The 57,671-nt window shown below is 69.2% G+C and carries 37 protein-coding genes (1 of these 37 running past the window's edge); 13 read left to right on the top strand and 24 right to left on the bottom strand.

Translation table 11 applies throughout. The features are described 5' to 3' along the window. Positions 1 to 157: 157 nt before the first annotated feature. Entirely contained in the window at positions 158 to 1,423 is a 1,266-nt protein-coding gene (locus tag ACWCOV_RS26355; protein ID WP_449831981.1) for an ABC transporter substrate-binding protein, read from the bottom strand. A 177-nt stretch (positions 1,424 to 1,600) separates the two neighbouring features. Here ACWCOV_RS26355 and ACWCOV_RS26360 point away from each other — a divergent pair, with 177 nt between their 5' ends. Genes ACWCOV_RS26360 through ACWCOV_RS26380 form a run of 5 tightly spaced genes read left to right on the top strand, consistent with a single transcriptional unit; the run spans position 1,601 to position 9,206 of the window. Next, positions 1,601 to 2,728, top strand: coding sequence for an FCD domain-containing protein (locus ACWCOV_RS26360; protein ID WP_449831982.1), 1,128 nt, complete (start codon positions 1,601 to 1,603; stop codon positions 2,726 to 2,728). Then, entirely contained in the window at positions 2,721 to 3,551 is an 831-nt protein-coding gene (locus tag ACWCOV_RS26365; RefSeq protein WP_449831983.1) for an amidohydrolase family protein, read from the top strand. Before ACWCOV_RS26360 ends, ACWCOV_RS26365 begins: the two co-directional genes overlap by 8 nt. Before the next feature lie 11 nt (positions 3,552 to 3,562). Then, positions 3,563 to 6,001: a glycosyl hydrolase family 95 catalytic domain-containing protein gene (locus ACWCOV_RS26370; protein WP_449831984.1), complete on the top strand. Its 2,439-nt coding sequence runs from the start codon at positions 3,563 to 3,565 to the stop codon at positions 5,999 to 6,001. Then, complete coding sequence (locus ACWCOV_RS26375) at positions 5,998 to 8,748, top strand: glycosyl hydrolase family 95 catalytic domain-containing protein (protein WP_449831985.1); 2,751 nt, start codon at positions 5,998 to 6,000, stop codon at positions 8,746 to 8,748. The genes ACWCOV_RS26370 and ACWCOV_RS26375 overlap by 4 nt, the downstream gene beginning before the upstream one ends. Further along, complete coding sequence (locus tag ACWCOV_RS26380; protein WP_449831986.1) at positions 8,748 to 9,206, top strand: HIT family protein; 459 nt, start codon at positions 8,748 to 8,750, stop codon at positions 9,204 to 9,206. Before ACWCOV_RS26375 ends, ACWCOV_RS26380 begins: the two co-directional genes overlap by 1 nt. Here ACWCOV_RS26380 and ACWCOV_RS26385 read toward each other — a convergent pair. From ACWCOV_RS26385 to ACWCOV_RS26405, 5 genes are all read right to left on the bottom strand, one after another. After that, entirely contained in the window at positions 9,199 to 10,230 is a 1,032-nt protein-coding gene (locus ACWCOV_RS26385; RefSeq protein WP_449831987.1) for a methyltransferase domain-containing protein, read from the bottom strand. The genes ACWCOV_RS26380 and ACWCOV_RS26385 overlap by 8 nt on opposite strands. Positions 10,231 to 10,346: 116 nt before the next feature. Further along, the gene (locus tag ACWCOV_RS26390) at positions 10,347 to 13,238 is read right to left on the bottom strand and encodes a glycoside hydrolase family 2 TIM barrel-domain containing protein (RefSeq protein ID WP_449831988.1); all 2,892 of its coding nucleotides are present in this window, start codon (positions 13,236 to 13,238) and stop codon (positions 10,347 to 10,349) included. Then, a complete protein-coding gene (locus tag ACWCOV_RS26395; RefSeq protein ID WP_449831989.1) occupies positions 13,235 to 15,256 on the bottom strand; it encodes a beta-galactosidase in 2,022 nt (673 codons plus the stop codon). The genes ACWCOV_RS26390 and ACWCOV_RS26395 overlap by 4 nt, the downstream gene beginning before the upstream one ends. 53 nt (positions 15,257 to 15,309) lie before the next feature. Beyond that, positions 15,310 to 16,311: a LacI family DNA-binding transcriptional regulator gene (locus ACWCOV_RS26400; protein ID WP_449831990.1), complete on the bottom strand. Its 1,002-nt coding sequence runs from the start codon at positions 16,309 to 16,311 to the stop codon at positions 15,310 to 15,312. A 49-nt stretch (positions 16,312 to 16,360) separates the two neighbouring features. Further along, positions 16,361 to 17,764, bottom strand: coding sequence for a glycoside hydrolase family 28 protein (locus tag ACWCOV_RS26405; RefSeq protein ID WP_449831991.1), 1,404 nt, complete (start codon positions 17,762 to 17,764; stop codon positions 16,361 to 16,363). 158 nt (positions 17,765 to 17,922) lie between these two features. Between ACWCOV_RS26405 and ACWCOV_RS26410 the strand changes: the two genes are divergently transcribed. Both ACWCOV_RS26410 and ACWCOV_RS26415 read left to right on the top strand, forming a co-directional pair. Next, positions 17,923 to 19,344, top strand: a complete 1,422-nt coding sequence (locus tag ACWCOV_RS26410; protein WP_449831992.1) for a glycoside hydrolase family 28 protein — start codon at positions 17,923 to 17,925, stop codon at positions 19,342 to 19,344. Continuing rightward, entirely contained in the window at positions 19,344 to 20,627 is a 1,284-nt protein-coding gene (locus tag ACWCOV_RS26415) for a glycoside hydrolase family 28 protein (RefSeq protein ID WP_449831993.1), read from the top strand. Before ACWCOV_RS26410 ends, ACWCOV_RS26415 begins: the two co-directional genes overlap by 1 nt. On the opposite strand, the gene ACWCOV_RS26420 is transcribed toward ACWCOV_RS26415, so the two are convergent. After that, the gene (locus ACWCOV_RS26420) at positions 20,624 to 21,838 is read right to left on the bottom strand and encodes a hypothetical protein (RefSeq protein ID WP_449831994.1); all 1,215 of its coding nucleotides are present in this window, start codon (positions 21,836 to 21,838) and stop codon (positions 20,624 to 20,626) included. The genes ACWCOV_RS26415 and ACWCOV_RS26420 overlap by 4 nt on opposite strands. 7 nt (positions 21,839 to 21,845) lie before the next feature. Then, positions 21,846 to 24,287, bottom strand: a complete 2,442-nt coding sequence (locus tag ACWCOV_RS26425; protein ID WP_449831995.1) for a pectinesterase family protein — start codon at positions 24,285 to 24,287, stop codon at positions 21,846 to 21,848. Between the two features lie 197 nt (positions 24,288 to 24,484). Here ACWCOV_RS26425 and ACWCOV_RS26430 point away from each other — a divergent pair, with 197 nt between their 5' ends. Further along, the gene (locus ACWCOV_RS26430; protein ID WP_449831996.1) at positions 24,485 to 25,501 is read left to right on the top strand and encodes a LacI family DNA-binding transcriptional regulator; all 1,017 of its coding nucleotides are present in this window, start codon (positions 24,485 to 24,487) and stop codon (positions 25,499 to 25,501) included. A 13-nt stretch (positions 25,502 to 25,514) separates the two neighbouring features. On the opposite strand, the gene ACWCOV_RS26435 is transcribed toward ACWCOV_RS26430, so the two are convergent. Both ACWCOV_RS26435 and ACWCOV_RS26440 read right to left on the bottom strand, forming a co-directional pair. Beyond that, complete coding sequence (locus ACWCOV_RS26435; protein ID WP_449831997.1) at positions 25,515 to 28,235, bottom strand: glycoside hydrolase family 78 protein; 2,721 nt, start codon at positions 28,233 to 28,235, stop codon at positions 25,515 to 25,517. Beyond that, positions 28,232 to 29,944 (bottom strand): hypothetical protein, encoded by a 1,713-nt coding sequence (locus ACWCOV_RS26440; RefSeq protein ID WP_449831998.1) that lies wholly within the window; start codon positions 29,942 to 29,944, stop codon positions 28,232 to 28,234. The genes ACWCOV_RS26435 and ACWCOV_RS26440 overlap by 4 nt, the downstream gene beginning before the upstream one ends. A 124-nt stretch (positions 29,945 to 30,068) precedes the next feature. Between ACWCOV_RS26440 and ACWCOV_RS26445 the strand changes: the two genes are divergently transcribed. From ACWCOV_RS26445 to ACWCOV_RS26455, 3 genes are read left to right on the top strand one after another with little or no spacing between them, the layout of a single operon-like run. Next, the gene (locus ACWCOV_RS26445) at positions 30,069 to 31,073 is read left to right on the top strand and encodes a zinc-dependent alcohol dehydrogenase (RefSeq protein ID WP_449831999.1); all 1,005 of its coding nucleotides are present in this window, start codon (positions 30,069 to 30,071) and stop codon (positions 31,071 to 31,073) included. Beyond that, complete coding sequence (locus tag ACWCOV_RS26450; protein ID WP_449832000.1) at positions 31,070 to 32,353, top strand: RuBisCO large subunit C-terminal-like domain-containing protein; 1,284 nt, start codon at positions 31,070 to 31,072, stop codon at positions 32,351 to 32,353. Before ACWCOV_RS26445 ends, ACWCOV_RS26450 begins: the two co-directional genes overlap by 4 nt. A gap of 7 nt (positions 32,354 to 32,360) precedes the next feature. Continuing rightward, the gene (locus ACWCOV_RS26455) at positions 32,361 to 33,668 is read left to right on the top strand and encodes a four-carbon acid sugar kinase family protein (RefSeq protein ID WP_449832001.1); all 1,308 of its coding nucleotides are present in this window, start codon (positions 32,361 to 32,363) and stop codon (positions 33,666 to 33,668) included. Between the two features lie 53 nt (positions 33,669 to 33,721). Here the strand turns inward: ACWCOV_RS26455 and ACWCOV_RS26460 are convergent, their stop codons facing one another. The 12 genes from ACWCOV_RS26460 to ACWCOV_RS26515 are packed head-to-tail and all read right to left on the bottom strand — an operon-like array spanning position 33,722 to position 50,579. Continuing rightward, positions 33,722 to 34,870 carry a glycoside hydrolase family 28 protein gene (locus ACWCOV_RS26460; RefSeq protein WP_449832002.1) on the bottom strand — a complete coding sequence of 383 codons (1,149 nt, stop codon included), beginning with the start codon at positions 34,868 to 34,870 and terminating at the stop codon, positions 33,722 to 33,724. Beyond that, positions 34,867 to 36,924: a hypothetical protein gene (locus ACWCOV_RS26465; RefSeq protein WP_449832003.1), complete on the bottom strand. Its 2,058-nt coding sequence runs from the start codon at positions 36,922 to 36,924 to the stop codon at positions 34,867 to 34,869. The genes ACWCOV_RS26460 and ACWCOV_RS26465 overlap by 4 nt, the downstream gene beginning before the upstream one ends. Beyond that, complete coding sequence (locus ACWCOV_RS26470) at positions 36,924 to 38,072, bottom strand: DUF5605 domain-containing protein (protein WP_449832004.1); 1,149 nt, start codon at positions 38,070 to 38,072, stop codon at positions 36,924 to 36,926. The genes ACWCOV_RS26465 and ACWCOV_RS26470 overlap by 1 nt, the downstream gene beginning before the upstream one ends. Further along, positions 38,069 to 39,466, bottom strand: a complete 1,398-nt coding sequence (locus ACWCOV_RS26475; RefSeq protein ID WP_449832005.1) for a DUF5060 domain-containing protein — start codon at positions 39,464 to 39,466, stop codon at positions 38,069 to 38,071. Before ACWCOV_RS26475 ends, ACWCOV_RS26470 begins: the two co-directional genes overlap by 4 nt. Next, positions 39,463 to 40,527 (bottom strand): sialidase family protein, encoded by a 1,065-nt coding sequence (locus ACWCOV_RS26480; protein WP_449832006.1) that lies wholly within the window; start codon positions 40,525 to 40,527, stop codon positions 39,463 to 39,465. Before ACWCOV_RS26480 ends, ACWCOV_RS26475 begins: the two co-directional genes overlap by 4 nt. Further along, complete coding sequence (locus ACWCOV_RS26485) at positions 40,524 to 42,032, bottom strand: ABC transporter substrate-binding protein (RefSeq protein ID WP_449832007.1); 1,509 nt, start codon at positions 42,030 to 42,032, stop codon at positions 40,524 to 40,526. Before ACWCOV_RS26485 ends, ACWCOV_RS26480 begins: the two co-directional genes overlap by 4 nt. Positions 42,033 to 42,061: 29 nt before the next feature. Further along, positions 42,062 to 43,081, bottom strand: coding sequence for an ABC transporter ATP-binding protein (locus ACWCOV_RS26490; protein WP_449832008.1), 1,020 nt, complete (start codon positions 43,079 to 43,081; stop codon positions 42,062 to 42,064). Beyond that, the gene (locus ACWCOV_RS26495; protein WP_449832009.1) at positions 43,078 to 44,076 is read right to left on the bottom strand and encodes an ABC transporter ATP-binding protein; all 999 of its coding nucleotides are present in this window, start codon (positions 44,074 to 44,076) and stop codon (positions 43,078 to 43,080) included. Before ACWCOV_RS26495 ends, ACWCOV_RS26490 begins: the two co-directional genes overlap by 4 nt. A 9-nt stretch (positions 44,077 to 44,085) precedes the next feature. Then, positions 44,086 to 45,225, bottom strand: coding sequence for an ABC transporter permease (locus tag ACWCOV_RS26500; RefSeq protein ID WP_449832010.1), 1,140 nt, complete (start codon positions 45,223 to 45,225; stop codon positions 44,086 to 44,088). A 6-nt stretch (positions 45,226 to 45,231) separates the two neighbouring features. Beyond that, positions 45,232 to 46,230, bottom strand: a complete 999-nt coding sequence (locus ACWCOV_RS26505; RefSeq protein WP_449832011.1) for an ABC transporter permease — start codon at positions 46,228 to 46,230, stop codon at positions 45,232 to 45,234. After that, complete coding sequence (locus ACWCOV_RS26510) at positions 46,231 to 48,216, bottom strand: ABC transporter substrate-binding protein (RefSeq protein WP_449832012.1); 1,986 nt, start codon at positions 48,214 to 48,216, stop codon at positions 46,231 to 46,233. Between the two features lie 11 nt (positions 48,217 to 48,227). After that, on the bottom strand, positions 48,228 to 50,579 hold the full coding sequence (locus ACWCOV_RS26515) for an Ig-like domain-containing protein (RefSeq protein ID WP_449832013.1): 2,352 nt from the start codon (positions 50,577 to 50,579) through the stop codon (positions 48,228 to 48,230). A gap of 227 nt (positions 50,580 to 50,806) precedes the next feature. On the opposite strand from ACWCOV_RS26515, the gene ACWCOV_RS26520 reads away from it, so the two are divergent. Further along, on the top strand, positions 50,807 to 52,582 hold the full coding sequence (locus tag ACWCOV_RS26520) for a glycoside hydrolase family 127 protein (protein ID WP_449832014.1): 1,776 nt from the start codon (positions 50,807 to 50,809) through the stop codon (positions 52,580 to 52,582). 1 nt (position 52,583) lies between these two features. Here the strand turns inward: ACWCOV_RS26520 and ACWCOV_RS26525 are convergent, their stop codons facing one another. After that, positions 52,584 to 53,588, bottom strand: a complete 1,005-nt coding sequence (locus ACWCOV_RS26525; protein WP_449832015.1) for a sugar-binding transcriptional regulator — start codon at positions 53,586 to 53,588, stop codon at positions 52,584 to 52,586. A gap of 32 nt (positions 53,589 to 53,620) precedes the next feature. Here ACWCOV_RS26525 and ACWCOV_RS26530 point away from each other — a divergent pair, with 32 nt between their 5' ends. Further along, on the top strand, positions 53,621 to 56,452 hold the full coding sequence (locus ACWCOV_RS26530; RefSeq protein ID WP_449832016.1) for a glycoside hydrolase family 2 TIM barrel-domain containing protein: 2,832 nt from the start codon (positions 53,621 to 53,623) through the stop codon (positions 56,450 to 56,452). Here ACWCOV_RS26530 and ACWCOV_RS26535 read toward each other — a convergent pair. Next, positions 56,436 to 57,671: the 3' portion of a DUF6351 family protein gene (locus tag ACWCOV_RS26535; RefSeq protein ID WP_449832017.1), read on the bottom strand. 873 nt of this gene lie beyond the right edge of the window; the window shows 1,236 of its 2,109 coding nt (coding positions 874–2,109); its start codon lies off the right edge, out of view — the gene reads right to left on this strand; it ends in the stop codon at positions 56,436 to 56,438. The two genes, ACWCOV_RS26530 and ACWCOV_RS26535, sit on opposite strands and share 17 nt — an antisense overlap.

Consider the following 57,671-nt stretch of genomic DNA (forward strand, 5'->3'; position numbering starts at 1 on the left):
GTCCGGGTCGGCGACCACGGCAGCGTCGCCGGGTTCGCGCTGTACCCGTTCCAGTCGGTCAGGCTCAGGTAGATCGACAGGCCGACCGGGACCACGAGCATGACCACGAACAGCAGCAGCGCGGGCCCGACCATGCTCGCCGTGGTCAGCCGCTCTCTCACGACTTGGACCCCATCCAGGCGTCGATGCGCTTGGCGACGTCGGCCGCGGACTTGCCGGTGTAGAGGCTCTGGACCGCCTTGTTCCACTCCCCGTTGAAACCTTGCGGCAGCGTGTTCGCGCCGTACCCCTCACCCTGCGCGACGTGCTTCGGCGCCTGGTCGAGGATCTCCTGCACCTGCTGACCGAGCGGCGTCAGCTTGTCGGTGTAGCCCTTCCGGAAGTTGCCGTCCTGCGCGAGCTGACTCTCGACGGCCGCCTTGTCGGTGGCGAGGAACTGGACCAGCTTGACCGCGAGGTCGCGCTGCTTGGTCGACTTCAGCACCATGTACGGCATCGCCATCGTGACGCCCTGGGGTCCCGGGTACGGCTGGCCGGCCTCGGTCGGGGCGGCGAACACCCCGAGGTCGAACGTCGGCTTCTGGCTCTCCGCCGTACGGACGAACCAGCTGCCCATGATGTACATCGCGGACTTGCCGGTCAGGAAGCCGGTCTGCGCGTTGACGTCGTCCAGGCCGAGCGCGTTCTTGTCGACGTACCCGTTCTTGATCCAGGACTCGTAGCGCTGCAGCAGCGGCAGCATGGACTGGCCGACGCCGAACTGCTTGGAGTTGACCTGCTGGTACCAGTCCGGGTGCTTGGTCGCGATCGACGGGTCGCTGAGTTGCAGCAGCTGCAACCCGGTCACGTAGTCGCCGGCGGTCTGCAGCGGCAGGTACCCGGCCGCCTTCAGCTTGCCCATCGCGGTGGTCAGCTCGTCCAGGTCCTTCGGCGGCGTGGTGATGCCGGCCTTGGCGAACGCGTCCTTGTTGTAGAACACCAGCGACTGGGCCTGCTGGCCGACACCGACGGTGTAGACCTTGCCGTCCAGCGCGGCCTGCTCCACCAGCGGCGTGTCCTTGGTCCAGGACTCGTCGGTGAGCTCGAGCATCTGCGGGGCGAGGGTCTTGTCGGCCATCAGCGTCTCGACCACGTCCGGGGCGTTGCCGGCCGCGAGCAGTTGCGGCAGCGTGTCCTTCACGCCCTGCCCGGTCGGGGCCTCGATCTTCACGTCGACGCCGGGGTTGGCGTCCTCGAACGGCTTGACCAGCTCCTCCCAGTACCCCTTGGTCAGGTTGGGAGTGATGTTCACCAGCATCCGCACCTCGCCGGTGCTGCCACCGGCGGAGCCTTCGTCACTGAAGCCGCCGCCGCAGCCGGCCGCGCCCACCAGGATCGCGACCACCGCCAGCGGGGCAAGCTTCCGCCGTATCGAACGAGCCATTTCCGGGTCCTCCTCGAATCGTCCCGGCGTCGAGGGCGGCCGGGCGTCGTTAGCGATCGACGATGCAGAGCGTCACGCTGAAGTGTCAACGTTTAAACGGCAAAGTGGACGTCCTGAGTCGTAAGTCCGTGCCATAAAGGGTTGGCAGATCGTTGTCGTCGGGGCCACCATGCAGCCATGCCCGATGCCGGACGTCCCAAGTCGCCGCTGACCCTGTCCGCGGCCGAGCGCGCCGCGCTCACCCACCTCGCCGCCGGGAACGGCAGCACCCCGGCGATGCGGTTGCGCAGCCGGATCGTGCTCGCCTGCGCCGAGGGCCAGTCGAACAAGGACGTCGCGGACCTGCTCGCGGTCACCCCCGGCACGGTCGGCAAGTGGCGGCGCCGGTTCCTGCGGATGGGGATGGCCGGCCTGGACGACGGGATGCGCAGCGGCCGGCCGCGGATGGTCGACCGGGTCCGGCTCGGCGCGATCGGCGCCGGATCGATGGCCGATTCCGGACACCCGATATCGAACCCGGTGTCGACCCGCGAGGTCGCGGCCGCTCACGGAGTGTCGCAGTCGACCGTGGCGCGCCGCCGGCGCGAGGAGATCCACCGGCACCGCACCGGCAGCGGGCTCGCGTTGCGTACGACGCAACCGGCTCCCCCGCCGTCGACGGACACCGAGTTGCTCTCGGACCGGGTCTACGAGGCGATCCGCGGCTGGATACTGTCCGGCGAGCTGGCGCCCGGGATGCGCGTGGTCGAGTCGGAGATCGCCCGCGTCCTCGGCACCAGCCAGACCCCGGCCCGGGAAGCGGTACGGCGGCTGGCCCACGAGGGACTGGTGACGTACCGGCCGCGGCTGGGCAACTTCGTCACCGAGATCTCCCAGGTCGAGGCCCGCGAGGCGCGTGAGGTCCGCGTGCTGCTCGAGACCGCGGCGGCCCGGCGCGCCACCGGGAACGTCCCGCCGGAGGAGCTCGACCTGCTGCGGATCGAGGTGCAGCGGATGACCGACGCGGCCGACCACCACGACATCGGCGCCTTCCGCGAGGCCGACCTGCGGTTCCACCGGCAGGTGCTCGCGACCAGCGGCAACTCGATGCTGCTCAAGGTCTGGCGCACCCTCGAGCCGGCGCTGTGGAACCTGCAGGTCGTCTCGAACGCGATGTACGCCGGCGACTGGGGCCTGATGGCGCGCCGCCACCTCGACCTGGTCGACGCGCTGGCCGGCACCGACCCGGAAGACGCCGCCCGCCTGTTCTCGGCGCACGCCCGCGGCGAAAGCTCGATCACCAGACCCGCGAGCCGCCATGACTGACCTGCCGGACACCCGCCCGCCGCCCGACACCCCGGCTCATACTCCCGCCGCCCCCGGTCACCTCGACGCCCACGTCCACCTCTGGGACACCTCGCGCCGGACCCTTCCCTGGTTGCCCACCGGCCACCCACTCCGCCGCGACTTCACCCTCCCCGACTTCGCCGAAGCCGCCGACGGCCACCTGCCGGACACCATCCTCGTCCAGGCGGACGCCGACCCGCTCGAAGTCACCGACCTGCTCGGCCTCGCCGCGACGACACCCTCCGTCCTCGGCGTCGTCGGCTGGTTCGACCTGTCCGAGACCACCTCGTTCACCGACGACCCGTTGCTCCTCGGCATCCGCTGCCCACCCGCCGACCAGACCGACCCGGACGCGTTCACCGACCCGGCGTTCGTCCGCGGCGTGCGGGCCGCCGCCGAGGCCGGCCTCGCCGTCGACCTGCTCCTCCGCCCGTCCACCCTCACCGGCGCCGCCCGACTCGCCGACGCCGTACCCGACGCCCGCCTCGTCCTCGACCACCTGGGCAACCCGACCGGGGTCACTGCCGAGTGGTGGACCGGGATGAAGGCACTCGCCGACCACCCGAATGTCGCCGTCAAGCTGTCCGGCGCCGCCCACCTACCGACCGAGACCCTCGCCGAACTCGTCACCGCCGCCCTCGAGCTGTTCGGCAGCGACCGGTTGATGTTCGGCTCCGACTGGCCCGTGTGCACGCTCGCGTCCACCCGCGCCGAGGTCCTCCGCCGTACCGCTGACCTGCTCCCGGCGGCCGCGCACAACGACGTGTTCCGCGGCGCCGCCGAGCGCACCTACCGCCTCTAGGAGACCGCCCCATGACCGAGTACACCCGACGCCAGGTCCTGCGGACCGCCGGCGCCGCGGCAGGCACCGCCGTCGTCGCCGGCAGCCTCGCCGATCCCCTGACCGCGACCGCCGCCGACGCCGCTGACATGCAGCTCGGCAGCGACACCAACCCGCTGAAGCTCTGGTACACCCAACCCGCCACCGAGTGGCTGCAGGCGCTTGCCGTCGGCAACGGCCGGCTCGGCGCGATGGTGTACGGCGGGACCGCGACCGAGCAGCTGCAGCTGAACGAGGACTCGATCTGGGCCGGCGGTCCACACCAGTACGACGACCCGGCCGGCCGCGAGGCGCTCCCGGAGATCCGGCGGCTGATCGCCGAGGAGGACTACCTGGCCGCGCAGATGCTGGCCGACGAGAAGTTCATGGGCCGCCCGACCGAGCAGATGCAGTACCAGCCGGTCGGCGACCTGATGCTGACGTTCCCCGGGATCACCCAGGCCGCCGTCACGTCGTACCGGCGGGAGCTGGACCTCACCACTGCGATCACGTCGGTGAGTTACGTGGCCGACGGTGTCCGCTACTCGCGCGAGGTGTTCGTCAGCCACCCTGCGCAGGCACTGGTGATGCGGCTGACCGCCGACAAGGCCGGCGCGATCTCCTTCGACGCGACCTACACGACACCGCAGGCAGCGACGGTCGATCGGCACGACGACCGGACGCTGGCGCTCAACGGGATCAGCGGCGACGCAGAGGGCCTGAAGGGCTCGGTGAAGTTCTGCGCGCTCGTCCGGGCGTTCGCCGAGGGCGGGTCGACGAAGGTCGCCGATGGCAAGCTGACGGTCACCGGCGCGGACGCGGTGACGCTGGTGCTGTCGATCGGATCGAGCTATCGCAACTACCTCGACGTGAGCGCCGATCAGGTGGCTCGCGCGTCGGCGCCGTTGCCTGCGGAACGTCCGCCGTACGGACTGTTGCGGAAGACGCATGTGGAGGACTACCGGCGGCTGTTCGGGCGGCTCGACATCGATCTCGGCACCTCGGACTCGATCGCGCTGCCGACCGACCAGCGGGTGATCGCGTTCCGGAACGGCGGTGACCCGCAACTGGCCGCGCTGTACTACCAGTTCGGGCGGTACCTGCTCATCTCCAGCTCGCGCAGCCCCGGTCAGCCGGCGAACCTGCAAGGCATCTGGAGCTACAAGATGCTGCCGGAGTGGCAGTCGAAGTTCACGCTGAACATCAACTGCGAGATGAACTACTGGCCGGCCGGTCCGGCGAACCTCGCGGAGTGCTGGGACCCGCTGTTCCAGATGATCGCCGAGCTGGCCGAGTCCGGCGCGCGGACGGCGCAGACGATGTACGACGCGCCGGGGTGGGTCGCGCACCACAACACCGACGGATGGCGTGGGACCGCTCCGGTCGACTTCGCGTTCTACGGGGTGTGGCCGACCGGCGGAGCCTGGCTGTCGCTGCTGTTCTGGGAGCGGTACGAGTACACCGGCGATCTGGAGATGCTCCGGAAGTACTACCCGGTGCTACGCGGGTCGGTGGAGTTCTTCCTCGACCAGTTGCAGACGGACGGGCCGACGGGCTATCTGGTGACCAGCCCGTCGCACTCGCCGGAGCTCAAGCACCACGACTACGACAACGAGGGCGTCAGCATCTGCGCCGGTCCGGCGATGGACAGTGAGATCCTGCACGACCTGTTCAAGGTGTTCGGGCAGGCGGCTGCGCTGCTGGGTAAGGACCAGGAGATGGCCGCGCAGGTGGCGGCGGCGCGGTCGCGGCTGGCGCCGATCCAGGTCGGGTACCTCGGCCAGGTCCAGGAGTGGCTGATCGACTGGGAGGAGGCCGCGCTGGAGACGAGCCGCCACGTGTCGCACCTGTGGGCTCTCTTCCCGAGCGACCAGATCACCCCTCGCCGTACGCCGGAACTCGCCGACGCGGCGCGGAAGTCGCTGGAGCTCCGCGGGCCGGCGGTGACGGCCGGATGGTCGCTCGCCTGGAAGCTGAACATGCGGGCGCGGCTGCTCGAGCCGGCCAACGCCTACAAGCACCTGACCCAGTTGCTCGCGCCTGGTCGCACTGCTCCGAACCTCTTCGACCTGCACCCGCCGTTCCAGATCGACGGCAACTTCGGCGGGGTTTCCGGGATCACCGAGATGCTCATGCAAAGCCACTCCGGCGAAGTAGCCCTGCTGCCCTGCCTGCCGGCTGCCTTCCCCACCGGCCGAATCCGAGGCCTGCGCTCCCGAGGCGGCTTCGACCTGGACCTCACCTGGACCGACGGCAAGCTCACCCGAGCCCGAATCCACTCCCTCCTGGGCAACCGCCTCCGCCTCCGCACCGGCCTGACAGTCGACGTCAACTCCACCGAAGGCCCAGTAGCCTTCGCGAGACCAGAGGCCGGCGTCGTCGAATTCCGCACCCGCCGCGGAGTCACCTACTCGATCGAGCCCCGCCCATGACACTCCTTCGACTGACCCTGCCCCTCCTCACCACCTTGCTTGCCGTCGGCACGAGTTCGATCCCGGTCGCCGTCGGCCAGACCGTCGACCAGCCCACCACCGCCTGGCGAGACGGCGCGCTCCGCACCGACCCGGCCGGTCTCGTCTCGCGGTCGGACCTGGTCCAGGAGGGCCCGGCCTGGCGCGCGTACCAGGCGATGCCACTCGGCAACGGCGTCCTCGGCGCCGGTGTCTGGGCCGAGAAGGGCTTCAGCGCCCAGCTCAACCGCGTCGACACGTTCCCGCAACTCAAGTCCGCCGGGCGCCTCGTCGTACCCGGCCTGCAACCCCTCATGCGGGCCGCCGACTACACCGGCCGGCTAGCGATGTACGACGGCCAACTCGTGCAGCGTGGTGGCGGGATGTCGGCCCGGTCCTACGTCCGTGCCGACGCCGACCAGTTCGTCCTCGAGGTCACCGGCGCCGACCCCGCCAAGACCCAGACCGCGGACCTCAAACTCTGGGAGGGCCGGACGCCGTCCGCCACCGCACAAGGTGGTGTCGCGGCCCTCGCCGAGACCTTCCACGACGAAGCCTCGGGCAGCCTCACCGGCGCGGTCGCCGCGTTGACCGCCCGCGCCCGCGACGTTTCGGCCGCCGTGGTCGACCCGCTGACCGTCCGGGTCACGTTCCGCCCCGACGCGGACGGCTCGTTCCGGCTGGTCGTCGGCGTACCGTCGTACAAGGGTGGTGACGTCGCCACGGCCGCGCGTCGTGCGGTCACGGAGTCCCACAGCAAGCACCTCGACTGGTGGCACGCGTTCTGGGCGAAGGCCGCGCCGCTGCGGATCAGCTCGACGGACGGCACCGGCGAGTACGTCGAGAACCTCCGGACCCTGCAGCTCTACACGATGGCCGCGTCGATGCGGTCGCCGGTGCCCAGTACGCACGGCGCCGTCGTCCGGATGTTCTCGTCGGCCAAGGACCAGGCCGACTGGGCGCAGGACTCGTACTGGCACTTCAACCTGCGGATGCTGATTTCGTCCAACCTGGGCGCCGGCATCGGCGAGTTCAACGCGCCGTACTTCCGCTTCTACCTCGACCGCGCGGCACTGATGCGGAAGTGGACCCACGACCACTGGTTCAACGCGCAGGGCACGTGCGTGCCGGAGTTCCTGCGGTACGACGGCACCGGCGACGGCTGCGACAACATGTCGGAGCCGGGTTGGGTCAAGCGCATCCTGAGCAGCGGACCGGAGTTGGTGAACAACATCTGGTGGCAGTACCGGTACACCGGCGACAAGGCGCTGCTGGATCGCGCGTACCCGCTGATCAAGGAGATCGCGGAGTTCCACCTGGCCGCGCTGACGCCGGGCGACGACGGGTACCTGCACCTGGAGCACGTCAACGCGCTCGAAGTGCAGTGGGACACCAACGACCCGGCCCCGGACCTCGCGGCGATGCGGGTGATCTTCCCGATCGTCGCGGATCTCGCCCACTCGCGGGGCGACGGCGCGTTCGCTGCGCAGTTGCGTGCCGCGGTGGCGAAGCTGCCGCCGTTCCGGACCGTGCAGCGTGGTGGCGAGGAAGTGCTGGCGTGGTCCGGCACCGACGAGGAGGCGCACAACACGCAGAATCCGGAGATGGAGGTGCTCTGGCCGTGGGGGCTCTTCGACGAGACCTCCGAGTTGATGCAGGCGACGTACCGGCAACGGGTCTACCCGCAGGACAAGGACTGGGGTATGGACACCACCTGGGCCGCGCGTCTCGGTCTGGCCGACGAGGTGAAGCGGCTGATGCTGAAGGGGATCCAGGACTTCCAGATCTTCCCGAACGGCTTCACCGTGCACCGGACCGGCCGCGAACCAGTCCGCCAGCAGAGCTTCTACAACGAGTGGGGCGGGGTGCTGACGACCGGCCTGCAGGAGGCGCTGGTCCAGGCGTACGACGGCGTCGTGCACGTCGCCCCGGCCTGGCCGAGCGACTGGGACGTCGCCGGGTCGGTGGAGATCGAGGGGGGTCACCGGATCAGCACTGAGGTCACGGACGGCGTGGTCAGCCTGGTCGGCATCCAGGCTGGCAGCCGCGAGTCGCTGCGTGTCCGCAACCCATGGCCGGGTCAGGAGATCCGGGTGATCGACTCCCGCGGGCGGACTGTGGTCGGCGCGACCGCGGACGATGTCGTCACGGTGGCTGTGCAGGACAACCACTCCTACGTGGTCGAGCGGGTCGCCGTACCGCTGTCGTCGTTCATGCACGTGCCGCTGACCGGGCAGCAGGCGTCGGCTGTGAAGACGGTTGGCACTCGGATGCTCGGCGTACCTGCTAGTGAGCCGCCGGTGCTGAGTGAGCTGGTCAGCGTGCGGACGCCGGACAAGCTGTCCAACCTCGTGAAGGCGCAGCCAGGCGCGGAGATCTACGTCGACCGCAGCTACAAGATCACCGACCTGCCGGCGCAGCTGACCGGCCAGGCGATGGTCCCCGGCTCCAACGACGACTCCAAAGCCACCGGGCCCGCCGACTACATCACCTTGGACCTGACCGGACCGGCAACGGTCTACGTCGCCTACGACCCCCGGGGTGAGAACGACTGGTGGCCGTCCTGGCTCAGCAGCTTCACACGCACCGGCGAAACCGTCGGCACCACCGACCAACGCCTCCTCCTCTTCAAACGCGACGTCCCAGCCGGCCAACTCGCCCTAGGCGCCAACTCAGGTATAGAAGGCAAGGGCAACTCCAGCTACATCACCTTCATCACCCCACGCTGATGTTCAACCACGAACCCGACGACTACGACTGCCCGTTCTGCCTGCTGGCAGCGGGCGGTGAGGACGGCCTGACCAAGCAGCAGGATGTCGTACTGCGCACGGACCGGGCGATGGCTTTCGTCGCGTCCCGCTGGTGGCCGAACAACCACGGCCACGTACTGGTGGTACCGACGGAGCATCACGAGAACCTGTATGACCTGCCAGCGGAGTACGGGCATGCTGTGCATGACGTGGTGCGGGAAGTGGCGATCGCGATCCGGCACACGTACGACTGTGCGGGTGTCTCCACTCGGCAGCACAACGAGCCGGCTGGGTATCAGGATGCTTGGCACTACCACGTGCATGTGTTTCCGCGGTACGTCGGAGATCAGTTGTACAGCACGCGACACCTGGCGGAGCCCGCTACCGCTGAGGAGCGGGCTCCGTTTGTGGGGCGGTTGAGGGAGTTCTTCAGGTAGCGGGTTCGGCTACGAGGATTCGGGGATGCTGCCCGGCGACCGCGACGTCGTACACGTCGAGGACTCGCCAGGTGGCATCCCCGATCAGTTTGGCCGCTTGGTAGGGGTTGAGGATCGTGACGACGCGGTCGGCGTGCGTCCGGTGCCATTGGCGCAGGTACGGCGTGAGGTTGCCGATGGCAACGCGGAGGTCCCAGGGCGGGTTGGTGATGATCCGGTCGGCGGTGGCACGAAGGTCTCTCGCGTCGGCAGTCCGCCACTGGATCGCGCCTTGGCTGTTCGCCTGGGCGGCCGCGATCGCAGCCGGCTGTCGATCAGTGCCCAGGTACGTCGCTCCCGGCATGATCGCGTGTGCCTCGAGGAGCAGCGTGCCCGCACCGCAGAACGGATCAAGCACACGTTGACCACGCCCGATCCGGGCAAGCCTGGCCATGGCTGCGGCGACGGGTGGGTGCAGGCTGCCGGTCACCGTCTGCCGGCGCCAAGCACGGCGATGCAGCGGTACGTCGAAGGGCCGAACGCCTACCCACATCGTCGTACCGTCGAGGATGACTCGCCAGTCGGTGCGGTTGGCCGGCGGTGTACCGGTGCGGCGGGAGTGGTACGTGCCGCCGGACAGCCCACGGAGTGCCTCGCCGACGAGGTCCTCGACGTCGTACCTGTTGTAGTTGCGTTGTCCGGTGAAGGAGGCGCTGACCGCGAAGTCGCCGGAGCAAGGTCCCAGACGTACCGCGCGCATCGCGGCCGCGAGTGCCGGTCTGGTGCGTCCTGGATCGGGGACGGCGGCCTGGATCAGGAAGAGGTCGTCGGCCAGGCGGGGTGGGGTAGTGACGATGGTCGCGGCAGTGGGTTCGACGACGAGTTGCCGTTTGGACAGGTCGATCACGCGGTGCCGTGCCTCGGTCAGCTCGGCGGCGGCCAGGCGTTCCAGGCCGGTGACGGTGCGCACGAGCACCATCGGTTGGTTGCCGAGGCTGAGGGCTCGGGTGATCGACTCTGCCGCGCCGAGACGCGCAGATCGCATGATGGGGTCTCCCGGTCAGCGGTCGGGAGCGCTCGGCCGAACTGCTCCCGCATCGCCGGCCTCGGGCAGAGCCGCGCAAGGGCCAGCGGGAGGCTAGCCCAGTCGGAAGAACGTACTCATGGCGCCGATGATGGCACAGCGCTCCGGCCCTGCCCACCGAATTCCCGGAAGGTCAGCGTGAAGCTGTACTCGGCGACCTCGAGCGTGTGCTGAGGTGTCGCCGGCGGACCGCAGGACGCACTGCCGAGGCCGTTCTGGGCCAGGTCCAGGTTGAGATACACGTGGTCGCGGGGGATCAGGTCGGCACGATGCCGGGCGCCTTCCAGGTCCTCGGTCGTCCAGCGTCGAGCCGTCAGCTGGAAGTACGGCGCTCCTTCGACCCGCAACCCGTTGCCCTCAGCATCGGTCAGCTCCGCCCAGCGGACGTCGATCCGCGAGCCGTTCTCCTGCGGGACGACGTACGGCGTCTGGAGCTCGTCGACCGTGCACTCGTACCGGCCGACCCGGGCCGCCGCGCGACTGTCGGCGTACGCCTCGCCCGGCCCGCCGCCGAACCACCGCACATTCCCGATGCTCCCCGGCACCGCCATCCGCACGCCAACCCGCGGCCAACTCCCACATCGTGGCGTAATCGCAGTCCCGTCCCACTCCCCCTCAGGCTTCACGTCCACCCGCAACCGCAGCCCGCCTGCCGTTGCGGTCCACCGGTACGTCGCCCGCACCCCAACCCCAAGCCCGTCCGGCGCAACCCTCGTGCGCACGGTGAGCTCCTCGTCCCCCACCTCAACCTGATCCACCAGGTGCTCGAGCCGATCCAACCCCGCGGCCCGCCACTCGGTGACCACAGCATTGTTCCCACCCTGCCCCCTGTCGTTATCCGTAGGCGCCCGCCACAAGTCCACCCGAGGCCCCTCAACCGCCACCCCAAACAACCGCACCAACCGCCCCGACCCCCCATCAAACTCCCCACCCCCAACCGAAACCCGCTCCCCCCGCCGCACCACCCGCACCTGGGTCGCCCGTTGTTCGTCAGTCGACGCGTCTGACAGCCGGAACTGCGCCCACGCCACCTCATGCCCGGCCTCAGCCCAAGCCTCGTCCTTCGCAAGCACCCCCCGAACCGTCAACCACCGCTCACCTGAGATATCTGTTGTGAGTTGAGGGATGCCTACTTCCACAGTCCCACCTGCCTCGACGGTCGGCACTTCCAGGCGGCCGGAGTTCACCTCAACGCCGTCGACTTCCTCGGCCCACACGAACTCCAGGTGGTCCAGCGACGCGAAGGTCTGGCGATTGTTGACAATCAGGTTGTCGGCAAGGGTGATTCCAACCGGCTCGATTGCCTTCTTGTACTCGAGTAGTCCCGGCGAAGGTGTCCGGTCGGGGAACAACAAGCCGTCTATGCAGAAGTTCGAGCCGTGGACGGGCTCGCCGAAGGCGCCGCCGTAGATGTAGTCCGTTGCGCCTGGCAACAGTAGGCCGTGGTCGATCCACTCCCAGACGAAGCCGCCCTGCAACCGCGGGTACCGTTCCAGCATTCGCTGGTAGTCGGCCAACCCACCAGGCCCGTTGCCCATCGCATGCGCGTACTCCGCGAGGATGAACGGCAACCCCCGCCGCCGCTCCTCCAGCGCAGGCTCGTCAGCCACCACGTCCTCGGTGCGTGTGCCGATCCGTTCCAGCTCGTCCAGCGGCGTGTACATCAGGCTGTAGAAGTCGGAGAACTCGTAGCTGCGGTCCCGCTCGTAGAACAGCGCCCGCCCCGGATCCCGCTCCCGAGTCCACTCCGCCAGCACGCCGAAGTTGCGCCCGCGGTGGCTCTCGTTGGCGAGCGACCAGATGATGACGCTCGGATGGTTCTTGTCCCGCTCGACCATCCGGCACATCCGGTCCAGCATCATCGGCGCCCAGTGCGGGTCGTCGGCCGGATTCCCGCGCCAGTCGGTGTAGATGAACCCGTGCGTCTCGATGTCGCACTCGTCGATCACCCACAAGCCGAGCTCGTCGCACAGGTCGAGGAACGCCGGATGCGGCGGGTAGTGCGCGGTCCGGACCGCGTTGATGTTGTGCTGCTTCATCAGCACCAGGTCCTGCCGCATGGTCTCGACACTGACCGCGCGCCCGCGGCGGGCATCGTGCTCGTGCCGGTTCACACCGCGGAAGAACAGCGGCCGCCCGTTCACGGTCAGCAGCCCGTCGACGAGCGCGACCGTCCGGAACCCGATCCGTACGTCGACCGTCTCCCCGCCCGCCACGACCTGGGCGTCGTACAACCGCGGCACCTCGGCCGACCACGGCTCCACGCCCGGGACAGTCACCGTCTCACCAGTCGCCAAGTCCAGCCCGAGCTCAGGCACCAGGACGCGCGCGGTCGACGGATCGACGTCCACCCGCAACATCCCGGCGCCGGTGACATGGTCGTAGTCCGCGTGCACGAACACGTCCTCGATCACCGGCTCGGCCAGCAACGTCACGTCCCGGAAGATGCCCGGCAACCACCACATGTCCTGGTCCTCGAGATAACTCCCCGACGACCACTGATGCACCCGCACCGAGAGCTCGTTCCGCCCCGGACGCAGTACGGCGCCGACGTCGAACTCGCTCGGCAGCCGGCTCCCCTTCGCCGTACCGACCTCGACCCCGTTGACCCACACCTTGAAACACGAGTCCACGCCTTCGAACCGCAGGACGCCGCCGGACCACCCGTCCGGCAGATCGAAGGTACGGCGGTAGTCCCCGGTCGGGTTGGTGTCCGGCGTCCGCGGCGGGTCGATCGGGAACGGGAACGCGGTGTTCGTGTACCGCGGCCGGTCGTACCCCTGCAGCACCCAGTGCCCCGGCACCTCCACCTCGTCCCAGCCGTCGGCCGGAAACGCCGCGGTCGGATCCGTCGAGAACCTGAACTGCCAACGACCGTTCAGACTCAACCGCGGACCGGACGATCGCAACCACGCCCGCGCCGCGCGCATCCCGGTCCCCGGCAGCAGATCCTCGTAGTACGCCGTCACGCCCGCTCCTCCCGCACGACGCGCACATCACGCGCCGCCAACTCGAACCGATCACCGGCCAGCTCGACGCACACAGCTGAGCCAGACCAGTTGTGCACAAACCACAGCCGCTCACCCGCCGGATTCACCGCCGACAAGGCCGTCACCGACTCCGGCAGCCCGGGCCACACCGGCTCGGCCACCCGCCTGAACACCGCCCGAGCCAGCGCAGGATCAGGAACCGTGCCGACCACAGTCACCCGTCCCTCGCCGAACGACCTGCTCGTCACCACCGGCCGCTGCCCGCCTCCGGGATGCTCGTACGACGCGAGCACCTCGGCGTCGTCCACGATCAACCGCTCGGCCCACCGAGTCGCGTGCCCGTCGAGCCCGGTCACCGGCAGTTCGCCGAACAGGTTCTCGTACTCGACGTAGTGCACGCCGGCCGCCATACGCAGCCGCCCCGGAGCCACCTCCGCCCGCGCCTGCGCCTCCAGATCCGCATACCCAGTCCGCGGCCCGACGACCAGGTGACCACCGGCCCGCGCATACGCAACCAGCAGATCCAGCTGAGCATCGGACGCGATGTACAACGCAGGCACGACCAGCACCGGCACCCGCGACGCCAGCTCAACCGGGTCATCCCCGAGCCGCTCCACCGGCAGCACGCCCGGCCGCAGCCCGGCATCGAGTACGCCGGTGTAGAAGGCCGTCACGATCGTCCGGTACGACGACCTGTCCGGCACCCCACCTGGATGCGCCAGCGGCGGCTGGCACTGCAACGCCCAGTCGCTCTCCGTCGACCACACGATCGCCACGTCGACATCCGGTCGCAGCTCGGCCACCGACGATCCCGCCTCGGCCAACTCGGCTCCGATCGCCGCGATCTCGTCGTACACGCGTCCCGGCTGCAGGCTGTGGCCGAGGATGCCGCCCCAGAAGGTTTCCGCGGCGTGGTGGATCGAGTGCCAGTGCCAGTACTGCACCATCCGGGCGCCGCGGGACACCAGCGCCCAGGCGAGTTGCCGGAGCTGGCCGTCGTACGGCGGATGGTTCAGCTGCGAGCCGCCGATCGAGGTCGCGTTGGTCTCGGTGATCAGGAACGGCTCGCCACGCGATCCGTAGACGCGATCCGCCGCGAGGAACAGCTCGGCGACGCTGCGCCCGATCCACCCGACCCCGAACCGCGGCGGCCGCGCCGGGCGCTCGAGTCCGTCCTGGACATGCACGTAAAGGTTGCCCGCCGCAACATCAAGCCGAGAGGTCACATCCACATCCGCCACGGCAGCACGGTCGTACGCCAGACACGTCGTCACGATCTGCTCCGGGCGGCGGAGTTCGCGGATCAGGTCTGCCTGCCAGCCGATGAACTCGGTCGTCCGCTCAGCCTGGAAGCGTCGCCAGGCCAGGTCGTACGACGGGGTGCTGTTGCCGTCCGGTCGCCACAGCTCGGACCAGTCGCTGAGTCGATGCGACCAGTACGTCAGGCCCCACGCCTCGTTGAGTGTGTCGACGTCTCCGTACGTCTGCTGCAGGTGGGCGACAAAGGCCTGGAACGTGCTCTCGTTGTGCGGCAGCAGCAGACCGGGCTCGTTGTCGACCTGGTAGCCGATGATCGCCGGGTGGTTGCGGTGGTGCTCGACGATCCGCCGGATCACGCGCTCCGCGTGGAACAGGAACGCCGGCTGGTGGTAGTCCACCTCCTGCCGCACGCCCCACGGCACCCGCTCGCCGGTACGACGCTCAGCGGCGATCTCCGGATGTGCCCGCTGCAGCCACGGCGGAACCGCGTACGTCGGCGTGCCGAGCACGACCCCGATCCCCCGAGCCGCCGCCCCGTCCAGCACCGGGCTGACCCAGTCGAGGTCGAACACCCCGTCCCGCGGCTCCCAGGTCGACCACACCGACTCCCCGACCCGGATCGCGGTGATCCCGGCCGCGGCCATCAGATCAAGGTCAGCCTCGACCCGATCGCCCAGGTCCCGCGGCAAGTACTCCGGATAGTAAGCCGTCCCCAACACAACCCGCGGCGGCAGCATGAGAAGAAGTTAACTCACGCCGCGGTGCCGTGCAATCGTTTGCAAACGTGCTTTCAGTTGATTCGGGCTCGACGACGGGCTCGGCCTGTGCTCGAGCGGAGCACCAGTTCGGGGGTCAGGAGGTCGGGTGGGGGCCAGTCGGCGCCTGAGAGGCGGGCGGAGAGTTGTTGCCAGGCGAGTTCACCCAGGCGGGCGCGGTCGTTGCGCAGTGAGGTGAGGGGTGGGCGGGCGTAGGCAGCGATCGGGATGTCGTCGTAGGAGGCGACGGACAGTTCGGTGGGGACTTCTACGTCGTTGTCGTGCAGCCAGCTGAGGAGGCCGACGCCGACCAGGTCGTTGAAGGTGATGACGGCGGTCGCGCGGCTCCGCAGGACGGTCGGGCCGGCGTCGTACCCGTGGTGTCCGGCCCACCCGCCTTCGATCTCGTCCAGCGTGACGTCGAGGGATCTCGCCGTACGGCGCAACGTCCGGCGGCGCTCGCCGTCCGACCAGGACGTCGACGGACCACCGACGTACAGGACCCGACGGTGGCCTAGACCGGTCAGGTGCTCCAGCAGCAGGCGACTCGCGGCGCGGTAGTCGATCGCGACCACGCCGGCGTTCTTGACCGTCCGGTTGATGCACACGACCGGCACCGGCAACCCGAGCGCCTGCTCCAGACCGGCCCGGGTGAGCCGCGAGCTGCACAGGACGAGCGCACCAGAGTGGTCCACGAGCTCCTCGACGAGCCGCAGCTCCTCGGCCGGGTCCTCACTGCTCTCCCCGATCAGCAACCGGTAACCCCCGGCCCGAGCGGCGGCCGCGAGCCCCTTCAGCACCTCGGAGAAGAACGGGTTCGCCAGGTCCGGCACGGTCACTCCGACGGTCAGCGGCCGCCCGAGCTTGAACTCCTGCGCCCGCTTGTCGGCGCGGTAGCCGAGCTCGCCGGCCACCGCGCGCACGTGCGCGACCACCTCGGGTGAGATCAGGTCGGAACCGTTCAGCGCCCGCGACACCGTCGACACCGACGTGCCCGCCTCGCGCGCCACGTCGATCAGCCGAACCCGCTCCGCCACGCCCGCCTCGCCTCCTGCTCGACCGAGCCGCTGGTCAGGCGGGGCGCCGTCACCCCACCTGAGTTCCTCCGACCCACACGTTCCGGATCGTCACGTCGTCGGCGTACTGTACGACAGCTTCCGCCGCGACCACGTCGAACCGGCTGTTCGTGACCGCGACGGAACGAATCCGCCGGGCCTCCGCTCCTACCATGCGATATGCCCGCTCGGCCCGCGCCACCCGGACCCGGTCGAACCGGATGTCGCGCACGTCGGGGAACAGCGTCTGGTTGCCACCTCCCATGTAGCTGAAGGTGATCTCGAGGGGACGATACATCCAGGCCCGGGAGTCGACGTCGTGGACGTTGATGTTGCGCACGTAGCCGCCCCGGGTCGAGGTCGACTTCACGCACAGCACCCACTGCATCCAGGCCTCCTCCGCGGCCGGGTCCGGCGGCATGTGCAGCCGCCGTACCCAGACGTCCTCGACGCCGCCGCTCATCTCGCTGCCGACCGCGACCGCCGCGCCGCCGCTGACGAACGTGCAGTCCTCGACGATGATCCCGCGCGAGGGCAGGCCGAGCCGGCGGCCGTCGGCGTCCCGCCCGGACTTGATCGCGATGCAGTCGTCGTGGGTCTTGAAGGTGCAGTCCCGGATCAGCACGTCGGTACAGGACTCCGGGTTGCAGCCGTCGCCGTTCGGCCCGAGGTTGTCGACGGTGACGCCCCGGACGGTCACGTTGCGGCACTCCAGCGGGTGGATCGTCCACATCGGCGAGTTCCGCACGGTCACGCCTTCGATCAGCACGTTCGTGCAGCGGAAGGGCTGGATGAAGCTCGGCCGCAGGTAGTGGCCGGCGCCGAAGACCCGCTGGTCGACCGGGACCTGCTCGTTGTTCATCCGCTCGAGCTCACCCCAGTCGGCCCGCTGGTTCGGCAGACCGGGGCGCCACCCGTACTGACCACTGCCGATCCAGTACCACCAGTGCTCGTTGTCGCCGGCGCCGTCGAGCGTTCCGCGGCCGGTGATCGCGATGTCGGTCTGGCCCTCGGCGCGGATCAGGGACGAGTAGTTGTAGACCTCGACGGCCTGCCAGCGAGTACGGACCACCGGCAGGTAGTCGGCCGGCTCGGTGCTGAACCGGAGCGTCGCGCCTTCCTCGAGGTGCAGATCCACCTTGCTGAGCAGCTGGATCGCCCCGGTGTTCCAGACGCCGGGCGGTACGACGACATGACCGCCGCCGGACTCGTGGCAGGCCCGGATCGCGCGGGCGATGCCGGCGGTCGCGCTCTCCCGCGTGGCGCCGTATGCGGTGATCGGGAACCACGCGTCCCGGAAGCCCGGTGGCCGGATCCTGGACCGCACCGACCACTCGCGGTCGCTGCTCGCCGCGGCGGGCAGTGGGGAACTCATGCCTGCGGCAACGACTCCGCCGAGCCCGAGTCCGAGGATGCGACGACGGCTGTGATGCATGGGCGGGCACCTTCCGGTCGGCTGACTGGGTAAACCTTTGCACGCAAGTATCCAAGAGATTCCGGCCCGGTCAAGACTTCGTCAGGCCGAGCCGTTGACACCTCGGGCAGAGCCGGGCACGATCGGTTGCAATCGTTTGCACCCGCAGGAGGTCGCCCATGTCCGAACAGCTCCGTCGCCGCACCCTGTTGCTGACTGGAGGAGCCCTCGCGACAGGTGCGTTCGTAGGCGGCGGCACCGCCCCGGCCGCCGCCTCGACCGGTCCCGCGGGTCTGGACGAGGCCGCCGCAGACGCGCGGATCCAGCGGATCCTGGGCCGGATCACCCCGCCAGGTTTCCCGGACCGCTGGTTCGACATCACCCGGTTCGGCGCGGTCGGCGACGACGCGACGGACTGTACGGCGGCGATCCGGGCCGCGATCCAGGCGTGTCACCGGGCCGGCGGCGGCCATGTCGTCGTACCGGCCGGTGACTTCCGGACCGGCGCCGTACACCTGCTCAGCAACGTCGACCTGCACCTGAAGGAAGGTTCGAGGCTCGCGTTCAGCCAGGATCCGGCCGCGTATCTCCCGGTGGTGCCGACCCGGTACGAGGGCACGGAGTGCTACAACTACTCCCCCTTCGTCTACGCCTACCGGCAGCGCAACATCGCGGTCACAGGGTCCGGCGTCCTCGACGGCCGGGCGGACGCGACGCACTGGTGGGACTGGACCGGCGGCCCGCCGCCCAATGAAGGCCCTGACAAGACCCTGCTGCTGACCATGGCCGCGGACGGCGTGCCGGTCGAGCAGCGTGTGTTCGGCGACGGCCACTACCTGCGGCCGAACCTGCTGCAGTTCAACCGCTGCCAGAACATCCTGCTCGACGGCATCACGGTCAGGGACTCGCCGATGTGGAACATCCACCCGGTGCTGTGCCGCAACGTCACCATCCGGGACGTCACCGTGGACAGCCCGCACGGCCCGAACAACGACGGCATCGACCCGGAGTCCTGCACCGACGTTCTGATCGAGCGGTGCACGATCTCCACCGGTGACGACTGCATCGCGTTCAAGGCCGGCAAGGACGCGGACGGCCGCCGGGTGAACGTTCCGACCCGGTACGCCGTCGTCCGCGACTGCGAGATGGCCGACGGGAACGGCGGCGTGACGGCCGGCAGCGAGACGACCGGCGGTGTCATGGACATCTACGTCCGGGACTGCCGGATGAGCAGCCCGCGACTGGAGCGCGCGATCCGGATCAAGAGCAACCCGCAACGCGGCGGCACCATCGCGAACATCGACGTACGGCGGGTGACCGTCGGACAGGCCGCGGACGCGGTGATCGAGATCGTCCTCGACTACGCGAACGTGACCACCGGCGCCTACCCGCCGGACGTGCACGGCATCACCATCAGCCAGCTCACCGCGGTCGCGGCGCCGCGGGCGCTGAACCTGCTCGGCCTGGTCGACGACCCGCTCCGCGACATCCGGTTGCACGCCTGCCGGTTCGACCGGATGGAGGAGGAGAACTCGATCCAGTACGTCGAGGACCTCCACCTCGACCAGGTCTGGATCAACGGCGTCCGGGTCGACAACTGATGGGCTGGGAGTACGCCGACCAGATCCTCGCCGACGTCCGGCCGCCGGCCTTTCCGGACAACGACTTCCCGATCACGGCGTACGGCGCGATCGGTGACGGCCGGACCGACGCGACGAAGGCGATCCGGGCCGCGATCGAGGCGTGCCACGCGGCGGGCGGTGGACGCGTGGTGGTCCCGGAGGGGACGTTCCTGACCGGTGCCGTCCACCTGAAGTCGTACGTCAACCTGCACGTGGCTGGGACGCTGCTGTTCAGCACGGATCCTGCCGACTACCTGCCGATCGTGAAGACCCGCTACGAGGGTCTGGAGGTGCTCAACTACTCGCCGTTCATCTACGCGCACGGGTGCACGGACATCGCCATCACCGGCGCCGGCACGCTCGACGGGCAGGCGGACTGGGACAACTGGTGGGGCTGGTTCCACGAGTGCGACGAGGACTTCGCGAACCTGCGGGCGCAGAGCGCGTTCGGCGTACCGCTGCGGGAACGCGTCTACGGCCCCGGGTACCACCTGCGCTCGAGCTTCATCCAGCCGTACGAGTGCACGAACGTGCTGATCGAGGGGGTGACGATCGTCCGGTCGCCGTTCTGGGAGGTCCATCCGGTGCTCTGCCGAAACGTGACCGTGCAGGACGTCGTCGTCGACACCCAGGGCCCGAACAACGACGGTGTCGACATCGAGTCCTGCCGGTCGGTGGTGATCCGCGGCTGCACGTTCGACGCCGGCGACGACTGCATCGCGATCAAGTCCGGCCGGGAGGCGGACGGGCTGATGGTTGACGTCCCGTCCGAGGACATCCTGATCGAGGACTGCGTGATGCGGGTGAAGTACGGCGCGATCACGCTCGGCTCGGACATGACCGGCGGCGTCCGCAACGTCTTCGCCCGCAACTGCACGATCGGCGGGCCCGCGCTGTACTTCGGGCTCTACATCAAGACCAACTCGATCCGCGGCGGGTTCGCCGAGAACATCTACCTGCGCGACATCGCCATCTCGAACCTGCTGAAGGAAGTCGTCCAGTGCAACTTCTTCCGCGGTGAGGGCGACACCGGTCCGCTGACGCCGACGGTGCGCAACGTCGAGCTCCGCGACATCGCCGTCCAGCACGCCCGCAACGCGCTGATGCTGCGCGGCTACCGGCGCTCCCCGATCCAGGACTTCCGGCTGGTCAACTGCGACTTCACCGTCGACGCCCCGAGCACCGTGCAGCACGCCGCCCTCACCTTCGACAACGTCACCGTGAACACCCACCCGGTCACGGACGTCCACCAACTCCGTTAGGGCAGGTGGGCGCAGTTGACGTCGAGGTCCCAGAGGATGACCGACAGCGCGTAGGGGCTGATCGTGTGGTCTCCGTGGGTGGCGTCCTCGAGAATCTCCCAGTGCCCGTTCGTCTCGTTGCTGACGGCATCGGTCCCGATCAGGGTGATCCGGTGCCGTACGGCGGCCTCGTACGAGCGATGGCCGACCCCGTTGAAGCAGCAGTCGTCGAACCGGTTGAGGATCTGCAACTGCCGGCGGTTCCGCCCGACCGAGCCCAGCGCGTAGATGTCCGGGAAGTCGGCGAGCCCGTAGAACCCGGGCTGCTTGTCGGCCCGCTGCTCCCAGTCGCCGCGGGTCGGGCTCGGCTTCGGCGACCCCGGCCGGACGAAGAACGGCAGCGAGCCGGCCGTCGGGTACGACCGGGTGATCCGCGGATCCAGGGCCGGGTAGATCGTGGTCGCCCAGCCACCGCCGGACAGGCCGATCATCTGCACCGACGACGGCCGGTACGTCGCCTGCACGTGGTTCATCGCCACAGCGAGCGGCTCCAGGAACAGCGCCAGCGGTGAGTACGACGCCGACTCCCAGAGGTTGAGGTCGTTGTGCGACGGCTGCTGCTGCACCGTCGGCTCGACCGGGTCCTGCAGCGTCTTCGGGTTCCAGTGGTAGAACGGCATCGCGAACAGCAGTACGACGTACCCGTGGTCCAGCAACCCCTGCGTGACCCGCTGCAAGGTGTCGAGCGGTTCGCCGTGTCCGTTGTGGTAGAACGCGACCCGGCGGTGGGTACGCCGTACTGGCTCCACCACGAAGGCGGTCGCGACGTACCCGAAGGGCATGGCGATCTCGAGCCGGTCGTACCGCCGTACGCCGGTGAACGCAGGCAACTCGGCCGGCGTCTCGACATCACTCCGTACGGTCGGAAGACCGGTCGGCAGCACGCCGGTGTCCTTCCACACCTGTGCGACCAGTTGTGGACGCAGGGCGTCCGCGTCGGCGGCCGTGTGGATCTTCATCAGGTCCTCGACATCGACGCCGACGACCGCCTGGGGCAGCGTCTTGTACGCCGCGCTGTGCTCGGCGGCGATCGCGGCGTTCACGGGAGCGACCGGCCTTGGAGCCGGATGCGGACGCTCGCCGGTAGGCGTCTGCGCTGATGCTTGGGCGGGCCAGCCGGTAGCGGCGGTCGCGGCGAGGGCGCCGCCGAGGACGGTCCTGCGGTTGATCATGAGGGGTTCACCTTTCGGGGCGGGGGACGACCGGATGCCAGCCGCCGAACACGTTCGACGGGTCGCGCAGCCAGGCCGCCTCGTCGTCACTGAGTTGCCGGGAGCACGCCAGTCGCGCACTGGTGTCGAGGGGACGGCCGGACAGGTCGGTGCTGCGGTACTCCCAGAACCGGACCTGGCCGGCGGCCGCGCAGTCGTTGGGGTTGGTGATCTGGAAACCCTGCTTCTTCACATGGCCGTCCATCGCCGAGTCGATGAACACGACCTGGCTGGTCGGGAACCGGTTCAGCTCCACCCGGCCGAGGAACACGCTGTCGTCGGGCGCGTCCGGACCGCGGGTCAGCCGCACGTTCACGAAGATGTTGCCGGGGCCGTTGTCGCTGTTGCGGACCTGGTTGTAGTAGCCCTCGTGCAGCGCCTTCAGCTCGGAGTCCTGGACGAAGACGCCGCCGGTCCCCCAGACGAAGTCGACGTCACCTTCGACGTAGCTGTCGGTCACGAACCCCTTGCCCTGCAACCGCAGGCTGTCCTGGAACCCGAGGATCCGGACCCGGGCGAGCGCGATCCGCTCGCCGTTCCCACGGAACGCCTCGGCCTGGGAGCCGCGGTACGGCGTCAGGTTCTGCACGGTCGCGTCGGCCAGCGTGAAGTCGTCGGCGTCCACGCCGAACGCGGCCCGCCAGCAGTTGAAGCGGTCCGGCTGGGCGAGCACCCGGCGTGGGCAGTAGGACTGCTCGATCGGGACGTTCGCCATCGCGGAGTCGCCGTTCAGCAGGTTGTTGTTCGGGTAGCCGATGACCGTACGGCCGGCGCCGGCCCCGACGATCGTGATTCCCGGCTTCGCCTGCGAGACGTAGATCAGCTCGCGGTACCAGCCCGGCGCGACGTCGATCCGCGACTTGTTGCCCTCCGCCACGAAGTCGATCGCGGCCTGGACCGTGCAGAAGTCGCCGTTCGGACCGACCTGGAGCTTGCTGTCCGAGGCCGGGTCGTGCCGGGTCCGGAACATCCACTTGTCGATCCCGGGGTGCCCGACGACGAAGCCGGGATCGACGGTGACGTAGTACACCTGACCGGGCGCCAGTCGCTGGTGCGGATGGATCGAGACCGTCCGGCCGTCGACCGTGACTGCTTCGTACATCCAGGTGTGCGGCTGCCCGTAGTCCGAGCGAGCGCCGCCGACGAAGCGCTGGTACGACGTGAGGTCGGCGAGATCAACGGTGTCGACGACTTCGCCGCCGGCCCGGTGGATCCGGAGCTTGCCTTGGACACCGAGTTGCACCGGCCCCTGGAAGGTCATGCGGAGGGTGGTGTCCGAGCAGGTCTCGTCCGCCGTACCTTGTGGTGACAGGACGGGAGTGCTTGGGCCCGCAGTCTTCCAACCGGTCAGTCGCTGAAGGACCTTGGTCAGCTTGGCGGCGGCGACCTGGTGGCCCTTGATATTGGGGTGGGTGCTGCCGTTGTAGTCGTCCGCGCCGAGCCAGCCGGTCGTGTCGACGTACACGATCCTTCGGTCCTTCGTCGCCGCGACGGCCTGCGCGATGTCTGCCGCGTGGGCGCCGTTGAACGGACGCATGGCGAGGATCAGGCTGCGTGGGTTCGCGGCCCGGACCTGCTCGAGGTAGGCGCCGTACTTCGGGGTGAACTCGCTGCTCGGGTACGGCGCGTCGTTCGTGCCGAAGTTGACCACGACCGCGCCGGGGTCGGACGGCGCCGCCGGGAAGCCGGCCAGGTTCCAGCCGAACGACTCCGCCGCCGTACCGACGTTGCCGTGGCCGGGCTGGATGACGCCCTGTTTACCGAAGCCGACCTGGGTCGTGTCGGCGCCGAACGCCTTCCCGACCAGGTGCGGGTAGGCCTTGGTGCCGTCGGCGCAGTCCGCGCCGAGCTCCGGGCAGAGCGCCATCACGCCCTGCGTGATCGAGTCGCCGTAGAACTCGATCCCGTGCTCGGCCTTGGTCGGCAGCGGGATGAGTGTGGCCAGCGGCGCGAGCTCGATCTTCTCGAGGACGACGCCGGACTGCAGCGGCACGGTCCAGCGGTTCGCGTACCCGTCGACGTCCTTGACCAGGATCTCGGCGGTGTGGGCGACGGTCGGGTCGAGGCCCTCGACGAACACCTTGTGGTCCTCGTCGACCGTGACCAGGACGGGCTCGGCGCGGTCGACCGAGACCCACAGTTGCGCGGGGTTGGTGATCGACTCGGTGTCGAACCAGGCGCCGAGCCGGTCGCCGGTGAAGCGGAACCGCAGCGACGAGCCGGAGTTCACGGTGATCGCCACGTCGTCGTCACGGCCCCAGTGCCCGTCGCGCTCGATCCGCGGGTCGAACGGGCCGAACGTGGCCGGGTTGGCCGCGAAGGTCGCAGAGGTCGCGGTACCGGCTGGAACGGTCAGTAGGCCGATCCCGGCCGCGATGACGAGGCACAGGCTGATCAAGGGTCTTTTCACGGGGGTCTCCTCGCGCGGACCGCCGTTCGGAAAGCACCTTGTGCTCGGCTGCCCGGGGCGGTGGGCGGGTAATCCTTTTCCTCGGCTACCGTCGCAGCGCTCGCGGCCTGCGTCAAGACCTCGACACGATTCGGCAGGAAAAGGTTTACACGCCTGCGCTGGCAGCGAATCGTCCGCGGACGTGGTCCAATGAGCCGGTGAGAAAGTCGACCAGAGATCGCGCCGGCCGGGTGACGATCCACGACGTGGCCAGGCTCGCGGAGGTCTCCACCGCGACCGTGTCCCGGGTGCTCAGCGGCGGCAAGCCGGTCTCGGACCAGGTCGCCGACCGGGTCCGGGCCGCGGCCGCCGAGGTCGGCTACCGGCCGAACCCGGCCGCCCAGACCCTGTTGCGCGGCAGCAGCCAGACGGTCGGCGTGGTCGCCCCTGATCTGGGCAACCCGTACTTCGCCGAGATCCTCAAGGGCATCTCGGCCGAGGCCGCCGCCGACGGGAACCACACCCTGGTCGCCGGGACCGACGAGGACCCGGACCGGGAGTACCGTGCGGCGATCGAGCTGGCCCGCTGGGTCGACGGCCTGCTGCTGTGCGCGCCACGGATGAGCGCACCGCGACTGAAGGAGGTTGCCGCCGCCAGCCGCAAGCTGGTTCTGATCAACCGGGTACTGCGGCATCCGTCGGTGGGAGCCGTGGTCGTCGACTACCACCACGGCGTCCGCTTGCTGTGCGAGCACCTCGGATCACTCGGCCACAAGCGGATCGTCTACCTCGAGGGCCCGCCCAACGCCTGGTCGGACCAGCAGCGCCAGCGCGGTTTCCGGGTCGCCGAGGCAGCCGGCCAGACCATCATCCGGGTGCCTTGCGGCTCGGCGCTTCGGGACGGCTACGTCGCGGTCGACGAGGCACTCACGCACCACCCGACCGCGCTGATCGCCTTCAACGACCACGTGGCCGTCGGGGTGCTCAGCCGGTTGCGTGAGTTGGGCGTGCGTGTCCCGGACGACCTGTCGGTGGCCGGAGTCGATGACGCGCCGATGAGCGCCCACACCGACCCCGGCCTCACGACGTACGCCGTCTCCACCGTCGAGCTGGGCCGCCTGGCCTGGCAACACTTCGGCCCGACGGCCCCGGCCAACACCACTCACCTGACCGGCGAGCTGGTCGTGCGGGCCTCGACGGCCCGCGCTCCAAAGCGCCGGCGGACATCCAGCTGAGCGCTGGCCCGGCTCAGGCCGCGGCGGTGAAGCTGTAGCTTCCTGACGGGACCCGGCACACCAGGGTCCGATCGGCCGACTCCAGCACCTCGACCCCGTCCTGCTCGGCCGCCGGCCGCTTCGACTCCCGGACCGACTCGGGGTCGCTCGTCGGCACGTGAACGGTCGCCGTCGTCCCCGGCGGGACCACCACCGCCAGCGTGAACGTGCCATCGCTCACCTCCCACCGTGTGGACACCCGCCCAGTCGGTGTGTCGTAGGCGCCCTCGGCCCACGTCAACCGGCCACCCGGCCGCGGTCGGATCACCAGCTCACGGAAGGCGATCGAGTCCTCGGCCTGGTCGATGCCGGCGACCCCGCCGTACAGCCACTCGCCGACCGAGCCGAGTGAGTAGTGGTTGAACGAGTTCATCGCCACCGGGCCGAACCCGTTCTCCTCCGTCCAGCCGTCCCAGCGCTCCCAGATCGTCGTCGCGCCGTGCCGGATCGAGTAACCCCAGGACGGGTACCGGTCGTCGTGCAGCAGGTCGTACGCGAGCTCGACATGTCCGTACTTGGCCAGGATCGGGCACAGCAACGCCACACCCGCGAACCCAGTCGTCAACGCCCGGCCACGCGCCTCCAGATCAGCGACCAGGTGCTTGACCGCCGCCTGCTCATGCTCCTCCGGCAGCAGCCCGTACGCCAACGGCAGCAAGTAGCCGGTCTGCGTGTCACCCCGGACCTTGCCGTCGGCATCCACGAACTCCCGGACGAACGCGGCCGCGATCCGCTCCCGCAGCTCGCCGTACCGCTTTGCCTCGTCGTGCAGCCCGATCACTCGCGCCGCCGCGGCGGTGAGCTCTGCACTGCGCGCGAAGTACGCCGTTGCCAGCACGTCCCGATCCGTCCGTACGCCGACCTGCAGCCAGTCGCCGTAGTGGCCGCTGGTCCGCTTGCGCCAGATCAGGTCCGGGTTGGCCTCGTGCACGTAGTCGACCCAGCGTCGCATCGTCGGCCAGGACTGCTTCAGGACGCGTTCGTCGCCGTACGTCCGGTAGAGCGTCCACGGGACGATGGTCGCGGCGTCGGCCCAGGCGGGTGTGCCGTGGCGACCGGTGATCACGTGCGGGATGACGTCCGGGATCGCGCCTTCGCCGGTCTGTGCGACGGCGAGATCGGCCATCCAGTTCTCGAAGAAGGTCAGGACGTCGGCCTGGTACGCCGCGGTCGGCAGGAAGATCTGGGCGTCCGCCGTCCAGCCGAGGCGTTCGTCGCGCTGCGGGCAGTCGGTCGGCACGCTGACGAAGTTGCCGCGCTGGCCCCAGCGGATGTTGCTCAGCAACTGGTTGACGCCTGCGTCGGAGCACTCGAAGCGCCCGGCGACCGGGGTGTCCGAGTGCAGCGCCCGGCCGGTGACGTCGGCCGTCGTGAGCTCACCCGGGTAGCCGTCGACTTCGACGTACCGAAAGCCGTGCACGGTGAACACCGGCTCGAAGAACTCCTCCGCGCCGCCCGCGCTGACGTAGTAGTCCGTCGCGTCGGCGGTCCGGAGGTTGGCGGTGTAGAGGCCGCCGTCGGACTCGAGCATCTCGCCGTGCCGCAGCCGGATCCGATCGCCCTCCGCGGCGCCGCGCACGCGCAGGCGGACTCGGCCGGCGATGTTCTGCCCGAGGTCGACGATGTAGCGGTCGCCGTTGCGCGTCACTGCGACGGCCGGGAGGTCCTCGGTCACCCGGACCGGGTCGGTGCTGGCGGCAACCAATGTCGATATGTCCGCTCCGACGTCACCGGCCGGCGCCCAGCCGGCGGCGTCATACCCGGGGCTCGACCAGTCGCCCAGCTCCAGGCGGGCATCGTACGACTCCCCCATCAGCAGGTCGGCGAACCGCAGTGGTCCGGTGCGCTCGACCCAGCGGTTGTCGGTCGCAATAACGGTCTGCGAGCCGTCGGTGTGATCGACGACGAGCTGCGCGAGCAGTTGGGGCTTCTTGCCGTAGTGGTGTGCGTGGCTGCGGGTGTCCCAGCCGACGTACCCGGACCACCAGCCCTCGCCGAGCACTGCGCCTAGGACGTTCTCGCCTTCTTGGAGCAGGTCGGTGACGTCGTACGTCTGGTAGGCGAGGCGGTAGCGGTAGTCGGTCCAGCCGGGGGTCAGCTCGTCGTTGCCGACTCGCCGGCCGTTGGCTTGGAGCTGGTAGAGGCCGTGAGCGGTCGCGTAGACGCGTGCTCTGCTGATCGGCTTCGGCAGGTCGAAGGACCGACGGTAGTAGCGGGGGGCGGCGATGGTGGCCTGGCGCACCGTGCGGGGCTCGTCGCGGTCGACGGGTGGCTCGAAGTACGGGTCGGTCTCGTAGTCGTGCTCGATCCAGCGGGCCTGCCACTCCTCCGGGTGGAGGATGCCGGTGGCAAACGTCGCTGAGGCCTCGCAGACCTTCCCTTCTACGTCGCGCACTTCCAGCCGCCACACGTAGTCGGTCTGCGACGTCAGCGGTGCGCCGCCGTGGTCGACGTACGTCTGCTCGTCGGTCAGCCAGCCGCTGTCCCACACCTGGACGCCGTCGCGCTCCAGGCGGATCCGGAACGCGTCCTGCCGGTCACCACGCACCGGCGAGGCCAGCCGCCAGCTGAACCGTGGCCGGTCGCTGCCGATGCCGAGCGGCTCCACCCGGTGCTCACAGCGCAGGTCGTACGGCGTCAGGGCCGGGACGCTGGGTGGATCGGTCAGCAGCCAGCCGGTTGCCTCGCTTGTCACCAAGACCACTCCGTTTCGGGTCGGTGGAGCTCGTAGTCACGCAGACCGCCGGCGTGCTCCGGGCGGTCGCCGTACATGGGCCGGGCGTGGCCCGGCGGGTCGATCGCGATCACGTCGTCGCCGCGCCAGGTGGTCCGGAACTCGTTGCCGGCCGCGAGCTCAGTGGTGGTCTGCTCGACCATCGGGAACGTCACCACGATCCGCTCGCCCTTGCGCGGCTGGGGGATGGACAGGTAGCCGTCGGGCGCCCAGATGCGTTCAGCGCCGCTGCGCTCCTCGTCACCACGCTGCAGCTTGAGGCGTGCGTAGCCTGCCCACTCGGGGACTCTGACGCGCAGCTCGTCCACTGGCTCGTTGACTGTCAGCTCGACCTTGCCTTCGACCGGCAGGTGGCTGACCACGTCGACCGTGTGGTGTGCGCGGGTGAGGAGCAGGTTGACTCTGGTGAGGTTGCTGTCACCGGTGACGATGCTGTTCCACGCCCAGAACAGGCCACGGACGCCGGAGCCGACGCAGCAGGCCTGGACGTCGTTGGTGTGCCCACGGCCCAGTGGTACGTCGGACACGTAGTCGTTGGGAGCGCCGTACCCGCAGAAGGCACCCAGCACGCGCTCACCCACGTCGACGTAGGTCCGCCAGCCGGGGATGTCCTCCGACCGGTCCGGAGCGCATTGCACCCAGCTCACGTCCTGCAGTTGCGACGCGGCCAGGTGGTTGCGGACGAACCGCTCCACCACCGGCCAGTACGACGTGAGTCCGCTGCCGGCGAGCGTCGTACCGAGGCCGATGAGGTCGACCAAGGAGCAGGTCTCGTGCTCGTAGCGCTGGTCGGCGAGGTCGCCTGGGGTCCAGCCGAACCTGGTGGCCTGGGTGAGCACCCAGTCGTAGCTGCGGCGGGTGAACTCGGTCAGGCCGTGGTCGCCGGTGTGTCTGGCCAGCCGGGCGAGACCTTCGAGCGTGCCGACGCGGGTGTGGAAGTGGCCGCTGCGGTAGGCGCGAGCCGGGTTGAAGCTGCCGTCCTCGAGGTAGACGCCACTCTTCTCGACGATGAGCCGGGCGAACCACTCGCAGAGCTCCAGCGCGTCCTGGTTGCCGGTCGCCTGGTGGTAGCGCAGCAGCGGCATGATCAGGCGGCCGGAGAACGACGCCGGGTCCGGTGCGAGGTGCAGATCGATCGCGTTGGAGGACGGCCAGCCTGCGGTGGTGTACTCCGACGCGGGGTAGAACCAGACGTCGCGTTCCTTGATCGCGATGCGCTTCAGGGCTGCGACCTGGTTGTCCGCAGCTCGCTTGGCTTCCGGGTCGCCGGTGGCGACGACGGTTGTGGTCAGGGCGAGCAGGGTCGCGCGCTGGTCGATCAGGTTGGCGTTCGCCTTCCAGTGACCGCGCGCGTGCTCGCGGCGGTAGGTCAGGCCGTCCTCGTGCAGCAGGTCGAACAGGGTCTGCCGGTAGCGGTCGGCGATCTTCTCCCACTGCGGGTCCCAGTCCGTGCCGCCGGTCATCTGCTTCGCGAGCAGGTACGCGTCGGTCAGCCGGCCGTGACTGGAGCCGTAGTCCCAGTCACCGTGGTCGAGCCGGGCCGGGCGGGCCAGCAGGTTCGCGCTGAAGAACGGGATGCCGTCCAGGTCGTCGTCGGCCAGGCCGGTCACCGCGTTCATCGCCAGCGCGGCCCGCTCTTCGAGCAAAAGGGTCGCCGGGATCGTCACCATGAGGAAAACCTTTACCCTTGGCGGAGGCGATGTCAACGCTCTATCCACAGGCTGGCTGATCGGCCTTGTTTTCTTGACGTTCTACGGCGGAGACTTGCGGGACTTCACTTCGAGGAGGACGACGATGAGAGCAGCAGTGCTCGAGGAGCCGCGTCAGGTTGTCGTGGCCGAGGTACCGGATCCGGCGCTGGCGGACGGCGTGCTGCTCCGGATGCACGCGGTCGGGTTGTGCGGGTCGGACCTGCACACCTGGCGCGGGCATCATCCGTTCCGGAAGCCGCCGGTCGTGCTGGGGCATGAGGGCGCGGGGGAGGTGGTTGCCTCGTCCGATCCTGGTTTCGCGGTGGGCGATCGGGTCGCCGTGCTGCCTGCCTTGTCGTGTTGGGAGTGCGCGCGGTGTGAGGCCGGGCATCCACATCTGTGTGCTGGGAAACGGGTGCCTGGCGGTGGGTGGCCGGGGATGCTGAGTGAGTACTTCGCCGCCCCTGGGCGCGTGCTCGTGCCGTTGGCCGACAGCGTTGGGTACGACGAGGGCGCATTGATCGAGCCCTTGGCCGTCGCATGGCACTGCACGTGGGGCGTGGATGCCGGCGACTCCGTCGCCGTGCTCGGCGGTGGACCGATCGGCAGCCTGGTCGCCGCGGTCAGCCGGATCCGTGGTGCGTCGACAGTGCTGGTGAGCGATGTGAAGCCTTACAACCGCTCGTTCCTTGCTGGGCAGGGCGTTCCGCACGTGGTCGATCCTCGGGACGTCGACCTGCCAGCTGCCGCCTCCACCCTCACCGGCGGCGGCTTCGATGTCGTTGTGATCGCGTCCGGCCATCCGAGTTGTCTGGCTGAGGCTCTTGCGTTGACTCGTCCGCGCGGGCGGGTGGTCCTGCTGCCGATGTTTGCCGGTCCGCTGACCGTCGATCTCAATCCAGCCGTGCTGAAGGAGATCACCCTTCAGGGCTCGACCATCTACACCCCTGCTGACTTCCATCAAGCGGCTCGCTTGGTGAACGACCGCGTGCTGGATGTCCGTCCCTACGTCACCGAGACGTTCGCCTTGGGTCAAACCCCGGAGGTCCTCGAGGCCATGGATTCCGGCACCGATCACCTCAAGCTGCAGATTGACCCGACCCGATGAGCGGCCGGCCCGAGGTGGTGGCGACGTACCTCGTCGAGAGTTACCTCCCACTGGAGGACGCGGCGGAGGTGATCGCGGGTGAGCAGTCGACGGGGACGTTCGTCGCTGTAGCCCGGGAAACCACGGAGCTGCGGGAGCGGTTCGCGGCCCGGGTGGTCTCCGTGGACGAGCTGCCACCGGCAGACACCGCCGATCCCGCCCACGCCGACCTCCCCGGTGCGGTCCGGGTTCCCGGCGCGCGCCGACGCCGTGGCCGGGTTCGCATCTCCTTCGGCCTGGAGAACTTCGGCCCGTCGTTGCCCAACCTGCTGGCTGCCGTCGCGGGGAACCTGTTCGAGCTTCGTCAGCTGGCCGGGATCCGGCTGCTGGACCTCGAGCTCCCGTTGGCGTTCGCCGAGCGCTATCCGGGTCCGCAGTACGGCGTGAGTGGGACGCGTGAGCTGTTGCAGCGGCCGGACGGCGTACTGCTCGGGACGATCGTGAAACCCAGTATCGGGTTGCCGGTCGAGGAGCTGCGGATCGTCGTCCGCGAGCTCGCCGAGGCCGGGATCGACTTCATCAAGGACGACGAACTGATGGGCAACCCGCCGCACTCACCGCTCGCCGATCGGGTGGCGGTGGTGTCCGAGGAGCTGGACAAGGTCGCGGCGCGCACCGGGCGGCGGCCGATGTACGCGTTCAACATCACCGACGACCTCGACCGGATGGCGGCCAACCACGACCTGGTCCGCGACGCCGGCGGCACCTGCGTGATGGTCTGCGTCAACCTGGTCGGCCTCGCCGGACTCGCCTGGCTCCGCGAACGCTGCGAACTCCCCATCCACGGCCACCGCGCGATGACCGGCGTCTTCACCAGAGCCCCCGGCCTGGGTATCGACTTCGTCGCCTGGTCCAAACTGGCCCGGCTGGCCGGCGCCGACCACCTCCACACCAACGGCCTGTCCAACAAGTTCTACGAAACCGACGACGAGGTCCTCCGCTCGATCACCGCCGTCCAGCAACCCCTCTTCGATGACGCCGCGACCCGGCTCAACACCTACGAAACCCTCCCGGTCCTCTCCTCCGGCCAGTCCCCCGGCCTGGCACCCGAGACCTACCGTCGCACCAACACCACCGACCTCCTCGTCCTGGCCGGCGGCGGAATCCACGGCCACCCTGCTGGTCCAGCCGCCGGCGTCACCGCCATGCGAACCGCCTGGCACTGCGCGGTCAACGGCGACGACCTGACCGCGGCAGCCGCCACCACCCCCGCCCTACGCCAAGCCCTCGAAACCTTCTGATCACCCCATGCTTGAAGCTGCCTTCTACGGGGACGACTTCACCGGCTCGACAGACGCGCTGCGACAGTTCGCTCGCTGCGGCCTCCGATCGATCCTCCTGGTCGACCTGCCACCTGTGGCCGAGCTCCGCGCGTTGGCGGAACGCTATGACGTCATCGGCGTGGCCGGCATCGCGCGCTCACTCGGACCGGACGAGCAGGAAGCCGAGATCCGCCCGATCCTCACCGCCCTGCGCGACCTCAACCCGCGCGTCGTGCAGTACAAGATCTGCTCGACCGCCGACTCCTCACCAACGCTCGGCAGCATCGGCCGCGCCCTCGAGGTAGGCCGCTCCCTCTTCGGCGCCGCCCCCGTACCGATCCTCGCCGCCCAACCCGAACTGGGCCGCTACACCGTCTTCAGCCACCACTTCGCCGCCGAGTCCGGCACCGTCCACCGCCTGGACCGCCAACCCACCATGTCCAACCACCCAGCCACCCCCATGCCCGAATCCGACCTCCGCCGCCACGTAGCAGCCCAAACCACCCTCCCGATCGACGCCCTCCACCTGACCTCGTACGCCGATCTCCCCGACAGCTACTCCCACCAGACCGCCGACGCGGTCATCCTCGACGCCCTGACCGACGCCGACCTCCAGCTACTGGGCCGCACCCTCGTTGCATCCAGCAACGGCTCCCCCACCTTCACCATCGGCTCCGGCGGCCTGTCCCGCGCCGTCGGACTGAGCCTCGCCGCCAGCTCTGCAACAAAGTCCACCGAGCCGGACCCTCACGCCACCGCGCCGGACCCCCACGACACTGCGACCATGCCCTTGGCGACCCCAGCATCCCACCACCCACAGGTCCTGGGCGTCTCCGGTAGCCAGTCGAGCCGAACCGCTGACCAAATCGCAGCAGCCGCGGCCGCCGGATGGACCATCCTGCAACTGACCGACACCGAGCCCACCGCGGCCGCTGCCGTAGCCAGCCTTCGATCCGGCGCCCCTGGCGTCGTAGTCCACACCGGCCACGCCGACCGCCCCGCCACGGAATCCCTTCCCCACCTGGCATCCGCCCTGGCCGAGATCATCCACACAGTCACCCGGCAAACCGCTGTACGCCGCCTGGTCGTAGCCGGCGGCGACACCTCAGGCCGCGTCCTCCGCAACCTGGGCATCACCGCCCTGGAACTGACCACTACCGACCCCACCTTCGGCAACGGAGTCGTGGAGTGCCGCTCAACCGCCCCCACCCCCGCCGCACACGCCCTCTCGATCCTCCTGAAACCGGGCCAACTAGGCGCACCCAACCTCCTCGAAACCTTCCGCACCACGTAGCCACCGACTGGGTCGGGCCCGGACGGTGCGCCGGGTCCACCCTCCCCCTGGTCTCAACCCGTGCGGCTGACTCCGTGGAGGGCTGGGGCAGTGGTGAGGGTCAGGTTGTGGACTGGGGACTGTGGGGTGTCCCGGACCTCCAGCGTGCTGGGGGCGTTGCGGATGTGCAGGCCGGAGATGGAGATGTCCCGGACGGTGGGGTGGTGGGCGCCGGTGAGGTGGGGGTCGGCGTGGTGGGTGTCGATGAGGATGGCGGCGCCGGTGAGGGAGTCGGCGCGGGAGTCGCGGAGGTCGATGTGTTCGATGCGGCCGCCGCGATGGGAGTTCGTTTTGAGGCGGAGGGCGTGGTCGAGGTGCGGGCCGGTGAAGTGCAGGTCGCGGGCTACGACGTTGCGGATGCCGCCGCTGGTTTCGCTGCCGATGGTGACGGCGCCGTGGCCGGTGCCGAAGCGGCAGTTCTCGATGACGATGTTCTCGCAGGGTACGGCGACCCGGCGGCCGTCGGCGTCGCGGCCGGACTTGATCGCGATGCAGTCGTCACCGGTGTCGAACGAGCAGCCGCTGATCACGACGTCGCGGCAGGAGTCGGGGTTGCAGCCGTCGTTGTTCGGGCCGCGGCTGTCGACGGTGATCCCGCGTACGACGATGTCGGAGCTGAGCACCGGGTGGACGACCCACATCGGGGCATTGATGATCCGGACGTCCTCGATGCGAACGCGGCGGCAGCGGTACGGCTGGAGGAAGCTCGGCCGAAAGCCGTGACCTGGTGAGAAATGACGCTCCTCGACCGGGACGTCGGCGGCGACCATTTGCAGCAGGCGGTTCCAGTCTGCGACCGGCTTGGTGTCGCGCCACCAGTTGTCCGGGGAGGCGCCGCCGTCCAGGGTGCCGGGGCCGGTGACGGCGAGGTTCACTTCGTCGTACGCGTAGATCAGCGGTGAGTGGCTGAGGCACTCGATCCCCTGCCAACGGGTCCGGACGATCGGGTACGACGCGGGGTCGGTGAGGAACCGGAGGGTCGCGCCGGCCGCCAGATGGAGTTCGACGTTGCTGCGGAGCCGGATCGGTCCGGTGAGGTAGGTGCCGGCAGGAACCACGACCCGGCCACCGGTGAGTTCACAGGCTTGGATTGCTCGTTCGAGTGCCGCAGTGCAGTCGGACTCCGCGCGAGCGCCGTAGTCCGTGACGTGGTGATCGGTCATTCGGTGGGCTCGCGGAGGCGGAGGGCGTTGGCCAGGGGGACGGCGATCACCCAGGAGGGGTTCCAGGTGTTGGCGTGGCCTCGGCGTTGCCAGTGGGTTTGGAAGACGGCTTCGCCTTGCTCGCCGACGATCTCGAAGCCCCAGTCGCCGGGATGGCCGGCGATGGTTTGGGACATGGCGTAGAGGGTGGTCTCGGCGGCGTGGAGGTAGTGCGGGTTGGCGGTGAGGCGGCCGAACTCGTGCAGTTCCGAGGTGGGGAAGAAGACGTCCAAGTGGTGGTTCTGGACACTGACGGTGGGCCAGCCGACTGCGTTGAAACCGCGGGCGCGGAGGGGTGCGTCGAGGTCCTGTTCGGGAGACCAGACGTAGACCCAGGTGAGGAGCCAGTCCGCGGCGACCTCGGCCCAGGAGGCGTAGAGGTCGTCGCCGGTGAGGCGGTAGAGCTCGTACGCGGCGAGGAAGTAGTACATCCCCGCTTCCTTGTCCTCGCAGGCCGCGTCCAACGTGGAGCGGGCGAACGGCCGGTCGAAGGTCCGCGCGTGCTGCCCGTGGTAGCGCGTCAGCCACGTCGTTGCCTCCGACAACAACCACGAGTCGTCCAGTACGGCGGACGCCTTCAACGCAGCCAGGACGCACGGGATGCCGGCCGCCGAGACCGCGGTCGACGACGGGGTGCCGTCGAGCCGCCAGCCGAGCGGGAACGTGCCGTCCGGGAGCAACGCCGTCCGGAGGAACTTCAGGGAGGCGACCAGCGCGTCCGGCCAGGACGGCGGCACGGGTTCGTCGTGGGAGCGGAACAGCGCGATGATCTCGGCCAGGTCGGCGATCGTCTCGCCGTACGCACGGCTGGAGACCATCGCGCGGCCGCCGGAGCGGAAGCTCGTCCAGCGGCGGCTGCCGACCTGGTACGCGTTGTGCCGCAGGCCGGGTGTGCGTGTCGAGCTGCCGGCCAGGTAGAACTCGACGGCCGCGCGGCACCGGTCGATCCGGGTCCGATCCCCCGACTCGAAGCCGAGCCGGGCGTCGCACCAGGCCAGCTTCAGCGCCTGGCCGGTCCAGCCGTAGAGGAAGTGCCGGGCCTTGACCGGTCCATTGCCGGCGACGTCGCTGAACTTGGTGTATCCGGCGACGGTTCCGTCGCGGTACCAGCGGTTGTCCAGCGCGACGGTCTTCCGCGCGATGATCTCGTCCAGGTCGAGCGGCGCGGCGCCCGGCGAGTCGAAGAGCGATCGGCCAGTCCGGACGAGCTGCCGGAACGCATGCCCGCGGAACTCCTGCGGACCCCAGTCGAACACCAACTGCTGGGTGTAGACCTCGCCCGGCAGCAGGGTCAGGTAGCCGTCGTCGGTCGACTCGGTCTCGGCCTTGCTGACGTAGCGCACGTCCTGCTTGCCGTCGAACATCAGCGCGCCGCTCAATGCCGCGACAACCGGCCCCTCGCGTCGGATCAGTCCGAGCGAGCCGTACCGCACGAGTCCGTCGGCCGAACGGCGTGCGGCCGGGCGGGAGAAGACGCTCAGCCAGCGGCGTTCGCGTCCGGCACGCCACTCGAGGTTGACGCAGGGGATCGGCAGCCGGTCCTCCTCGGCGATGAAGCCGCCGCCCGGCGCCGGTCCGATCCGCGGAATGGCGCGGGCCGGGTCGGCGGACGGGTTGTCGTTGTAGATCAGGCCGGGCAGCGTGATCTGGCAGTCGGTGAGTCGGCCGAGGTCGAGCAGCAGGCCGACGGCGAGGTCACCCAACCGGCGCTGCCCGGTGTTGCGCCAGCGCAACTCGAGGTTCAAGCGGTCGGCCTCGTCGAACGACAGCCGGACTTCGACGGCGACCGGCCCGGTGCGGCAACCGGCCCGGTGCTCGCCGGGGCGGCGGGAGATCCACCAGCCCTCGGGCTGCATGGCGTTCGGCTGCCACGGGCGGCCCGCCGAGCACGTCAACAGCTCCGCAATCGGCCGCTCAACGTAGGTGGTGGCGCCGGTACGACCGAGGTGAAGGACCACGCCGGCCGGAGTTCTCCGGAGCTCCGCAGTGCGGTCGCCCGAGGTCAGTGCAGGCATCAGGCGGTCCGCCGGATCTGGATGGCCTGGTACTGCGTCCCCGGCAGCCGCACGGTCAGCGACTCGGCGACGGTCTCGACAGTACGGCGGACACTGTGGTTCCAGACGTCCAGGACCTCCACCTGGTAGGTCCCCGCCGGCAGGCTGAACGTGCGGTCCGGAAACTGGTGCTCGCCGAGGTACTGCAGGTAGTAGCTCCCCGGTACGGCGAGCGTCGGAGCGTCCCGGTAGTCGTCGATCGGCTCCACACCATCGGGCAGCTCGTCCAGCACCTCGCGCAGCAACCGCAGGCGCTGGGCGGCGACACCGGTCGGCCGCACTCCCCCGTCCGACCACGGTCCGCTCGCGTGGTCGACGTACCACTCGCCATGCGTCACGTAGGCACCGCGGACGGTCCCCTCCCAGATGCGCGTGAGCATCTCCTGAGCGGTCAGGCTGGTGTCCGGAGTGGAGCCGTTGCCCTCGTAGCCGCACGCGTCCACGTGGACTGGCTTGTCGTAGTCGCGTCGGAGTGCGGACACACCACGGAGGTTATCCAGCGGGACGCTGAGGTGGGTGAGCCAGGGCACGCCGGGGTCGGCCTCCGCGTAGGCGGAGATGAGATGACGGCCGGAGTCGTGCTCCGCGATCTGCTCGGCCACCGCACGCACGTCGGCGGTATTCTCGATGCACCAGGTGAGGTTGCGGTACGCGGCGAGCCGGTTGACCACCTCGGGATCGAACGAGTCGACCAGGATCTCAGCGGCCATGTCGACGGCCAAGAGGTCCTGCACCTGCACGTCGAGGGGTGCGCGGAGGCGGACGCGGTTGAAGGGTGAGGCGGCCAGCGCACGGCATGCCTCAGGCCAGTTGTCCGCCGTCCCGAACCACGTGGTCGTCAACGGGTGGTACGGCGTGCCGTCGGCGAAGCGCAGCGTGGTCCCGGAGCGGCGCACCGGACCCGGGGTCGTCGCAGGCGTACACGTGAAGGTGCCCGAGACGGCGCCCGTGTAGTGCCAGGTGCCTTCGAGGCTCGGCATGAAGCGGATGAGCCGGCGGTCCCCATCGAGAAACGGCTCAGCGTAGGTACCCGCCCCGGACTCGTGCTGGAACTCGACCGGTCCATCGGCCGGCAGTTCGAAGATCCCCCAGCGCTCTACTTCTGTCATCGAGTGCCTCGCAGGGCTAGGTACGGGCGGGCCGGCAGCGGGATGCGGCAGCGCCCGGAGTAGGAGTCGAGGGGTGTGATGGTCATGGCAACTGTGTCGATCAGCTCGAAGCTGTACGACGCATCCGGTAGGTCGAGCTCGACGTACGACGGCTGCCGGTCGCCCAGGTAGTGCAGGACGCAGCGCGCCGGATCGACGTTGCCGTCCGGCAGCCGCGGTGCGCCGGCCATCACGTCCCGCAGGAAGGCGATCCGCGGACTGCTTTCGCCGTACAAGCGACCGCCGATCGAGATCCATGCCCGGGTCTCGCGGTCGACGAACGACTCGCCGTGGCCGACGTACCCGCCGAGCGTCATTCCCTGCCAGAAGCGATGCACGAGCTCGGCAGCAGTCAGGTTGCCCCACCGGCGCCCGGCGTTGCCCTCGTAGCCGATCTCGTCGATCACCACCGGCTTCGGACAGGCCCGCCACGCGGCGACCTCGGCGCCGTCCCAGTGCTGCACGCTCTGGTGCGTGATCCACGGCTTGCTGAAGTCGTACGGCGTGAAGACCTCGTACATCTTGGTCCCGTTGTGGATCGACCGCAGCCGCTGGTACGGGTCGAACCGCTGCACCAGCTGCAGCAGCCGGTCCCAGTCCGCGATCGTCTTCTCGTGGTTGAAGTCGTACTCGTTCGACAGCGACCACCAGACGTTGCGGTACGCCGCCAGCCGGGCGACCACGTAGCGCAGGAACGCCTCGTCCTGCGCCGGCGTCATCCGGTCGAAGCCCCAGACACCCCGGTCGTAGGGGTGGAACAGGATCAGATCTGCCTGGATACCCAACGAGAGCAGGTCCGCGACCCGGCCCTCGAAGTGCTGGAAGAACTCCGGATCGAAGCGGCCCACGTCGACCGAACCAGGCGTGGTCCCGACGAACGGCAACCGCTCCGGCCGCATACCCTCGGTCGGCAGCAGGCACATCCGCACCTTGTCGAAAGGCGCCGAACGCAACGATGCGAGCGTGAGCTCCTGGATCTCCTTGGACTCGTAGGTCCAGTGGTAACAGGTCGTCCCGATGCAGTCGTAGCGCGTGCCGTCGGCGTACGCGAAGTGGTGCGCGCCGTGCGTCCCGACCGGCCCGTGGTTGCCAGGGCCGGGCGGGACGCACTCGAACGAACCGCGGTGCCCGTCGAGCTCGGGGGCTGAGCTGGAGGTGACGTAGTCCCACCGGCCGACCCGGTCCGGCGAGAAGCGGGCCCGGTAGACCCCGTCCCCGTCGTAGAAGCCGTCGACGGTCACCACCCGGTTCCGGTAGCGGTACGACACCCGCAGTACGACGTCCGCGAACGGGTTGCCCTCCGACGGCCCGGCGTAGGTGACCTCGTGCAGCCCCCACTGCTCGACAGTGCTCATGGAAGTCGGTCTCCCGCCTCGATCCACTCCGGCGAGAGGATCACGTGCTTGATGGTCTTGCGCAGGTAGGAGTACGCGACGTGCAGCCGTCCGTCGCGGGTCTGCAGCAGCGTCGGGTACGAGTACCCGAACTCGTTGTCGCGGTACTCCTCGTCCTGCACCTGCAGGTTGCGCCAGTACGGCCAGGTGGCGCCGTCGTCCTCGGACAGTGCCAGCGTGAGCGGAGTCCGCAGCGTCTTCCGCCGTACGCCGCCTTGGCCGTCCGGCACCCACCGGAACTGGTCCCGCTCGGCCGACGAGTCGTTGAAGACCAGGACGAGCCGGCCGTCGGCCAGCCGGAGCACCTGGATCGCGGAGTTGTTGTTCGGCAGCGCGGTACGCTCCGGCGCCGACCAGGTCCGGCCGTAGTCCTTGGAGACCGAGCGGTGGATCCGGTCCGCGGCGCGGCTGCGGAAGTAGCCGAGCAGCTCGCCCGGTGCGATCTCCACTGCACTCAGCTGGACCTGCCCCAACCCCTCCGGCAGGTCGCCCGGCGTCCAGGTGCGGCCGCCGTCCGAGCTCAGCTGGACGACCGTGGTCTCTCCGTTCTTGTCACAGTCGTACGCCGGGAGCAACCAGTCACCGTTGCTGAGCACAACGATCGGGTTCCGGATGAAGCTGCCGAGCCGGTCGAACATCACCTCCCCCGGACCCCAGGTGAGACCGCCGTCGCGGGAGACCCGGCGGATCACGCGCGAAGTGGACTGGTCGTGCGGCTCGTTGGACGTGTGGAGCAACCACACCTCCCCCGAGGGCAGCACGAACAGGAGCGGGTTCTGCTCGGAGCGTTCCGGGTCGGCGGACATCGGCTCCGGCACAGTCCAGGTGGTGGAGCCGGCGGGGAGGCGGGACAGCACAATGTTCGTGTCCGGCTCGCCCTCCCCCGGACCGTTGAACCAGGCACACAGCAGATCGCCGGCCGGTGTCTCCACCAGCGTGGCGGCGTGACTGTCGCCCGGATGCAGCGTCGGCAGCAGCGCCGAGCCGTCCCTCAGCACACCGTCGAAGCGGGGATCGGTCACCATGTGAGTCCTGCGGCAGCCTGGGCCTTGATGTAGTTGGGGATGTCGACCTGTTCGGCGACCTGCAGCGACGAGTCGACGTCCATGCCGTCGATCAGCACGTGCTGGCGGAACACCTTGTACAGCGGGATGTCCCAGTACTCGGTGTTCTGGTAGTTCTTCACCACCGCGTTGTCACCCCAGTACACGGCCGAGGTGTCGATCCCGCGCAGTTCGGGCAGCGCCGTACCGAAGGCGTTGACGACCGCGTCGGTCTGCAGCACAGCCTTGACGCCGTACGACGAGATCCGGGTCTGGATCTCCTCCGACACCAGGTACTTGATGATCTCGAGCGACTGCTCCTTGTGCGCCGACTGCGGCGGGATGAAGGCGGCCCGGGCGTTCGGCTGGTAGATCGCGGTGGAGCCGCGGGACAGCACCGGCATCGAGGTGACGCCGATCTTCACGCTCTTGGCCCACCCGGCGTAGTCCTCGGCGTCGTCCTCCTCGACGTACAGCGGGTTCAGCGCGTAGGCGTTCAGCTTCGACAGCGTGTGCACCGCCATCGCCAGGTGACCCGGGAAGCTCATGTCGCCCTTGAAGAAGTCGTCCACCGTGGTGAACGTGTTCCCCGGTAGCTGCAGGAACCGGTTCATGTTGTAGGCGACCTGCTTCCACTCCGCCGTGGTCAGGTTGACCTTGACGTCCTCCGGCGCCGGCTGCTCGCTGCTGCCGGGCACGAACGGGTACAGGCCGAGCTGGTTCAGCGCCAGGTAGTTGTCCGGGTGCTGCATGAAGCCCTTGTAGTGGTCGATCCCGTCCTGCCGGGTCAGCGACTTCGCGGTCTTGTAGATGTCGTCGTACGTCGACCCGACCCGCGGGTACCGGACCCCGAACTTGTCGAAGATCAGCTTGTTGTAGAGCAGCACGTGCTCGTCGATGAACACCGGGACGCCGTACAGACCGCCGTCGGAGCGGGACTTGACCAGCTCGACCGAGCCCAGGTTCAGCGCGGACAGGTCGATACCGGCCTGCTGCACCAGCGGGGTCATGTCCTGGACCCAGCCGAGCGGCTCCAGGTCGCGGTCGATCCGGGTCCGCGGGTCCTCGATGATCAGGTCCGGCACCCGGCCGGCCTTGGCGAGGTCCTCGTACCGGATCGGATAGTCCCAGGTCGCGTACTTGACCTTCACGTTCGGGAACTTGGCCCGGATCGCGTCGCCGAACACGGCGTTGAAGTAGCGCGTCGCCTCCCGCCCGGCGTCGTCGCCGCCCAGCTCGAACGGCTTGAAGTTCACCGCGAAGATGAACAGCTCGTCGTCGGCCACCGAGAACGGCTTGCCGTAGCGGTTGGGGATGTCGACCACGCCGGCCGCGGAGCGTGCGCCCGCGCGCGGGACGGCGGAGGTCGAGCTGGTCGCCGCGGCGGTGGCGGTGGGCAGCGCGCCACCGAGGGCGGCGAGGCCGCCGATCAGCGCGCTGTTCCGCACGAACCCGCGCCGGGACATACCTTGCTTGTCGGACATGCTGGGCCTTTCGTAAAGGGGCGGTGGCGTCAGGCCGTTGTTGTCTGTCGGACGGCGGCGCTGACACCCTTCAGGTCGAGCTGCTCGGCGAAGTGGCAGGCGACACGGCGCCCGCCGACCTCGCGCAGCTGAGGGACTTCGGTGCGGCAGCGGTCCTCGGCGTAGCCGCAGCGCGGGCTGAACGGGCAGCCCGGCGGCACCTTGGACGGGTCCGCGATCTCGCCGCGCAGCATGATGCGGGACCGCTTGCCACGCGACGCGGGATCAGGATCGGGTACGGCACTCAGCAGCGCCTCGGTGTACGGGTGCAACGGCTTGCTGTACAGCTCGTCGGTCGACGCGCTCTCCACCAGCTTGCCGACGTACATCACCGCGACATCGTCGGCGACGTGCTCGACGATGCCGAGGTCGTGGGAGACGAACAGGTAGGTGAGACCGGACTCCTCCTGCAGGTCCTTCAGCAGGTTCAGGATCTGCGCCCGGACCGACACGTCGAGCGCGCTGACCGCCTCGTCCGCGACCACGAGCCGCGGATCGGTCGCCAGAGCGCGAGCGATGACCACTCGCTGCCGCTCCCCGCCGCTGAAGGCATGCGGGTAGCGATGCGCGTACTCCGCTCGCAGCCCGACCCGCTTGAGCAGTGCGGCGACCTTGTCGTCGATCTCGTCGCGCGTACCGGCCTCCTGCACCCGCAGCGGCTCGGCGATGATGTCGCGCAGCGTCTTGCGCGGGTCGAGTGAGGAGTGCGGGTCCTGGAAGATCAGCCGGACCTCGGCGCGGTACGGCTTGAGCGCCTTCTCGGACAGCTTGGCCAGGTCGACGCCGTCGTACAGGATGCTGCCCGACGTCGGCTCGTAGGCGCGCACGATGCAGCGGCCGAGGGTCGTCTTGCCGCAGCCCGACTCCCCCACCAGTCCCAGCGTCCGGCCGGCCTTGATCGACAGGTCGACCCCGTCGACGGCCTTCACGACGCCGCGGTTGCGGCCGAAGAACCCGCTGTGCAGCGGGAAGTGCATCGTCAGGCCCTCGGTCGTCAGCAGGTCGGTCATCGTTCCTCCTCGCCGTACAGCAGGCAGGCGACGTCGGTGTCGTCGGCGCGTACCCGGGCCGGCACGGTCAGATCGCACTTGCCGGCCATGAACGCGTCGCACCGCGGGTGGAACCGGCACCCCGACGGGCGTTCGTACGGCGGCGGCACCGTCCCCCGTACGGCGGCCAACCGGCCCTGACCGCGTTGCCCGAGCCGAGGGACCGAGCGGACCAGCGCCTGCGTGTACGGGTGCTTCGGCTCGCTCAGCACGGACGCCGCCGGCCCGTGCTCGACCACCTCGCCGAGGTACATCACGGCCACCTCGTCGGCCACCTGCGCGGCGACCCCGAGGTCGTGGGTGATCAGCATGATCGCCATCCCGAGCTCCTGCTGGAGGTCCTGCAGCAGGTCCAGGATCTGCGCCTGCGTGGTGACGTCCAGCGCGGTCGTCGGCTCGTCCGCGATCAGCAGCCGCGGCCGGCAGGCCAGCGCCATCGCGATCATCGCCCGTTGCCGCATGCCGCCACTGAGCTCGAACGGGTAGGAGTCCACCCGGCGTTTCGGGTCCGGGATGCCGACCCGGCCGAGCATCTCGATCGCCCGGTCCCGCGCCTCGGCCTTGCCGAGGTTCTCGTGCAGCCGGACCGCCTCGATGATCTGGTTGCCGACCGTGTGCACCAGGCTGAGCGAAGCCATCGGCTCCTGGAACACCATCGCGATGTCGGACCAGCGCACCTCGCGCAGCCGCTTGTCCTTGGCGGCCAGCAGGTCCAGCGGGTCGTCCGACGGCTCGTCGCCGTACAGCAGGATCTGGCCGCCGACGATCCGGGCCGGGCGCTCGACCAGGCGCAGGATGGAGCGCGCGGTGACGCTCTTGCCGCACCCCGACTCGCCGACCACGGCCAGCGTGCGGCCGCGCCGTACGGTCAGGCTGACGCCGTCGACGGCCTTGACCACGCCGTCGTCGAGCTCGAAGTGCGTCCGGAGGTCTCGGACTTCCAGGAGAGGTTGCACGAGGTCCTCCTACTTGTAGGGATCCGCGGCGTCGCGGAGGCCGTCGCCGACGAAGTTCATGGCCAGTACGACGACCACGACCGCGAGCCCCGGTGTCAGCAGCCAGGGGGCGGTGGCGACCGCGCGGATGTTCTGCGCGCCCTCGAGCAGCACACCCCAGCTGACGGCCGGCGCCTGCAGGCCGAGCCCGAGGAAGCTCAGGCTGGTCTCGCCGAGGATCATCCGCGGCACCGCCATCGACACCGACGCGATGATGTGGCTGGCGAACGACGGCACCATGTGACCGACGATGATCCCGCGCTGGCCGACGCCGTCCAGCCGCGCGGCCATCACGAAGTCCTCCTCGCGCAGGCTGAGGAACCGGCCGCGGACGTCGCGGGCCAGCCCGGTCCAGCCGATCAGCGACAGGATCACCGTGATCGCGAAGTACCTGGTCAGTGGTCCCCAGCTGTCCGGCAGCGCCGCCGACAACGCCATCCACAGCGGCAGCGTCGGGATCGACATGATGAACTCGATGACCCGCTGGATCGCGTTGTCGATCGGGCCGCCGAAGTACCCGGAGATGCCGCCGATCAGGATGCCGAGCACGAAGCTGGCGGCCACCCCGACCAGGCCGATCGACAGCGACACCTTGGCGCCGTGGATCAGCCGGGACAGCAGGTCGCGGCCGGACTGGTCGGCGCCGAGCAGGAAGAACGGGTCGCCCTTCGTGGTCGGGCCGATCAGGTGGATGTCGGACGGGATCAGGCCGAGCACCTTGTACTCGTCACCGCGGACGAACAGGCCGACGTCGACGATCTTGTTCTTGTCGACGGTGAAGGTCTGCTCGAACGTCTCCTGGTCGCGGGTGGAGGAGTAGCCGTAGACGAACATGCCGTGCTCGGTGGAGAGGTGCACCCGCTGCGGCGGCGCGTACGGCAGGGACGTGTGCGCGGAGTCGCTCGCGGCCGGGGCGAAGAAGCCGGAGAAGACCGCGATGAAGTAGATCGGGAACAGCACGATCGCCCCGATCAGCGCCAGCCGGTGCTTGCGGAACTGGCGCCACATCAGCCGCCACTGCGGTAGCGCGCCGTGGTCCCGGAGGCTCTTCACCACCTCGGGTTCGACTGGTGGCGGCGGTGCGGGCTGTTCCTGGATTGTCTGAACCATCAGGCCCTATCCCTTCGACAGCCGGTGCCGGATCCGCGGGTCCCACCAGGCCAGCGCGAGGTCGCTGAGCATCGTGCCGATCACCGTCAGCGCGCTGAGGATGAGCACGAAGCTGCCGACCAGGTACATGTCCTGGCTCTTCACCGCGCCGAGCAGCAGCGGGCCACTGGTCGGCAGGCTCATCACGACCGACACGATCGTCTCGCCGCTGATCAGGCCGGGCAGCAGCCAGCCGACTGTGCTGAAGAACGGGCTGAGCGACATCCGGACCGGGTACTTGAGCAGCAGCTTCCACTCCGGCAGGCCCTTGGCCCGCGCGGTGGCGACGTACGGCTTGTGCAGCTCGTCGAGCAGGTTGGCCCGGGTGATCCGGATCAGCCCGGCGGTGCCGGCCACACCGACCACGACGATCGGCACCCAGAGGTGGGAGATCAGGTCGATCAGCTTGCCCAGGTTCCAGGCGGCGTCGGCGTACTCGGGTGAGAACAGCCCGCCGACGCTCTGGCCGAAGTACCGGAACCCGACCCACATCATCACCAGCGCCAGCATGAACTCCGGCACCGCCATCCCGATGAAGCCGAGGAACGAGGCGACGTAGTCACCGGGCGAGTACTGCCGCAGCGCGCTGTAGATCCCGATCGGGAACGCGATCGCCCAGACGAACAGCAGGCTGCCGATCGACAGGAAGATCGAGAGCATGACCCGGTTGCCGATCAGGCTGGACACCGACTGGTTCCAGGCGAACGACTGGCCGAGGTCGCCGTGCAGGACCACGCCGGAGATCCAGGTCCAGTACTGCACGATGAACGGCTTGTCGAGACCGTAGTGCCGTTTCAGCTCGGCGATCTGCGAATCCGGGATGTCCTGCCCGCGGGCCTCGGCGTTCGCGATGACGGTGGTGGTGTAGTCGCCCGGCGGCAGCTTGATGACGACGAAGGTGACGAACGAGATCGCCGCCAGCGTCACCACCATCCAGAGCAGCCGCCGGGCGAGGTAGCGCAGCATCTACTGCCCGATCGCGAACTGCTCGGGGTGGACGATGCCAGGGGCAACGGCCTCGATCATCTTGTCCGGCACGTTGTGGAAGTCGTTCTTCGCGATGCCGTAGGTGTTCGGCACGCTGCTCAGGCCGATGTAGTAGAACTGGTCGGCCGCGATCTGCAGGATCTGCTTGCCCAGGTCGAGCGTCTTGGCCGGGTCCGGCTCCTGCCGACCCTGGGTGAACAGCTCGAGCTGCTTCTTGACCTCGGCCGGCGGCTCGACACCTTCCTCGCCGTCGGACTGGTACCACTGCGCCCAGCCGATGCCGTACCGCGCGCTGCCGTCGTTGGTGGGCACCCAGTAGTGGTCACCGCCGGTGCCGGTCGGCAGCACGAAGGTGCCGCCGGTCCACGTCCCGGCGTCGTGGTCGTTGGCCTTGACCCGCTCCTTGGCGAGGTCCTCGCTGACGGCTTGGGTCCGCAACTCGATGCCGACGGCCCGCCAGCGCTTCTTCACGAACTCGATCGCCTCGACGTGGTCAGGGAACGACTCGCTCACCAGCACCGTCACCGACACCGGCTTGCCGTCCGCGCCGAGCCGGCGACCGTCCGCCGCCTTCTTCAGTCCGGCCTTGTCGAAGTGTTCGTTCGCCTTCGCCTCGTCGAACTCCAGGTACTGCGTCGCGAGCTGCTCGTTGTAGTACGGCGAGTCCTTCGGCGGAGCGCAGTTCCACGGCTCGCCCTGGCCGGCGTACACCGCGTCGATGATCTCCTTGCGGTTGATCGCGTGCGACAGGCCGATCCGGAAGTCCTTGTTCGCGAACAGCGCCCGCTTGACCGGGTTCTTGTGGGTCTGGTTGATGCCGATGATCATCGTGTTGGTCAGCTGGGTCGGCACCTCGAAGATCCGGTAGCCGCCCTTCTCCCGGTTCTGCGCGACGACCGGCTTGTTCTGCGCGGTGCCGAAGTTGCGGTACTGCATGCCGAACTCGCCGTTCATCACCTTGAGCAGCTCGACCTGCGCGTCCTGGACCACCTCGACCCGGCACGCGTCGATGTAGGGCAACTGCCGGCCCGCGTCGTCGACCTTCCAGTAGTAGGGGTTCCGGGTCAGCGTCACCGCGGAGCCCTTGCCGAGCGGGGTGACGACCTTCCACGGCGCCAGCGTCGGCTGGTCCGGGTTCGTCCACGGGTTCTGCTTCTGCGAGAACAGGTCCGTCCAGCTGCCGACGCCGGCCTTCTTCGCCAGCGCGTTCGCGTTCGGGTTGTACTTGAGGTGGAACTGCTGGAAGTAGTGCTTCGGCAGCAGCATCCCGTAGGCGCCCTCGCGCAGGAAGATGCCGTCGGCGATCTGGATGATGAGCGACGGCTGCGGCGCGGTGTAGGTGAGGGTGACGGTCCGCTCGTCGGTCTTCTCGATCTTCGCGATCTTGCCGGTGTCCGGCGAGGCGAAGGCGTCGTAGATGCCGTCCGGGTGCAGACCGGCGTCACACTGCACCTCGAGCAGCGTGAACAGCAGGTCGTCCGCGGTGCAGGGCTTGCCGTCGGACCACTTCAGGCCCTCGCGGAGTTTGAACGTGATCACCTTGCTCTCGGCATCGACCGTGAACTCGGCGACGTTCGCCTCCATCTCGTCGTACCCGGGCTTGCCGGTCTTGTCCGGCTTCCAGCGGACCAGGGGCTCGTACGCCAGGGCGTTCCACAGCCACTGGGTGTCCTCCTGGGTCAGCATCGCCGAGCGCCAGGTCCCGCCGAACACCGCCTTGCCGGCCAGCGGCTTGATCACCGGCGGGTTCTTCGGCAGCCGCTCGGCCAGCGGGGGCAGCGTGCCCTTGTCGACCAATGCCTTCAGCATCGGCGACTCCAGCTGATCGGCGGTGGCGGCCTGGGCGCCGGTGCCGGCGGGCTTGGTGTCGAAGAAGCTGCAGCCCGGCACGGTGGCCGCGACCAGCATCCCGAGACCGCCCTGCAGCACCCGTCGCCGGTCGACCTTGCGTAGTTCCTGGGACATCGTCACTTTCCTCACTGCTCGACCGTGATGTTGCTGAACTGCGCGGTCCCGTAGTCGACGAGGCCGTTGTCCTCCTTGCCCCCGTCGACCGCGAAGCCGATGTAGAAGGTCCGGCTCGGCATCGCGATCCGCTCGTAGCCGAAGCGGTCCCACTTGACCTTGTCGGTGGAGATGAAGGCCTCGAACTCGACCTCCCGCGCCTGCGGGCGCTCCCGGCGGAGCAGCCGCAGCCAGTACTGCTTGGTGGGATCGAGGTACTCGTCCTCGGTCCACGGCCACGGCCCGACACTCGGCGACGGGCCGTCGGTCTGGATCCGGATCGCCTGCGCCTTCATGCCGCCGTCGTCGGTGACCCCGGCCACGCCGCCGTCGTCGCCGACCGTCCCGGTGCCACCGGCCACGCCGAACCCGATGCCGCCGTACATGAACGGCGCCGTCTGGTCGAGGCTGTCGCGGATCATCAGGCCGGCGGTGAGACCGTTCGCCACCTTGGTGATCCTGTCCAGCCGGGCGGTGATCTGGGCGACCGATCCGGCGCCGCCGACCGTGAGCTTGCGGTAGACGTAGTGGAAGTTGCTGCCGCGCCCGAGGATCCGGCCGGAGCCCTTGATCGTCAGGATCCCGCCGTCGAGGCTGCCCGAGCCCGGCACCGGTGGCTTGCCGATCGCGGTGGACGTCCAGCCCGGCGTGCCGGACTGCAGGTTGACGTGGACCGGCACCTGGGTCGACTGGGTCGCCGTGCCGTTGCGGTCGGTGGCCCGGGCCGTCAGCCAGTAGGAGCCGTCGGCAACGTTCTTCCACTGGATCCGGTACGGCGCCTTGGTCGCGGTGCCGATCAGCTGGTCGCCGTTGAAGAACTCGACCGTGGCCAGTTCGCCGCCCTTGTCCGCAGCGGCGGACGCCTCGATCGTGACGGTCGGCGCGGTCCGCGCCGCGACGACCTCGTTGAACGCCGGGCTGGTGATCCGCACCGCCGGGTTGCCGACCGGGTCGGGCACGATCGAGTTGAGGTAGTTCTCCAGGTAGGTGTAGCCGTTCGGCGCGAGCTTCTGGGCGTCGGACGGGTCGTTGGGGTCGAGGCCGTTCGCCTTCTCCCACCAGTCCGGGATGCCGTCGTGGTCGGAGTCGACCGGCGCCTCGGTCTGCGCCAGCACCGGGAAGCCGCCGACCTCCTTCTGCGAGTTGATCAGCCGGCCGGTGCCGTTGCGCGCGTCGTCGACGATCCGCGCGTCGGCGGCATCGCGCCTCGGCAGGATGGCGCCGGCGTTCTTCAGCACGGCGTCGTACGCCTTGGCCGCGGACTGCGTCTCGAGCTCGTCGGCGAACGGCAGCGGCCGGGGTAGCTCGTTGATCCCGCCGATCGGGTACCGGATGCCGCGCCGGTTGTGGGCGGTGACGTCCGGGTGGCCTTCCACCTGGTTGCCGGACACGTGCCACTGGCCGCCGCGGTTCGCGCTCAGGATGACCGGGGCGACCTCGCCCAGCGTGCTCGGACCGGGCTTGTAGTAGTTGCCGACGATGTTGATGCCGTTGGCCCACTCACCGCCGTACACCGAGGTGTAGCCGTGGTCGTAGACCACGTTGTTGCGGTGGTCGACCTCGAGGTTGATGTTCTCGGTGTAGCCGAACCGCGGCTGCCGGCCGCCCTGGTGGGCGATCAGGTTGTGGTGGTAGGTGTTCCGCTCACCACCCCAGATGCCGCCGTACCCGTGCCGGTTCTTCGGGTGCGCGGACAGCGCGAGCCCTTCGGCGATGATGCACCACTGGATGGTGACGTCGAAGTTCCCGTACGGCGACAGACACTCGTCGACCGCCCAGCTGAACGAGCAGTGGTCGATGATCAGGTTCCGGATCTCCGGGCTGACCGAGCCGGGCACGTTGGTGTTGAACGCGTCGTCGGCGGCCGCGTTGCGATCGCCGAGCCGGAACCGCAGGTAGCGGATGACGATGTCGTGCGTACCACCCTTGATGTTGGTGCCGCGGCCGGAGACGCAGATGCCGCCGCCGGGAGCGGTCTGGCCGGCGATGGTCAGGTTGCTGCCGGCGATCTCCAGGCCGGTCTCCAGCACGATCGTGCCGGACACCCGGAAGACCACGGTGCGGTTCGAGCCGGAGACGGCGTCGCGCAGCGAGCCGGGGCCGGAGTCGTTGAGGTTGGTGACCTCGTAGACGGTCCCGCCGCGGCCGCCGGTCGACCACTTGCCGGCGCCCTCGGCGCCGGGGAAGGCCGGAACCCGGTCCTCCGTGCTCACGGCCTGCGCGGCGTGTGCCGGAACCGTGATGCCCAGGGAGGCGGCGGCTCCGACGGCGGCGGTGGTGGCCACGAACCCGCGACGGGTCCAGCCGGTGGATGCTTCGGTCATCGTCCATGCCTCGCTTTCGGCAGGGGGCGGCTGCTGAGCCGACTCGGATCTGAATATCTAGTCAGCTTCGAATGGAACGACGGCCTCATGGTCACGGAGGTTACGAGGCGATGTCAAGAGCATGACACCCGGTTTCCGCAATCGTTTGCAGTCAGAGACTTCCGTGGCGGCAATCGTTTGCACTGAAGTCTTGCCTGCAACTCGTCCGCAGTGGTTGGCTGTCGGCCATGCCCCTTCGAGCACTGTCCCTCGGGGACGCGCGGATCACCGGCGGGTTCTGGCGGGAACGCCAGGAAATCAACCGGAACTCGACGATCCCGGCTGCTGCCACGCGGTTGGAAGAAGCGGGAACCTTGCGGAACCTGCGACGAGCCGCCGGGCATGAGCCGGTCGGTGACGGGTTCGCGGGGAAGCTGTTCGCCGACACCGACGTCTACAAGTGGCTCGAGGCGGTCGCGTGGGAGCAGACACGTCTCCCGTCGACCGAGCTCACCAACTGGCAGACGGCCGCGAGTGCGTTGGTCGCGGCGGCACAGGAGCCGGACGGGTACCTCAACAGCTACGTGCGTCTGGCCCTCGGCGGTGAACGGTTCGGCGACCTGGAGAAGGGTCACGAGCTGTACTGCGCGGGCCATCTGCTGCAGGCGGCCGTCGCGCAGTCGCGCGCGACCGGGAATCGCACCTTGCTGGAGGTCGCCACCCGGTTCGCCGACCTGCTCTGCAAGACCTTCGGGCCCGGGCGGCTCGAAGGCATCGACGGTCATCCGCTGATCGAGATGGCGCTGGTCGAGCTCTACCAGGAGACCGGCACAGCGTCGTACCTCGAGCTCGCGTCGTACTTCGTCGAGGCCCGAGGTCATGGGTTACTGCAGCCGCCGGGTCACCACGGGCCGGCGTACTTCCAGGACCACCTCCCCGTGCGGGAAGTGCGGACGCTGGCCGGTCACGCGGTGCGGGCGTTGTACCTCGCCGCCGGTGCCACCGATGTCGCGGTCGAGACCGGGGACGGCGAGCTGCTGGAGGCACTGCAGGCGTCCTGGGAGACGATGGTCGAGAGTCAGCTGTACCTGACCGGCGGCGCCGGGTCGCGTTGGTACGGCGAGGCGTTCGGCGACCCGTTCGAGTTGCCGCCGGATGCGGCGTACTGCGAGACGTGCGCGGCGATCGCCAGTGTGCAGTGGAGCTGGCGGCTGCTGCTCGCGACGGGTGAGAGCAAGTACGCCGACCTGATCGAGCGGACGCTCTACAACGCGGTGATCTCCGGCGTCTCGTTGAGCGGCGGCGAGTTCTTCTACGTGAACACGTTGAAGGTCCGCCAGCACGCGTTCGCCGACGACCAGCGGTCCGCGGTGGCCGGTCGGCAGCCTTGGTTCGGTACTGCGTGCTGCCCGCCGAACGTGATGCGGACACTCTCCTCGCTCGATCAGCTGGTCGCGACGTCGGACGACGACGGGGTTCAGGTGCAGCTGTACGCGCCGGCGTCGGTGCGCGCGGAGTTGCCTGCCGGCAGGGTCGGGTTCGAGGTGGAGACGCAGTATCCGTGGCACGGCAGGGTGACTGTGCGGATGACCGAGTCACCCGAGGAGCCGTGGACGCTGGGTCTGCGGATTCCGGCGTGGGCTGAGGGTGCCGTGATCACGGTGAACGGTGCTGAAGGACCGTTGCGACGGCGGTGGGCTGTTGGCGATCAGGTGGTGCTCGAGCTGCCGGTGCGGGCTCGCCGTACGGTGCCGGACGATCGGATCGACTCGGTGCGGGGTTGTGTGGCGATCGAGCGGGGGCCGTTGGTGTACTGCTTCGAGCAGCTCGACCAGGACGTCGTACTGGATGAGACGGCTGTGCTGGGTGGGGAGCTGGTCGAGCAGGAGCGGCCGGAGCTGCTCGGTGGGGTGACCACCGTCGAGGTGCCGGCGCGCGACGGGCAGACGTTGACCGCGATCCCGTACTACGCGTGGGCGAACCGGGACGTCGGTCCGATGACCGTGTGGATCGATGCCCGCTAGGTCAGTCCGCGGCCAGGCGCTCGGCGACCGTGCGGTCGGTGATGAGGACGTCGACCCAGTGTCCGAGGAGGGCGGCGCGGATGGCGGCGTACTTGCGCATGCCGCCCGCGACGCCGACGCTGCGGACGTCGTCACTGCGCACCTGAGCCGCCGACAGGCCGAGCACGCGCTGGTCGAACTCGGACCGGATCGGCTTGCCCTCGTCGTCGAAGAACCGCAGGCAGATGTCTCCGACAGCGCCCTGGTCCTGGAGCACCTCTTGCTCCTCGGGGGTCATCGCATTGCCGCTCTCCCTGAGCAGTGGCGACGGCTCCAGGCTGCCGATCCCGACCAGCAGCAAGGTCAGCCGGGACCAGGCCGCCATCACCTCGCTGACCACCGGGTCCTTCACCAGCGTTCGCCTCGCACTGACGCTGCCGACCAGGCCAGGCACCGGCAGCAGCACAGGCGCGGCGCCGGTGAGGTCCGCGAGCCGGCCGATCAGCCGAGCGGCGCGCGCCTGGGCGGCCGGGTTGCCGACGCCGCCCAGCACCTGCACGACCTCCTCGGCCACCTGGGTCGGCCGCGGTGTCATCGACTCGACAGTCGCGAGCAGCGTGGAGCTCCACGACGAGATGCCGATCCGGTCACCGCCGGTGAGCGTGGTCTCCAGGTACACCGCGGCGGCCGCGCCCAGCGCCGGGATGATGTGCGCGTCGTCCTCTCCGCTGGCGTCGACCACGATCACCTCGCGCAGTCCGTACCGCTGCTCGACCGCGTCCTCCAGCTCGGTGTGCACGCCGCCCGGCGGGATGACGACCGTACGCACGATGCCCGCCACCACGGCTTGCTTCAGCAACCGGGACACCCGCGGCTGGGAGATGTGCAGCTGCGCGGCGATCTGCGGCTGGCGGACGCCCTGCTCGTGGTAAAGCTTCGCGACCTTGGTGAGCAGCCGCAGGTGATCCGCCGACGGCTGCCGCCGGCCGACCGGTCGCGGCCCCTGTCCCGCACTCGCCGTCGTCATGCCCAGCATGCTAACCGCATCGGAAGGATGTAATGACGTACTACGAAGACCCCGGGCCCGGGTACGGCGTGCTGCCGCCGCGGGCTGCTGTGCGTTCCGACGTACCCTCGATCAGCCTGAACGGGAGCTGGCGGTTCCACTACGCGGAGTCTGTCGCGGAGGCCGTACAAGGGTTTGAGCGAACGGACTTCGACGACTCGGCGTGGGACTCGATCCCGGTGCCGTCGAGCTGGCCGATGCACGGGTACGGGCGGCCGATCTACACCAACCAGCCGTACCCGTTCCCGGTCGATCCGCCGTACGTGCCGGACGAGAACGGGACCGGGGACTACCGGCTGGAGTTCGACGCGCCGTGGGACGGACCGGCGGTACTGCGTTTCGACGGGGTCGACTCGTGTGCGCGGGTGTGGCTGAACGACGTGGTGCTCGGGGTGACGCGTGGGAGCCGGCTGCCGAGCGAGTTCGACGTCAGCTCGGTGCTGCGTGCGGGGCGGAACGTGCTGGCCGTGCGGGTGCATCAGTGGTCGTCGGGAAGCTACCTCGAGGACCAGGACATGTGGTGGCTGCCCGGGATCTTCCGGGATGTGACGCTGCTGGCGCGTCGGTCGGTGACTGACGTGTTCGTGCACGCGGACTACGACCACCGGACCGGCTCGGGGACGTTGCTGGTCGAGTCGGTGCCGGGTGCGGTGCTGCGGGTGCCGGAGCTGGGGCTCGAGTTCGCTGCTGGTACGTCGGTGCCGGTGGCTGACGTGGAGCCGTGGTCGGCGGAGGTGCCGCGGTTGTACGACGCGGTGGTCGAGACTCCGGACGAGACGGTCTCGCTGCGGATCGGGTTCCGGACGGTGGCGATCGTGGACGGGGTGCTGACGGTCAACGGGCGGCGGGTGCTGTTCCACGGGGTGAATCGGCACGAGCACGATCCCGTGCTGGGTCGCGTCGTACCGGAGCATCGGTTGCGGCAGGAGCTGCTGGTGATGAAGCAGCACAACATCAACGCGATCCGGACGAGTCACTACCCGCCGGACACGCGGTTGCTGGAGCTGTGCGACGAGCTCGGGTTCTGGGTGATGGACGAGTGCGACTACGAGACGCACGGGTTCTTCCTGCTGGGCTGGCGGGGGAATCCGGCCGACGATCCTCGGTTCGAGGCTGCGTCGGTGGACCGGATGCGGCGGCTGGTGGAGCGGGACAAGAACCACCCGTCCGTGATCATGTGGTCGCTCGGGAACGAGGCCGGCGTCGGGCGGAACCTGACCGCGATGGCGTCGTGGACGCGGGACCGGGACCCGTCGCGGCCGGTGCACTACGAGGGTGATCTGACGTGTGCCGACGTCGATGTCTACAGCCGGATGTACGCCTCGCACGCGGAGGTCGAGGCGATCGGGAAACGGGCCGAGAAGCCGCTGGAGGATCCGCGGCTGGACGCGCGGCGGCGGGCGATGCCGTTCGTCCTGTGCGAGTACTCCCATGCCGGGGGCAACGGTCCCGGCGGGATGCCGGAGTACGAGGAGCTCTTCCACCGCTACGAACGCTGCCAGGGCGGCTTCCTCTGGGAGTGGATGGACCACGGCATCCTGCGTCCCGACGGGAGCTACGCGTACGGCGGCGACTTCGGCGAAGAGCTCCACGACGGCAACTACGTCCTGGACGGCCTCGTCTTCCCCGACCTGACCCCCAAACCTGCCCTGCTCGAGGCCCGCAAAGCCTTCGAACCCCTCCACCTTCAGGTCGAGTCCGGCGTACTCCGCATCACCAACAGGTACGACGTCCTGGACACCAGCCACCTGTCGCTGCTCTGTGAGCTGACCGACGACGGTGAGCCAGTCGCCCGCGGCACCCTGGACCTGCCGGTGATCGCCTCAGGCGGCGAAGCAACCATCGACCTGCCCACCTGGCCCGCACACCCCCAGAACCACGAACGCTGGCTGACGGTCCGAGCAGTACTCCGCGCTGACACCCCGTGGGCCCAGGCCGGCCACGAAGTGGCCTTCACCCAAACCCAGCTCACCCCGACCGCCCTGGTCGCCCCGCGCCGACTGGTCCAACCAACTGCACGCCATCACCTCGGACCAGCCACCTTCGATCCACACACGGGACGGCTCACCAAATTCCACGGGTGGGAGCTGGTGCAGGTGCCGTTGGAGTTGTGGCGGGCGCCTACTCAGCATGATGGGCGGACCTGGGATGCGACGACGTTGGATCGGAAGGCTCGGTGGGCGAAGGCCGGGCTGCATCGACTGCGCTATCGGACGGTGTCGGTGGAGGCCGACGGGGATGAGCTGGTGGTGCGGACGATGGTGGGGGCCGCGGCTACTGATGCTCGGGTGCTGACGACCTACCGGTGGACATCTGACGGTGGGCGGTTGATGGCTGAGGTTGAGGTGGAGCCGGTGGGTGAGTGGGAGGTGCCTTGGGCTCGGGTGGGAGTGACGTTGGGGTTGCCGGCGGGGTTCAACGAAATGACTTGGTTCGGGTTGGGGCCGGGGCAGGGATATCCGGATGCCCGGGCCGCGGCTCGGGTCGGGCGGTACTCGGCGACCATCGAAGAGCTACAGGTGCCGTTCATCTACCCGCAGGAGAACGGGGCCCGGGCCGACGTGCGATGGGCCGAGTTGTCAGGGACGGCGGGCAGGCTGAGGCTGAGCGGAGACCCGCACCTGGGGTTGACGGTACGGCGCTGGACCACGGCCGACCTGGCCGCGGCCGGCCACCTCGAAGACCTCGTGCCCGGCGATCGCGTGTGGGTGACCCTGGACGCGCTGCAGCACGGGCTAGGCAGTCCGACGAGTGGCGCACCGATCCTCCCGCCGCACGACCTCCAGCCCAGAGCCCACCGCTTCCGGTTCAGTTTGGGAACGTGAGCCAGGTGCCGGCCAGCGGCTGCTGGCCGACGCCCGGCCTCGAGTAGTCGCAGACACCGTCCGGGAAGATCCGCACCAACCGGCTCCACTGGGCGTCGGTGAAGCCGGGGTACTCGCCGCGTTCCGGAGTGCGAAGCGTGCACTTGATCACGTCCGCGGCGACCCCGGCGCCCGCGACCTCGCGCGGGAACGACGCCGACGGGAACAACTGCTCACACCGCGACGCGGGATCCCGATCCAGCGGCTGCGCAAGGAACCCCGACGGCCCCCGGCACCCCTCCCCCAGCGACGACGGCCGCGCAGCCACGATCTTCTCCAGCCGCGGCCGGGACGAGTCGTCGGCCGCAAGCGTGGTCAGCCACTCGTCGAGCGAGTCGACCGCGTGCCGCAGCAGCGGGCTCGCCGTACTGAACAGCCCGTACCGTGCGTCCTCCAGCAGGCTCACCTGGTTGGCCGACGTCCCGTTCGCCTTCTCCAGCCGCGCCCGCATCGAGAACGTGTGGTAGCGGACGTGGATGTCCCCGTAGGCCTGGTCGTCGAAGTACGCGCGGTAGTCGATGATCGGCACGTCGGCCAGCCCTCCCCCGCCGCTGGTCAGCCGCCCGGTCCGGTACGCCGTCCGCACTGCCTGCGGATCCGCCACCGTCCGGGCCGGCACGAGGTTCGCGTCGGCGTCGAACCCGCCGACGTGCTCGTTCAGATCGAGGAACTGCTCAGCCGTGATCACCCCGGACCGCAGCACGCCAAGCCCGTACTGCACGCCGACGTTGTCCAGCGGCCGCCGCGCGAACCCGGTTGCGGGATCGGCGCCGTACGCGTTGATCGCGTGGTCGAACACGTCGCACCGCACCCCGCGCGGGTTCGTCTCCGGGTCATAGCGCTCCGCGGCCGGGACGATGTCGCAGTTGCGGCGCGGGTCGATCCGCCCGGCGCTGACCGCCATGCTCGGCAGCGTCGCGTACGTCGCGAACCCGGCCACCTGCCGCTTCTGCTCCTGCGTCCACGCAACCGTCGACCGGGAGGTGAAGTACGAGTCCAGCAGCCACGCGTCGCTGATGAACGTCACCGTGCCGAACCCGACATCCGGGAACGAGCAGCCGGCGATGATCCCGTCGAAGATGTCCGGGTAGTTGTCGGTGATCTGGTGCGCCTGGTACGAACCGCCCGAGCAGCCGAAGCCGACGGTGTACTCCGGCCGCCCGTAGTGCTCGACGAAGAG

The sequence above is a fragment of the Kribbella sp. NPDC002412 genome, assembly GCF_053592935.1.

Bases quoted from the DNA above. Each gene is read 5' to 3' on its own strand.
- ACWCOV_RS26445 (WP_449831999.1), top strand. From the start codon at position 30,069: ATGAGAGCAGCAGTGCTCGAGGAGCCGCGTCAGGTTGTCGTGGCCGAG.
- ACWCOV_RS26410 (WP_449831992.1), top strand. From the start codon at position 17,923: ATGTCCGAACAGCTCCGTCGCCGCACCCTGTTGCTGACTGGAGGAGCC.
- ACWCOV_RS26525 (WP_449832015.1), bottom strand. From the start codon at position 53,588: ATGACGACGGCGAGTGCGGGACAGGGGCCGCGACCGGTCGGCCGGCGG.
- ACWCOV_RS26505 (WP_449832011.1), bottom strand. From the start codon at position 46,230: ATGCTGCGCTACCTCGCCCGGCGGCTGCTCTGGATGGTGGTGACGCTG.
- ACWCOV_RS26370 (WP_449831984.1), top strand. From the start codon at position 3,563: ATGACCGAGTACACCCGACGCCAGGTCCTGCGGACCGCCGGCGCCGCG.
- ACWCOV_RS26500 (WP_449832010.1), bottom strand. From the start codon at position 45,225: ATGGTTCAGACAATCCAGGAACAGCCCGCACCGCCGCCACCAGTCGAA.
- ACWCOV_RS26365 (WP_449831983.1), top strand. From the start codon at position 2,721: ATGACTGACCTGCCGGACACCCGCCCGCCGCCCGACACCCCGGCTCAT.
- ACWCOV_RS26510 (WP_449832012.1), bottom strand. From the start codon at position 48,216: ATGTCCCAGGAACTACGCAAGGTCGACCGGCGACGGGTGCTGCAGGGC.
- ACWCOV_RS26415 (WP_449831993.1), top strand. From the start codon at position 19,344: ATGGGCTGGGAGTACGCCGACCAGATCCTCGCCGACGTCCGGCCGCCG.
- ACWCOV_RS26405 (WP_449831991.1), bottom strand. From the start codon at position 17,764: ATGCATCACAGCCGTCGTCGCATCCTCGGACTCGGGCTCGGCGGAGTC.
- ACWCOV_RS26385 (WP_449831987.1), bottom strand. From the start codon at position 10,230: ATGCGATCTGCGCGTCTCGGCGCGGCAGAGTCGATCACCCGAGCCCTC.
- ACWCOV_RS26355 (WP_449831981.1), bottom strand. From the start codon at position 1,423: ATGGCTCGTTCGATACGGCGGAAGCTTGCCCCGCTGGCGGTGGTCGCG.
- ACWCOV_RS26490 (WP_449832008.1), bottom strand. From the start codon at position 43,081: ATGACCGACCTGCTGACGACCGAGGGCCTGACGATGCACTTCCCGCTG.
- ACWCOV_RS26450 (WP_449832000.1), top strand. From the start codon at position 31,070: ATGAGCGGCCGGCCCGAGGTGGTGGCGACGTACCTCGTCGAGAGTTAC.
- ACWCOV_RS26375 (WP_449831985.1), top strand. From the start codon at position 5,998: ATGACACTCCTTCGACTGACCCTGCCCCTCCTCACCACCTTGCTTGCC.
- ACWCOV_RS26520 (WP_449832014.1), top strand. From the start codon at position 50,807: ATGCCCCTTCGAGCACTGTCCCTCGGGGACGCGCGGATCACCGGCGGG.
- ACWCOV_RS26440 (WP_449831998.1), bottom strand. From the start codon at position 29,944: ATGGTGACGATCCCGGCGACCCTTTTGCTCGAAGAGCGGGCCGCGCTG.
- ACWCOV_RS26470 (WP_449832004.1), bottom strand. From the start codon at position 38,072: ATGACAGAAGTAGAGCGCTGGGGGATCTTCGAACTGCCGGCCGATGGA.
- ACWCOV_RS26420 (WP_449831994.1), bottom strand. From the start codon at position 21,838: ATGATCAACCGCAGGACCGTCCTCGGCGGCGCCCTCGCCGCGACCGCC.
- ACWCOV_RS26475 (WP_449832005.1), bottom strand. From the start codon at position 39,466: ATGAGCACTGTCGAGCAGTGGGGGCTGCACGAGGTCACCTACGCCGGG.
- ACWCOV_RS26485 (WP_449832007.1), bottom strand. From the start codon at position 42,032: ATGTCCGACAAGCAAGGTATGTCCCGGCGCGGGTTCGTGCGGAACAGC.
- ACWCOV_RS26460 (WP_449832002.1), bottom strand. From the start codon at position 34,870: ATGACCGATCACCACGTCACGGACTACGGCGCTCGCGCGGAGTCCGAC.
- ACWCOV_RS26360 (WP_449831982.1), top strand. From the start codon at position 1,601: ATGCCCGATGCCGGACGTCCCAAGTCGCCGCTGACCCTGTCCGCGGCC.
- ACWCOV_RS26530 (WP_449832016.1), top strand. From the start codon at position 53,621: ATGACGTACTACGAAGACCCCGGGCCCGGGTACGGCGTGCTGCCGCCG.
- ACWCOV_RS26455 (WP_449832001.1), top strand. From the start codon at position 32,361: ATGCTTGAAGCTGCCTTCTACGGGGACGACTTCACCGGCTCGACAGAC.
- ACWCOV_RS26515 (WP_449832013.1), bottom strand. From the start codon at position 50,579: ATGACCGAAGCATCCACCGGCTGGACCCGTCGCGGGTTCGTGGCCACC.
- ACWCOV_RS26465 (WP_449832003.1), bottom strand. From the start codon at position 36,924: ATGCCTGCACTGACCTCGGGCGACCGCACTGCGGAGCTCCGGAGAACT.
- ACWCOV_RS26380 (WP_449831986.1), top strand. From the start codon at position 8,748: ATGTTCAACCACGAACCCGACGACTACGACTGCCCGTTCTGCCTGCTG.
- ACWCOV_RS26395 (WP_449831989.1), bottom strand. From the start codon at position 15,256: ATGCTGCCGCCGCGGGTTGTGTTGGGGACGGCTTACTATCCGGAGTAC.